The following is a 57,671-nucleotide window of genomic DNA, read 5'->3' on the forward strand; positions in this document are numbered from 1 at the left end:
ATCGCAACAGTGGTGCCTACCTTCCATATTTCAAATGGACGAAAATCGTCCGCCACGTACAAGTGAAGGGCGCGGCGTCTCCTGACGACCCATCCCTGAACGAGTACTGGCAAGGACGCCGCCGGAAGAAGACGCCACCGCCAATGGACAAGGTAAGCCTGTCCCTGGCGTACAAGCAGAAGGGGCTGTGCCCGCTCTGCAATCAGGCGCTCATCGCTGGGGCCGAGTACGAACCGGACAGTCCACGCGAGTGGATCAACTGGTTCGCGGCGTCGAAGAAGATGCTGAACAAGCATCACTTCGTCTACCGGCGAGAAGGCGGCTCCGACGAGAGAACCAACCTTCGTCTCGTGCACTCCGCATGCCATCGACAGCTACATGCTCAAGACGGCAAGCGGGCCAACTGAAGAAATGCGCTGGCCCATGGGGCGAGCTTGAGCCGTGTGCATTGAAAGGTGCACGCACGGTTCTGAGGGGGCCGGGATGCAGTAATGCATCCCGGCTACCCGACCTGTACCCGGACACAGGCCAGCAGAGGGCGTTGGCGAGGGCGTTCGGGTGCGCCCGTGTCGTGTTCAACGACGCGGTGCGTGCCCGCGAGGACGCCCGCAAGGCCCAGCGGCCGTTCCCGAAGATCGGCGAGCTGTCCACACGGCTGATTACCGAGGCGAAGCGGACGGTGGAGCGGTCCTGGCTGGGCGAGGTTTCCGCGGTCGTTCTCCAGCAGTCCCTGCGCGACGTCGAGACTGCGTACCGCAACTTCTTCGCCTCCCTCAAGGGCACCCGCAAGGGCCCCAGGACCGGCCCGCCCCGCTTCAAGTCTCGCAAGGACAAGCGGCAGTCGATCCGGTTCACGGCCAACGCCCGCTGGTCAGTCACCGAGAAGGGGCGCCTGAACCTGCCGAAGATCGGCGCGGTGAAGGTGAAGTGGTCCCGCACCCTGCCCACCACGCCCTCCTCCGTCACCGTCGTCAAGGACGCGGCCGGCAGGTTCTTCGCCTCCTTCGTCATCGACACCGACCCCGCCGCAGACGCGACCCGGATGCCCGACACCGACCGCACCATCGGCATCGATCTCGGTCTCACCCACTTCGCCGTCCTCTCCGACGGCACGAAGATCGACTCCCCGCGGTTTCTGCGCCGCGCGGAGAAGAAGCTGAAGAAGGCCCAGCGGGAACTGTCCCGCAAACAGAAGGGATCCAGGAACCGCGAGAAGGCCCGCCGCAAGGTTGCCCGCGCCCACGCCAAGGTCACCGACGCCCGCCACGAGTTCCACCACCAGCTCTCCACCAGGCTGATCTCCGAGAACCAAGGGATCGCCGTGGAGGACTTGTCGGTGGCGGGACTGGCACGGACCCGCCTGGCCAAGTCCGTGCACGACGCCGGCTGGGCCTCATTCGTGAACATGCTGGAGTACAAAGCAGAACGGTACGGCCGGACCCTGGTGAAGATCGGCCGGTTCGAGCCGACCTCTCAGACCTGCTCCACCTGCGGCGTCAAGGACGGACCCAAACCCCTCAACGTCCGGGAATGGACCTGCGCCGCCTGCGGCAGCGTCCACGACCGGGACCACAATGCCGCGATCAACGTGAAGACGGCCGCCGGACTGGCGGTATCAGCCTGCGGAGCGCCGGTAAGACCAGGAGCGATCCCGGCACAGCGCGAAGAAACAGGAAGCCACGGACTCCTGACCCAAGCCCGTGCCGCGTAGCGGCACGGCAACGGAATGGAAGGCCAGAATCCTCGGGCTTCAGCCCAAGGAGCAAGTCAAGTGCTGGACGACGAGACGGCCTCGCTAATCACGCCCGTGTCGAAGCTCCCCGACTGCCGCAAGCGAGGCGTCGAAGAGACGGGTACCTCTGGGGATAAAAGCCGTATTCGGGCATATCCTGGGGAGTGACATCTGCGTGCGTCGACCAGAAGAAGGTGAGAGCGATGCGCGTACTGCTCAAGGTCCAGATGGACACGGAGAAGGCCAACGAGGCCATCCGGAACGGCACTCTGGCGAAACTGATCCAGGAGTCGGTGGAACAGATCAAGCCCGAAGCGGCCTACTTCACCGCCGAGGACGGCAGGCGCACCGCCTACATGGTCTTCGACATGCAGGACAGCTCGCAGATGCCGGTGATCAGTGAGCCGTTCTTCCTCAACCTGGGCGCCAAGATCACCTACACCCCGGTGATGAACATGGAGGACGTGCAGAAGGGCCTCTCCCAGCTGGGGCGCTGACCCTCAGCCGGAATGCCGGTCTTGGGTGAAAAGGCCCGTCCTCGACCGGAATGCCGGTCCTCAGCCCTGGAGCCGACCCTCAGCTGAAGACGATCATTGACCCCTGAGCCAGACTCCGTGTCGCCGCCGCGTGCAGCCCCAGCCAGACGTGGCGCTCACGGGCGAAGGGGCTCGGGTCGTAGGGAGCCGGTACCGCGGGCTCCTCCAACTCCGTGGGCGAGAGGGGTGGTTCGGGGGCAGCCGGAGGGTTGGCCGGATCGATGCCGATGCTCTGGGCCACGAGCTCCAGTTCCCGCAGCAGGGTCTGGGAGGAGCCCAGAGGGCCGCCGCCCGCGAGGAGTTCGTCGTTGGCGAGGGGGTGCGGGAAGTCGACGGGGACATACGCGCCCGCGTGGTCGTAGTGCCAGACCAGGTGCGACTGCTGGGCCGTCGTCTCGAACATCTCCAGCAACTGCTCGTAGTCGCCGCCCAACTCGTCCACCGGCGTCACCGGCAGTCCGCAGACCTGGAGCAGATAGACGCGGCGCAGGAAGTGCAGCGCGTCGTAGTCGAAGCCGGCCACCGGGGCGACGTCTCCGGACAGGCCCGGCATGTACTGGTACACCGGCACCGGCGGCAACCCGGCCTCGGCGAGCACCTTGTTGTATTGCGCGAGTTCCTCGGCGAACGGGTTGTCCGGGGTGTGGCACAACACGTCGACGAGCGGCACCAGCCACAGGTCACAGGCCAAAAGACAGCTCCTCGCTTACTCGCGGCGCACAGTTGTGGTCGCACGGTGGTGGACCAAGGTGGTGGTCCCACGGTGGTGGTCGCACGTGGTCAAGGCAGGGTAATCGGTGCGGCACCCGGTCGGCTTCCCCCCGCGCGATTCCCGACCTGTCCCGCCCCGCTCGGTTCGTGCAGGACCCATACCCGTACTCGCCCCGCTCACCCGGCCGTCGGCGCCTGCCTGGCAAATTTTCGCCTGCCCGGAGCGGTCAGGTCGATCAGGTCCATCGGGCCGATCCCGCCGATCCTGCCGATCCTGCCGAGCCGGCCCATCAGGTCAGACAGGCGGTCAGGTCCATCGGGCCGGTCCGGCCGGTCGGCCGGTCAGGCCGACCCCAGACGCTCGATCAGCGCCAGGGCGTGAGCGTTGTGCGTGGCGAGGATCGTCCGGGTGGCCGCGAGGTCACGGTGGGCGAGGGCGTCCACCAACTCGGTGTGCCCGGCCCACAGTCGGCCGCGCAGATCGGTCAGCGCCCGCAGGTGCTGCACGGTGCACACCCAGGCCTGCACGCGGAGCCGGTTCAGGAAGTCGGCGAGATAGGGGTTGCCGAACAGGGCGCTCAGCTCGCGCCAGAAGCGCAGGTCGTAACCGATCAGGATGGTGAGGTCACCGAGGCCCGCCGCCCGCTTCGCCTCCTCGCCCCGCCGCCGTATCCCTGCCACGAGCGCCGCGGTCCGGGGGTCGTCGAGATTTCGTTCCTCCCCGTGACCGTTGTCCAGCGCCTGGAACATCCCGTCGATGATCAGGCTGCGGGCCTCGATCATCCCGCGGAAGTCGTCGACGGTGTACGAGGGCACCCGGAAGCCCCGGTGCTGGTCGGCTTCGAGGAGTCCCTGCGCGGAGAGGTCGACCAGCGCCTCGCGCACCGGTGTCGCGGAGACGCCGTACTGCTCGGCGATCTCCTTCACCGTGAACTCCTGCCCTGCCTGCAGTCGCCCGCCCAGCACCTCGTCTCGAAGCGCGTCGGCTATCTGCTGCCGCAGGGTGCTGCGGGTCACAGCGCCGGTGCCGCTATTGGGCATGGTCAGGGCGTCTCTCTCGTCGGGGTCGGGTGCGGCACTCGTACATGTCTACGAACACGCCACCTTACGCGTTCGAGGCGCCCCGGTACCTGCTGCCTACACCTTGGTGGGTTGCATCCGGGCCGTGCCGCCTGCCCCTTGACGGGTCGCACGGGGACCACAACCCACCCCTCGGTGGGTTGCGTGAACCGGACCTACTCCTCGGTGTACTCGTCCGCCACGGCCAGCGCGGCGTCCAGCGCGGCCAGCCCGTCCTTGAGTTCCGCCTCACTCGCGGTGCACGGCGGCACCACATGCGTCCTGTTCATGTTGATGAACGGCCACAGCCCCTGCTTCTTCGCGGCGGCCCCGAACGCGGCCATCGCCGCGTTCTTCTCGCCCGCCGCGTTGTACGGCACCAGCGGCTCCCGGGTCTCCCGGTTCCGCACCAACTCCACGGCCCAGAACATCCCGACGCCCCGCACCTCGCCCACCGACGGATGCCGCCCGGCCAGCTCCCGCAGCGCGGGCCCGACCACGTCCGCCCCGAGCCGGGCGGCGTTCTCGACGATCCCCTCCTCCGCCATGACGGTGATCGTCGCGACCGCCGCCGCACACGCCAGCGGATGCCCCGAGTACGTCAGCCCGCCCGGGTACGGCCGCTTCGCGAAGGTCTCCGCGATCGCCCCGGAGATCGCGACCCCGCCGAGCGGCACGTATCCGGAGTTCACGCCCTTGGCGAAGGTCATCAGGTCGGGCACGACGTCGAACAGGTCCGCCGCGAACCACTCACCGGTCCGCCCGAACCCGGCCATGACCTCGTCCAGCACGAAGACGATCCCGTACCTGTCGCAGATCTCCCGGACGCCGGCGAGATAGCCGGGCGGCGGAACCATGATCCCGGCCGTCCCCGGGATCGTCTCCAGGATGATCGCGGCGATCGTCCCCGGCCCCTCGAAGGCGATCGTCGTCTCCAGGTGCTCCAACGCCCGCGCGCACTCCTGCTCCTCGGTCTCGGCGTAGAAGCGGGAGCGGTAGAGGTAGGGCGCCCAGAAGTGCACGACTCCGGCCGCGGCGCTGTCCGACGCCCAGCGGCGCGGGTCACCGGTGATGTTCACGGCCTGCTGCGTACCGCCGTGGTACGACCGGTACGTCGACAGCACCTTCGTACGGCCGGTGTGCAGCCGCGCCATCCGGACGGCGTGCTCCACGGCGTCGGCCCCGCCGTTGGTGAAGAAGATCTTGTCCAGGTCCCCGGGCGTCCGCCCGGCGATCAGCCGCGCCGCCTCCGAGCGCGCCTCGATGGCGAACCCGGGCGCGAAGGTGGTCAGGCTCGCGGCCTGCTCCTGTATCGCGGCGACGACCTTCGGGTGCTGGTAGCCGATGTTCGTGTGGACGAGGCCGCTGGAGAAGTCGAGGTACCGCTTGCCGTCGTAGTCCCAGAAGTACGACCCCTCGGCGCCGGCGACGGCGAGCGGGTCGATGAGCTCCTGCGCGGACCAGGAGTGGAACACATGCGCACGGTCCGCGGCCTTCACGGCGGCGCCGACCGCGGGGTCTGGCAGAGGAGTCATGCGCCCGAGGGTAGATGTCCGCGCTGCGGAAACGGTATCGGCGTCCAGGCCGAGGATGGGAGGTTTCCGCGACAGGTACGACAGACAGGTAGTCCGATCGACATCGCCGTGGGACGGCCGCGGCGATGTCGATTCGACAACCTGTCGCGTGGGCCCTTCCTGTTACGGAACCGTCGACAGAGCCCAGCTCACAGCGCGGTGGGGCCGCACTATCCTCGGTCTGTTGCTCACGTGCGGGGCGGGGAAGGCGGCGCAACGATGGAGAGTCTGGGACCCGGGGATCCACAACGGATCGGCGCGTACCGGCTGTTGGCGCGGCTCGGCGCCGGCGGGATGGGGCAGGTGTTTCTGGCCCGGTCCGACCGGGGGCGCACGGTCGCCGTGAAGCTGGTGCGGGAGGAACTGGCCGCGCAGGAAGAGTTCCGGGCCCGCTTCCGGCAGGAGGTGCAGGCCGCGCGGAAGGTCGGCGGGTACTGGACGGCGCCCGTGCTGGACGCGGACACCGAGGCCGCGGTGCCCTGGGTCGCCACCGGGTACGTCGCCGGGCCCAGCCTTCAGCAGATCGTCGGCCATGACCACGGGGCGCTGCCGGAGCGTTCGGTACGCATCCTGGGGGCGGGGCTGGCGCACGCGCTGGGGGACATCCACGCGGCCGGGATCGTCCACCGCGACCTCAAGCCGTCCAACGTGCTGATCACGATCGACGGCCCCCGGGTCATCGACTTCGGCATCGCGCGGGCCCTGGAGACGGTGACGGACGGCGGCCTCACCCGCACCGGCGCCCTCGTCGGCTCACCGGGCTTCATGGCGCCGGAACAGGTGCGCGGGGACCGGATCACCCAGGCCTGCGACGTCTTCTGTCTCGGCTCGATCCTCGTCTACGCCGCCACCGGCAAGCTCCCCTTCGGCACGGCCAACAGCGGCGTCCACGCCCTGATGTTCCGCATCGCCCAGGAAGAACCCGACCTCACCGGCGTCCCCGAGGGCATCGCCGACCTCGTCCGCGTCTGCCTGAAGAAGGACCCGGCCGCCCGCCCGACCCTGGCCCACGTCCTGGAACGCACGGGCGCGGAGGACACGGTCTCCGGGGGGCGTGCGCTCGACCCGTGGCTGCCGGGCGCGCTGGTGGCCCAGTTGGGGCGGCACGCGGTGCGGTTGCTGGAGACGGAGAATCCGGAGGGGACGAGGGCCGGGGCGGGGGCCTCGGCGGGGTCGGGTGCGGTCCCGGCGAATGAGGGTGCGGGTCCGGCGGGGTCGGGTGCGGGCCCGGCGGGTGCGGGTGCCGGTGCGGGTGCGGCTCCGGCTGTGGGGGGCTTTGGAGGGCCGGGGGTCGGTCCCGCCGGCACCGCTGGCACCGCCGCTCCGACGGGCCCCGCTCCCGTCCCACCGGGGTCTTCAGCAGGGCACCCGCCCGCCCCCTCGCACGGGTCGTCGGTGGGGCACCCTCCTGTCGTCTCACCCGGGTCGTCGCCGGCGCACCCGCCCGCCGCCCCACCCGGGCCTGCGGCGGGCGGCACTCCCGCGACCTCGCCCGCTGCTCCGACGGGTCCCGCGCCCGTACCAGCCGGGCCTTCCGCGGGCCACCCACCCGCCACCTGGCCCGAGCACTCGCCCACCAGTGACGAGTCCGCCCTCGCCGAGCCTCCGGGCCCGCCCGTGCACGGGCAACTCGGCAGCGGGGCCCGGATGGCTCACCTGCCCACCATCGTCGCAGGCCAGGCCGGTCACACGCCCCCGCCGGGAACTCCAGGACACCCGACAGCCCCACCCTCTGCCCCCGGCGATGCCCCCGTCCACCCCGCCGACGGCTACCCGCAACAGCATCCGCAGCCCTCGGCGTACGCCCACCCCCGGCAACCCGGAGCCGGCGCCCCCGGAACCTGGTCGGCGACGCCAGGCCCCGCCCCGGACTCCACACCGCCGTACGGCCAGTACGACTCGCAGGGCCTGCCCAGCCAGTACGGCCAGTTCGGCGGCCTGGGGCAGACCCCGCCCTACGGGCCGCCGCCCATCGCGCCCACGCCGCCCCACGGCCCCGCCAACCCCCAGGACCCTGGGATGAAGTCCCGCTCCACCGTCGCACTCGTCGTCGTCGCACTGGTCGTCGCGCTCGCCGCCGGCGGCTCGGTGTACGAGCTGCTCAACCGTGGTGATGACGATCAGGCGGGCGGTGGTACCTCCACCCCCTCGGCGACCGCTCCGGCCACACCCGATCAGAGCGCCCCGCGGCAGCAGCCGTCCCCCGCCCCCTCGCAGCCGAGCCGGCCGAGCCGGTCGAACCAGTCGACCCCCTCCGAGTCGCCGTCGGACGGTGTGATCCCGGCCGACCTTCTCGGCACCTGGACCGCCACGCTCACGAACGCCGACGGTCTGCACACCCGCGAACTGACTCTTCAGCAGGGGTCGGTGGGCGACACGGTCCTGTCACTCGTCGCCGACGGCCCCACCGCGAACGGCGCCTACCATTGCGTCTTCCAGGCGGATCTGGACCAAGCACCGGACGAGGACGGCACATTGGGCATCGGCCCGTCCAGAGTCACCAGCGGCGAGCCACGCTCCACCTGCGCCCCGGGAGCGCCGACCGCGATCATGCTGCTCCCGGACGGAACCCTCCAGCGCACGGACTCCGGAACCGACAAAACGCTGACGTACACCCGCCAATGACCGCACCGGCCACGTGCCGAACGCCGATCGGCTCTCGGGGGCGGTGCGCGACGGCTGAGAGGGGCGGCCGGTGGGCTCAATTCAGCGTCGCGTAGACGATGAGGTTGTTCACCGGGTGCCCCAGGGCGTCGAAGTCGCCATCGCAGGTGATCAGCCGCAGGGCGCGGCCCTGGGTGGGGCCGTAGACCTTCTGGGTGGGGAAGGCCTTCTTGCTGACGCTCTCGGTGCCCGTGACGGTGAAGTGCGCCGCCCCTCCTTGCGCGTCGGTGACGGTGATGTCCGCACCGTTGGTGATCTTGTGGAGGTCGTGGAAGACGGCCTTGCCATAGCGGGTGTCGTTGTGGCCGATGATGACGGCGGCACCGGGCTCACCGGGCACGGAACCGCCGGTGTACCAGCCGGCGGTCATGCCCTTCTCGGCCGGGGGAACCTCGACTGTGCCGTCCGCGTTGAGACCGAGCTCCATCAGGGGGCTGGTGACCCCGATCGAAGGGATGGCCACCTCGGCGGGAGCCGCGGGCCGCTCGGTCCGCGCGCCGGCGCGTGACGGGGCGGCGGAGGGCGAGGCGGCGGAGGCGACGGCGACCGGGCCGGCAGCCTTGTCGGGGGCGGCGGACGAGCAGCCGGCGAGCACGGTGAGGGCCAGGGGCACGCCAAGGGTGAGCCGGGCGAGGGCCGGCAGCGTGCCGAATCGCCGTACCGGAGGGTGTGCAGGGGACACGACGGACTCCAGAGCAGGGGTGGGTGCAACACGCGGTGGCGCCGCCCGACGGAGGGACGGCGCCACAGATGTGTCTGGTCGGACGGGGGCGGGTGGGCCGGTCGGACGGGTCCGGTGTCCGTTGTCCGGTCGGCCGGTCGGCCGGCCGGCCGGTCGGCCGGTGGGACGGTCGGCCGACCGGCCGGTGGGACGGGGCCGGTGGGACGGTGGGCCGACCGGCCGGTGGGACGGGGCCGGTGGGACGGTGGGCCGGATCAGGCCTCGCGTCGGCCGGCGGCGCGGCGGCGTACCACGAAGGTGGCGGCGCCCGCGAGCAGCACCGCACCGGCGGCCGAACCGGCGAGAGCGGTGGTGTCCGAACCGCTGCCCCCGGCCACGGCCTCACCCGCGGCGACTCCGCCGCGCGGCATCTCCTTGGCGGCCTGGGCCTTCCGGGCCTCGGCGACCGCCGCCGCCTTCTTCTGCTTCTGCGCCTCGTCCTCCTTCATCTTCCTGGCGAGCTCCGCCTTCCTCTTGGCCGCGTCCGAGTCGTCGGTCCCCGCAGTGGCCGTCGGGGCCGGGGCGGCGGCGAGGGCCGCGGTGGCCGGGGCGAGCAGGGCGCCGGCCGTGACGGCGGTCAGCAAGGCGAAACGCAGGGTGAGACGGCGGGGCATGCGAGACATGTGTGGCTCCAGTTCCGGCCCGGCCTCGGTGGCCGCGGGCATGCCCGAAGACTTGCCGCTCCTTGTGAAGAACCTGTCAGAGCGCCATGGTCATCGCATCAGGGCCGGCCAGGGCCGGCAGCCGCAGGGTGAAGACCGTGCCCACTCCCTCGGTGCTCACCACGGCAGCCGTGCCGCCGTGCGCCTCGGCGAGTTTGAGGACGATCGCCAGGCCGAGGCCGCTGCCGCCGGTGCTGCGGTTGCGGGACTTCTCCGCCCGCCAGAAGCGGTCGAACACGTGCGGGAGGTCGTCCGCCGCGATGCCGCTGCCGGTGTCGGCCACCTCCACGGCCACCTCGTCCCCGGCGTCGGTGACGTACGAGCGCAGTGTCACCCGGCCTCCGGGCGGTGTGTGGCGTACCGCGTTGGACAGCAGGTTGCTGACGGCCTGCCGCAACCGGACCGGGTCGGCCTCCGTCAGAGGCGCAGAGGAGCCGGACGCCGGTACGACCCGCACGGTGACGCCCGCCGTCTCGGCCGGCCCCTGGTGCGCCGCGGCGACCTGGCCCAGCAGGTCGTCCACCCGGACCGGCTCCAGGTGCAGGCGCAGCGCGCCCGCGTCGGCCGCCCCCAGGTCCTGCAGATCGTTGATGAGGTGCTGGAGCTGTAGCGCCTCGTCGTGGAGCGAGGAGAGGAACGCCGGGTCCGGCTCGGCGAGACCGTCCTGCGCGGCCTCCAGCCAGCCTCGGATGTTGCTCAGCGGGGTACGCAGCTCGTGGGCGACGTCGCTGACCATCACCTTGCGCTGCTCCTCCAGCCGGATGCGGTGCGCGGCCATGTCGTTGAAGGCCGCCGCCAGCCTGCCGATCTCGTTGTCCGTGCCGACCGGCACGGGCGCCGTATCCAGGCCGTCCCGCATCCGCTGGGCGGCGCCGGTGAGCGCGTGCAGCGGGCGTACGAGCCGGGCTCCGGCGATCACCGAGGCGCCGACAGTGAGGGTGAGGACCAGGGCCGTGACACCGGCGATGCGTGCGGTGTTGGCCGGGGAGAGGTCGAAACCGGGCACGCTGACCGCGCCGGGGCCGTCGATGAACAGCAGGGCGGGCGTGGCGACGTACGCCGTGAGCTGCTCGCGGCGGGCACTGCCGACACACGCGGCCACGGCCCGGTCGTACCCGCTGTCGCGGACCTTCGTCGCGCCGTGCGCCGTGCCGTCGTCCGGGACGGCTGCCACGGCCGCTCTCCGGTCCTCGGCCACTTTCCGCTTGAGCGCCTCCTCCTCGTCGGAGCTCTCGGTGATGCGGGTGTCGGGCACGGGGACCGGCGCCGACGAGCCGGCGTCGCTGCCGTCCTGCCCGGATCCCCGCGCCCAGGACAGGCCCAGGTTCAGTTTCACGCCCGTGCGGCCCTGCCGCTTCAGACAGGCGTCGGCGAGCAGCTCGAGCGCGCGCAGGGCCTTCTGCTCGGTCGCGGTGGCCTCGGTGGCCCCGCCCACCGCCAGACACTTCAGCTCCAGGAGGCGGTCGGTGGCGTCGCTCACGAACTGGATGCGGGGCCGGCCGCTCGGGCTCTGGACGACGTCCGCGGCGATACCCCCGGCGGCGAGGCACTCCACGCCCCGGGCGGTGGCCCTGTGCAGGGCCGCACGTTCCTTCGCAGGCAGCAGGAACGGCCCCACGGCCCGTGGATCGACGCGGTCCGCGCCGACCGGAACGGCGTCGGGCACCAGTACCGTATCGACCGACAGCGGGTCGACGACCGCCGACGCCTGCGAAGGCAGGGAGGCGGTGGACGAGGCGGACGGGGTGTCGTCGGCGGAGTCGAGGAGCGGTCGCCGGTCCTCGGTGGTCAGCACGATCCGGCGGTCGGACTGCCGGGCCAGTTCCCGCACGGTGGCGCCGACGCCGTTCCAGTCGGGATGGCCGGCCGCGTACCCCAGCAGGGTGTTGTAGATCTTCGCGTCGGCGCTGAGGTTCTGCCCCTGCTCCTGGCGGATCGCGACGGACGTCGTCTGCACGGCGAGCCAGGCGGTGGCGGCGACCGAGCACGAGGCCACCAGCGCCGACACGGTCAGCAGTCGCCCGAGCAGGCTCTTGCGGAGCGGCAGTCGCTGCCGCTCGGCACGTTCGGCCTGCCGGTCACGCCGGTCACGCAGGCCGCGCCGGTCACGATCGTCGCGCTGGTCGCGCTCGTTACGACGACGCACGACGTGCGCCCTTCGCCGGATCGGTCAGCTTGTAGCCGACGCCGAAGACGGTGAGCAGCCGGACCGGCCGCCGCGGGGCCCGCTCGATCTTCTTGCGCAGATTCATGACGTGCACATCGACGGTGCGGCTGCTGATGTACTTGTCGAAGCCGTGCAGCTCCGCCAGGAGTTGCTGCCGGGTGAAGACCCGGTCGGCCTCCGCCGCCATCGCGGTGAGGATGCGGAACTCGCCGGGCGTGCACTCGACCGGTCTCCCGCCGACCGACACCTCGTGCCGGACCGGATCCACCCGGAGCGTGCCGACCGACAACACGTCGTCCTCCAGGGGCACGGGCACGGGGGCCGGTACGGGCGTGGGTGCGGCAGAACGTCTGTTGCGGCGCAGCAGGGTACGGATCCGGGCCACCAGCTCACGTGGGCTGAACGGCTTGGTCATGTAGTCGTCGGCGCCCAGATCCAGGCCCAGCAGCAGATCGTCCTCGGTGCTGCGGGCCGTCAGCATCAGCACCGGTACCTCACGGGACTCGGCGCGCAGGATCCGCACCACGTCGAGGCCGTCGGCCCGGGGCATCATCACGTCGAGTACCAGCAGTTCGGGTTCCCGGTGCCGCACCTCCTCGAGAGCCGCACGGCCGTCCTCGACGACCGTGACCGCGTGTCCCTCGTGCTCCAGGTAACGGCGCACCAGTTCTGCCTGCTTCGTGTCGTCTTCCGCGACCAGGATGTTTGCGCACACGCCGAGGATGGTAAGGGAGTGCGGCACCGGGGGATGGTGGTAAGTCGCTTTGTCCTTAAGGGAGTTCGTCGGGCAGGACGCCGACCGTGGCGTGGGGGGCTCGTCACACGAAAGCCATGCTCCATCGTGCGGTGCAGTGCGGTGCAGTGCGGTGCGGTGCGGTGCGCTGCCGGTGGCGCTTCCTCACGTGGCCGGATGATGCCTGACCCGCGCTCAACCTGCGGAACACCGACGAGACGAGGGGTGACAGACGAGGGGTGACAGACGAGGGGTGACAGACGATAGGTGACACCGGTCGTCGACGGCCCGGGACCTTCCCTCACCTGGGCTCAGGTGGCCGCTGCCGAGGCATGTTCGGGCGGGTGCCGGTCCCCGGCGGCAACGGAAACCGCCCCTGCCCCCCCGACCCCGACTCCTGCCGCTGCCCCACGATCCCCACTGTGTGGATCCCCATCGGCGCTGCCCCCGCCCGGAACTCCACCATCCAGTCCGCCGTCTCAGCCCGTACCAACTCGGTGACGTCCTCCGAGAACCGACGCAGCACCCCGAGGCACCGGTCCGCCGCCTCGCAGGCCGTTCCGTCCGCCGGCCCCAGAACCTCCCGCACACTCGCCGACGCCCAGTCGAACTGCAGCGCCTGGAGCCGCCGCTGCACGGCCTGTGCCGTGGCCACGTCCCTTATCCACCCGGACGTCACACCGAAGAACCGGTCCCCGGCCACACACGCCACGCCCAGCAGCAGCGCCAGATACCCCCAGGGCGCGACCCCGCCCATCACCCCCGTCATGTCCAGCAACGGCAACGCGGCCCCCGCCACCGCCCCACCCGCGGCACCCACCCGCAGCACCCGCGCCCCCCGCCGCTTCCACACCCGGTCCGCGAGATACCAGGCCGCGGTCTCCAGCGCCCCGCGCTCCACCCACTGGTACAGCTCGTCCAGCCGCTCCGCCGGCTCGCCCCAGTCGCCGAGCGGAAACGCCCGCCCGGTCAGATCGCCCGGCCGCAGCCCGGCCGCCCCCTCGCCCCGCCCGTCCTGAGGCGGACCCTCGGGCTGCATCTCCGGCTGACCCACCCGGCACTCCCTACCTGATCCCGACCGCCTGATCCCGACCGATCACGCTGTGTGACCACATGTGTGCCCACGCGCAACTCTTACTACCTCCCAATGGGTGGCGAAGGTCCGGGTTTCGTCACTTTTCCGCCCGGAAGTAGGCCTTGATCAGGTATACGACTCACCAGCCCACTCACTCGAAAGAGTGCTGGAGCGACGGCCGCACAGACCACGTAGGCTCGTGTTTGAACGGGAAAAGCGTCCCGGAGAAGGAGCTGATCGTGATCCCCGGTGGTGGCCAGCCCAACATGCAGCAGCTGCTGCAGCAGGCCCAGAAGATGCAGCAGGACCTGGCGAACGCGCAGGAGGAACTGGCGCGGACCGAGGTCGAGGGCCAGTCCGGCGGCGGCCTGGTGAAGGCGACCGTCACCGGCGCCGGCGAGCTGCGCGCGCTGAAGATCGACCCGAAGGCGGTGGACCCGGAGGACACCGAGACCCTCGCCGACCTCGTCGTCGCGGCGGTCCAGGCGGCCAACGAGAACGCGCAGAACCTCCAGCAGCAGAAGCTCGGCCCGCTGGCCCAGGGACTGGGCGGCGGCACCGGAATTCCGGGCCTGCCGTTCTGATCCGCCGTAAACCGTGGCCTGGCCTGCCTATCTAAGAAGGGCACCGGCCAACTACCGTACGGACAGCAGGAAACCTCAGGAAGGACGGGCAGTCCGTTGTACGAAGGCGTGGTCCAGGACCTCATCGACGAGCTCGGGCGGCTGCCCGGCGTCGGTCCCAAGAGCGCGCAGCGGATCGCCTTCCACATCCTGCAGGCGGAACCGACGGACGTACGGCGGCTCGCGCAGTGCCTGATGGAGGTCAAGGCGAAGGTTCGCTTCTGCGCGACCTGCGGCAACGTGGCACAGGAGGAGTTGTGCACCATCTGCCGTGACCCACGCCGCGACCTGTCGGTGATCTGCGTGGTGGAGGAGCCGAAGGACGTGGTCGCCGTCGAGCGCACCCGTGAGTTCCGCGGCAAATACCACGTCCTGGGCGGCGCGATCAGCCCGATCGAGGGGGTGGGCCCGGACGACCTGCGGATCAGGGAACTCCTGGCGCGCCTGGCCGACGGCGTGGTCACCGAGCTGATCCTCGCCACGGACCCGAACCTCGAAGGCGAGGCGACGGCCACGTACCTTGCCCGCATGATCAAGCCCATGGGCCTCAGGGTCACCCGCCTGGCCAGCGGCCTCCCGGTGGGTGGTGACCTGGAATACGCGGACGAGGTGACCCTCGGCCGCGCCTTCGAGGGGAGACGACTCCTAGATGTCTGACGCCACGCTGCACGCGACGGCCCAGGATCCCGACGACTTCGCGGTCCAGATCGCGGACCAGGTGGGGAGCTTCCTGGTGGCCGTCACCGAGGTCGCAAAGGGCGACGAGCCGGACTCGGCCGTGCCCTTCCTCCTCCTGGAGGTCTCCCAACTGCTCCTGGCCGGCGGCCGCCTGGGCGCGCACGAGGACATCCTCCCCGACGAGCGCTACGAGCCCGACCTGGGCCCGGAGCAGGACGTGGACGATCTCCGCGAGAACCTCGCCCGGCTCCTGGAGCCGATCGACGTCTACTCGGAGGTCTTCGACCCTTACGAGCCCCGCAAGGCCCCGGTCCCCGCCCGGATCTCGGACGACCTCACCGGCGTCATCACCGACCTCCGCCACGGCATGGCCCACTACCGCGCCGGCCGCACCACGGAGGCCATGTGGTGGTGGCAGTTCTCCTACTTCTCCAACTGGGGCTCCACAGCCTCGGCGGCCCTGCGCGCGCTCCAGTCCGTCGTGGCGCACGTGAGGCTGAACCAGCCCCTGGCGGAACTCGACGGCCTCGACACGGACCAGGACGTGGGCGACGAGACCCTGGAGTTCGAGGCCGGCCGCGTGATGGCGCAGGAGATCGGGGGGCCGCTGGGGGTGCGGCCGGGGAAGTAGCCCTTCGCGGGGACGGCGCGGGCGATGCGGAGGGCCGGGCTTGGCTGGTCGCCGGCTTCACATGGCGTTGTTGTCCATGCCGACGAACAGGTTCGCGATACGCCACTTGCTGTCGGCTTTCCGCAGCGTGATCGTGTAGAAGCCGGTCGTGATCACGTTCGAGGTCCCGCCCGCGTTGGACGTCAGCATCAGGTAGGCCCACACCACTGCCGTGTCGGCGTCCGCACGGTGGAAAACGACGTTGATCAGGTGGTGCCTTCGCTGCTCGGTCTGCGCTTCCGTCGCATCTCGCACCAGGTCGAGAATCGCCGCGCGTCCGACGAACGGGCCTTGCTCGGCCTCACCGGCGATCCTGACCGTCCAGATGGCGTCTTCGGTCAGGACGTTCTCCAAAGCCACCAGATCTCCGTGATCCAGAGCGAAGGCGTAGCGCGCCAGCGTCTGCTGGACGGCGAGCTGCTCCGCAGGGTCGAGATCCACCTCCCCCGCAGGCGTTGTGTTGAGGTGGCTGCTTCCCCAGCCGAAAGCCGCAGTCGTCGTCATGTCAAACCTTCGCTCTGCTCGGTTGTCGGGTGAAGGACCGGGTGCGCACAGCGGTTGCGCACAGCGGGTGCGCACAGCGGGTGCGCACAGCGGCTGCCGCTGCCGCAGCCGCTGCGTCGGTGAACCGGCTGGTTTCCTAAGCGACCGTGAGCACGATCTTGCCCTGGATGTGTCCTCGGGCGGCGCGTTCGTGGGCGGCGCGGGCGTCCGCGAGGGAAAACGTGCTGTCGATCGCGACGCGGACCGTCCCCGCGTCGAGCAGGCGTCCCAGTTCGGCGAGCTGCGCGCCGTTCGAGCGGACCTGTGCGATCGAGACCGTGACGTCCAGCTTCGAGGTCTCCTCATCGTCGAATTCGGCAGGGAACACCGGGAAGAGGGCGCCGCCGCGCTTGAGCGTACGCAGGAAGAGCTTGCTGTCGGGGCCGCCGACGGTGTCGAGAACGAGGTCGACGTCGTGCACGAGTTCCTCAGGACGACTCTTGGTGTAGTCGATGAACTCGTCGGCGCCGAGCTCGTTCAGGAACGATTCGTGTGCGCCCGAAGCCACCGCGATGACGCGTGCGCCCTTCCATTTCGCCAGCTGCAGCGCGAAGTGCCCCACGCCGCCCGCGGCGCCGTTGACGAGCACCGTCGTGTCGGCGTCGAGTGCCGTCGGGCGGTGCCGTGCCTCCTGGAAGGGCGAGGGGCGATCGTGTCCGACCTCGATCAGGAACTGCCACGCCGTGAGCCCGGCCATGGGCGCCCCGGCGGCGTGCACATGGTCGATGCCAGCCGGCTTGCGTGCGAGATGCGAGGCGGGCGCGGCCACGTACTCGGCATACGCCCTGCCGTCGAAGCTGGGAAAACGCAGCAGACCGAAGACCTCATCGCCGACGGAGAAGTCCTCCACATCCGAGGCGACGGCCTCGACGACGCCCGATACGTCCGTCCCCGGGATCACCGGCAGGCTGACCGTCGCATCCGGCTCCCCAGGCATGGTGGTGTACCCGTCGCGCAGGTACCAGTCCGGAGGATTGACGCCGACCGCGTGCACGCGGACGAGCACCTCACCCGGCCCCGGCTCGGGAATCGGCACCTCTTCGTCACGCAGAACCTCTGGGCCGCCGTGCTCATGCAGCCGGATCGCCCTCATCGTGTGTATCGGCATCATTTTCTCCTGTCCGCACCGCGGGATAGGCTTATTCGGATCAGCGATCCACATAACTGGACCACTGATCCGAATATATGGACCACTGATCCGGATAGTCAAGAGGGGCAGATGCGGGCCGACGCCAGGAAGAACCGTGACCACCTGCTCGCAGTGGCGGGCGCCGCCATCACCGAGCAGGGCGTGGACGTATCGCTGCGCGACATCGCGCGCAGGGCCGACGTCGGGCTCGCGACGCTGCTGCGTCACTTCCCGACGCGCGAGGCGCTGCTCGTGGCCCTGCTCCACACGAGCTTCGACGAACTGACAACAAAGGCGGGCGAGTTCGAGACGTCGAACTCGCCCGAAGCCGCTCTCGTTTCGTGGCTACGGGACTGCGTCGCGTGGACAACCGAGTATCGGGGCGTGACCGTGCTGATGGCAGCCGCCATCGAGGACACCGAGTCCGCGCTCCACGCTTCGTGCGTCATCCTGCGCGCGGCCGGTGCGCGGCTCCTCGCCCGTGCCCAGGCCGCGGGCGTGGCGCGGACCGACATCGATGGCACCGATCTGTTCGCGCTGATTGCGGCGCTCGCATGGCTCGGCGACCAACCCTCGCTCGCCGCACGCGCCGATCACCTCTTCGACGTTGTCGCGAGCGCGATCCTGACGAATCCGGCGAGCGCCGACACCGGGGGGACGCGGCCCCCGGTCCCGACCCGTAGCTGAAATCGTCGCGCACGCGGACGGCGGACTCGGCCGCGCGCTCGGCAAGGCGCGGTCCCTCCGCGCGCAGGGTCTCCGTCCCGCTGAGGCAGTCCACTGCCTCGAAGCCGCGTTCGCCACCCGCATCCACGTCCGTGACACCAAGGCCCCCACGGGCCCCGAAGTCCGTCGTCCCGCCCCTGCCCTTCCCGTCCCACCCCATGGCCAAGAGGGGCTACGGAAAACGCACTCGGGCTCGCTCTGGTATCCGGCCCGCGAGTCCTTGCCGATCACTCCGCCCGGGGGCATTGCGGCGGCGACCGAGAGCCATCGAGTCCGGCGTTCTCGCCGCGCTTGTTCTCGTCCGGCTACGCCAGGTGGCATGCAGCGTTGAGCGTTCAAGCGGTCAGCCCACGGGCGCGGTGGCGAAGCGGTGCCAGTTCGCGGCTACGAAGCTGGTCTGCTTGAGCAGCCGGGCCGGTTCGGACGGGGCAGGCCAGAACTGCAGCAGATACCGGTCATCGGTCTGAGGCTCGTCGTCCTCCCGGACGTTCTTGCTGTGGCCGTCTGCCATACCGGTGGCGGAGTACCGCACGCGGTAGTCGCGCACCTCCAGTCCCAACTCCCACGAGCTTTGCCCGTTCCACTGCACCAGCCGCGTCTCCTCCGACGCCGGCCGGAAGGGGACCTCGACGATCTCCTCCCACGTCTCGTCCAGCGCGGGCGGGCTGTCATGCAGTTCGGCGGTGAAGCCGACGCCGCCGATGCGCAGACCGGTCAGGAGCATCAGCGCCCCGCCCGTCCCGCCCCCGCAGAGCCCGACACCCTCTTGCCCGGTGAAGGCATCGTGCAGGTCGCAGACGTCCGCGTCGTCCCTGCTCTCCACAAAGATCTGGCCGTAGTCAACCAGTACCTCTTCGCTGACCAGCACCTTCATCGATCCCACCCTCGTTTCGGCCGACTTGGTTACTGATACTGCCAGTCGGCACTGACAACGGGGGCGGCGGCGGGGAGGGATTCGACTGGGGCCCCGTTCGGGCTTCTCTCGGCGATCCTCCCTTTTTCGCCCCCTTTTCCCGCCCCCCTCGGTGAGCCCAGGTCATGCGCTGAGGGTGCCGAGCCGGTCGAGCGCGGCGGCGCTCGGGCTGCCTGGTTCCGCGGTGTACATCACCAGCCGCACGTCGGTGCCGGGCAGCAGCAGGGTCTGGCAGTCCAGGTCGAGTCCGGTGAACACCGTGGATCCGATGCCGTTGGTCGGTCCGTTCCTGGCCGAGGCACAACGGTCCGGCGTGCGTCGCGTGGTGCTGCTCGGCTCCGCCATCGTGCTGCCGAACGCTCCCGGCGCGCTGGAGCTGGCCGAGTGGGTGCGGGCCCGGCCCGGGTGGGTCGTGCTGCGCGCTTCCGGGTTCATGCAGAACTTCCTTCGCCCGCACCCGCTCGGCGAGCGGATCCGGGAACACGGCGAGATCCGCACCGCCGCCGGTGCCGGCCGGCTGGGCTGGATCGACGCGCGGGATATCGCCGCCGCCGCCTCCGCCCTGCTGACCGACCCCGCCGTCGATGCCGGCGGCCAGCGTGACTACCTGCTCACCGGGCCGAAGGCGTTGAGCTACGGGGACGCGGCGGCGATCATCACCGACCGCACCGGTCGGCCGATCCGGATGCTGCACATCGGGGCCGACGAACTGGCGGGCACCTACCGGGCCGCCGGAATGCCGGGCGGGTTCGCCGCCGCCCTCGCCGCCGTGGAAGACGGCATCAAGGCCGGCCGGGAAGATCTGGTCAGCACCGCGGTGCTGGACCTCACCGGCCGCCCACCCCGCCCCTTCGCCGAGTTCGTCCAGGACCACGCCACCGAGTGGGCGAACGTCGGCCTGCCCGAGCGCTGACCGGCGCCCGCCGGCTCTTCGAGCGCTGAACCGGCCCATCGCCCCGGGGCGGCGGGCGTTTCGCCCTCGGGGCCGGTTCGCCCTCGGGGTGCGCGGCCTGGACGCTGCGGCTTGAAGCACGACCGGCCACCGTCAACGACCGGCCACCGTCCGCCGTCGGCGACCGCGGCGTGGCGACCGCGGCACGGCCGGCGTCCGCTCAGATCTGGACGGCGGCGCCCGAGACCTCGATCCCGCTGCCCGCCTCGCGCGGCACCGTCACCGTGATGGTGCTCGGCCGTCCCATGTCCGCTCCCTGATGGATCGTCACCGTCGCTGGCAGCGGTACGAGTTCCAGCTCGCGCAGGTATCCCCCGAACGCGGCGGCCGAGGCGCCGGTCGCCGGGTCCTCGACGACACCGCCGGGCGGGAAGGGGTTGCGGGCGTGGAACACGGTCGGTGCCTCCCGCCAGACCAGGTCGACGGTGGTCCAGTCCTCGCGGGTCATGAGCGCGGACAGTGCGGTCATGTCGTAGGCCAGGTCGGCCAGTCGGCCACGGCTGGTGGCCGCGATCACCGGGTGCCAGGCGCCGGCGTAGGCCACGCGTGGTGGCAGCGCGGGGTCGAGGTCGTCGGGGGTCCAGCGGAGGGCCGCCAGCAGTTCGGCCAGGTCGGCTTCGGCGAGGGGGAGCGATCGGGGTGGCACGCTCACCAGGGAGGCTGTCATGGAGCCGTCATCGGCCTGGGCGGTGGAGACGGTGACCTCGCCTGCCCTTGTCCGCAGCCGCAGGGGCCCGACGCCGTGACGCTGGGCGTGGGCGACCGCTGTCGCGATGGTGGCGTGGCCGCAGAAGGTCACCTCGGCGAGCGGGCTGAAGTACCGGATGTCCAGGGACCCGTCGTCGCACGGAACGACGAACGCCGTCTCGGAGTAACCCACTTCCGCCGCCGTCTTCAGCATCGTGGCGTCGTCGATTCCGGTGGCGTCGAGCACCACACCCGCCGGGTTGCCGCCCGCGGGGTCGGTGGTGAAGGCCACGTAACGCAAAACGTCCATCGGCAGACCGTATCCAAGATACGCGCGCTTGCCAGGGCTGATGGTGTAACGCCTGTCGACGCCGCCCAGGGCGTCATGACCGCTGTCGGCATGACCGCCGTCGCCGGCATGACCGCCGTCGCCGGCATGAGCATCGCCGGCATGAGCGTCGCCGGCATGAGCGTCGCCGGTATGGGGGCCGCCGGTATGGGGCCGCCGGTATGGGGCCGTATCGCTGGGGGTCGACGTCAGCCTGCTGCCGGGCCGGAGGGCGAGCGCCGCGTAGTCGTATCGCCATGCACCGCACCTCGGACGCCGTAAGGGCGCCGGCCTGTGACGCTTGGCACTTTTCCGGAGGCCTCCGGATGGGCATGCGCTGACCTGGGTGGCCTGGTCTCAGCATGCGATACCGCGGAGGCGTATTTCGGGCGCTCGATAGACTGAGCCGACCGCAGTGCATACACGTATGTCTGGACTGCGGAAACAGAGACTGAAGTGAGCGAGGAGCGCACGTGGGCCTTGTCGTGCAGAAGTACGGAGGCTCCTCCGTAGCCGATGCCGAGGGCATCAAGCGCGTCGCCAAGCGGATCGTGGAAGCGAAGAAGAACGGCCACCAGGTGGTCGTGGTCGTTTCCGCGATGGGCGACACGACGGACGAGCTGATCGATCTCGCCGAGCAGGTGTCTCCGATGCCTGCCGGGCGTGAGTTCGACATGCTGCTGACCGCCGGAGAGCGTATCTCCATGGCCCTGCTGGCCATGGCGATCAAGAACCTGGGCCACGAGGCCCAGTCGTTCACCGGCAGCCAGGCAGGTGTCATCACCGACTCGGTCCACAACAAAGCGCGGATCATCGACGTCACGCCGGGCCGCATCAGGACGGCTCTCGACGAGGGCAACATCGCCATCGTCGCCGGCTTCCAGGGCGTCAGCCAGGACAAGAAGGACATCACCACGCTCGGGCGTGGTGGTTCCGACACCACGGCCGTCGCGCTCGCGGCCGCCCTCGACGCCGAGGTGTGCGAGATCTACACCGACGTCGACGGCGTGTTCACTGCCGACCCGCGCGTGGTGAAGAAGGCGAAGAAGATCGACTGGATCGCCTTCGAGGACATGCTGGAGCTCGCCGCCTCCGGGTCGAAGGTGCTGCTTCACCGGTGCGTGGAGTACGCGCGCCGCTACAACATCCCGATCCACGTCCGTTCGTCCTTCAGCGGGCTGCGGGGCACGTGGGTCAGCAGTGAGCCGATCGAGCAAGGGGACCAGAAGGTGGAGCAGGCCATCATCTCCGGTGTCGCGCACGACACCTCCGAGGCCAAGATCACCGTCGTCGGCGTGCCGGACAAGCCGGGCGAGGCCGCCACGATCTTCCGTGCGATCTCCGACGCCGAGATCAACATCGACATGATCGTGCAGAACGTGTCCGCCGCGTCCACCGGACTGACGGACATCTCCTTCACGCTGCCGAAGACCGAGGGCCGTAAGGCCATCGACGCCCTGGAGCGGAACAAGGGCGGCATCGGCTTCGAATCGCTGCGTTACGACGACCAGATCGGCAAGATCTCCCTGGTCGGCGCCGGGATGAAGACCAACCCGGGCGTCACGGCCTCCTTCTTCGAGGCGCTGAGCGACGCGGGCGTGAACATCGAGCTGATCTCGACCTCCGAGATCCGTATCTCGGTGGTCACCCGTGCCGACGACGTGACCGAGGCCGTCCGCGCGGTCCACTCCGCGTTCGGGCTCGACTCCGACAGCGACGAGGCCGTCGTCTACGGGGGCACAGGCCGCTGATGACGGGTACGGGGGCGGGAGCAGGGGTCGGACGCGGACGACCGACGCTCGCCGTCGTGGGGGCGACCGGAGCCGTCGGCACGGTGATGCTCCAGATCCTGTCCCAGCACGCGGACATCTGGGGCGAGATCCGACTGATCGCCTCACCGCGCTCGGCCGGCCGCAAGCTGGCCGTGCGCGGCGAGCAGGTCGAGGTGGTGGCGCTCACCGAGGAGGCCTTCGACGGGGTCGACGTCGCGATGTTCGACGTACCCGACGAGGTCGCCGCCCAGTGGGCGCCGGTCGCCACCGCCAAGGGCGCGGTGGTGGTGGACAACTCGGGCGCCTTCCGGATGGACCCGGACGTGCCCCTGGTCGTGCCCGAGGTCAATCCGCACGCGGCCCGGATGCGGCCGCGCGGGATCATCGCCAACCCCAACTGCACGACCCTCTCCATGATCGTGGCCCTGGGCGCGCTGCACGCCGAGTTCGGGCTGCGTGAGCTGGTCGTCTCCTCCTACCAGGCGGTGAGCGGCGCCGGGCGCGCCGGGGTGGAGACGTTGCGGCAGCAGTTGTCCCTGGTGGCCGGTACCGAGCTGGGGACCAGCCCCGGTGACGTACGGCGGGCCGTCGGCGACAACACCGGGCCGTTCCCGGAGCCGGTGGCGCTGAACGTCGTACCGTGGGCCGGGTCGCTCCGGGAGGACGGCTGGTCGTCGGAGGAGATGAAGGTGCGGGGCGAGTCCCGCAAGATCCTCGGGCTGCCGAAGCTGCCGGTCGCGGTGACCTGCGTACGGGTGCCGGTCGTGACCACGCACTCCCTCACGGTCCACGCCCGCTTCGAGGGCGAGGTCACCGTCGACAAGGCGCGGGAGATCCTCGCCACCGCCCCCGGAGTGGTCCTCTTCGACAATCCGGCGGCGGGGGAGTTCCCGACGCCCGCCGACGTCGTGGGTACGGATCCGACCTGGGTGGGCCGGGTCCGCCGGGCGCTCGACGACCCGACCGCGCTGGAACTCTTCGTGTGCGGAGACAATCTGCGCAAGGGTTCCGCCCTCAACACCGCGCAGGTCGCGGAACTGGTCGCGGCCGAGTTGCGGTGAGGCTGGGTGTGTTGCGCTGAGGCCGGTCGTGTGTCGGTGAGGGCTGGATGTGTCGCCCTGAGGCCGGTCGTGTGTCGGTGAGGCTGAGTGTGTTGCGCTGAGGCTCGGTGTGCGTCGCGTCTGCCGGTGAGGCTCGGGGTTTTTCGTAGGTTCCGGTCGTGTTCCGGTGGGCTCGGTGCGCTTCGGCGGGCCGGTCGTGTTCCGGTGGGCCGGGGTGTGTCGTGGGTTCCGGTCGTGTTCCGGCAAGCCCGGCGGTGTGCCGCTGGCCGGTCATGTCCGGCGAGGCCGGCTGTGTGCCGCGGGTTCCGGTCGTGTTCCGCTGGGGCGGTCGTGTTCCGGTGAGGTCGGCTGTGTGTCGCTCAGGCCAGTCGTGTGCCGCTGTTTCCGGCCGTGTTTCGCTGTTTCCGGTCGTTTTTCGGTGATGAAAGCGCGTTCCCGAGCGCTTGGGTGTAATGAGCGGAACATGGTGCGGCGAGCGATTGTCGCCGGAAAAGCCCTGGCTGAAACCGCGTATATTTGTAGGATCTGTGTAGAACATAGGTGCGGACGTTGGTCCGGACCACTTGAACCGAGCCTGATCGGCGTTCGAAGATTTGCCTCCCCGTCCTCCGCAACCGCGCGGAGGGCGGGGAGCGTCTTTGCGAACGCCCTTTCAGGGGGCGCGGGGATGCGGTACGGGGCGTGGGGACGCTCCGGTCATTCAGGACACAGGGGAAGAGCGGGTAGGTATGGGCGCGTTTGGCGCACGGTCAGTTGTGCTCCCTGGAAGAAGACGGACGGTCGCGTACAACCCTGACGGGGGGAAGCGTGTCCAACTGGCGTGGCAGAGGTACTCGACTTCATTGCAGCCCCGCGTGGCACGGCTCTCCAGCCGCCCCGTGCGGCGCTACGACCCCGCATGCCCGGCACGTCCGGTGGCATGCCGGTGATCGCGCCCATGCCTGCAGCGCGGCCCGCCCGCATACCGAATCAGCGCGACGGTGCCGAGGATGTGGCGGCGGCCGGGACCACCGTCGACCACCTCACCGAGACCTACCGCGCCCACTACCGCTCACTGCTGGGCCTCGCGGCGCTCCTCCTCGACGACACCGCGTCCTGCGAGGACGTCGTCCAGGAGGCCTTCATCCGCGTCCACTCGGCGCGCAAACGCGTCCGTGACCCGGAGAAGACACTCGCGTACCTGCGCCAGACGGTCGTGAACCTCTCCCGCTCGGCCCTGCGCCGGCGCATCCTCGGACTGAAGCTGCTGTCCAAGCCGATGCCCGACATGGCGAGCGCCGAGGAGGGGGCGTACGACCTGCTGGAGCGTGACTCCCTGATCAAGGCGATGAAGGGCCTGCAGCGCCGCCAGCGCGAGGTCCTGGTCCTGCGCTACTTCGCGGACATGACCGAGGCCCAGTGCGCGGAGACGCTCGGGATATCGCTGGGCTCCGTCAAGGCGTACGGTTCGCGCGGCATCGCCGCCCTGCGGGTCGCCATGGAGGCCCCGGCATGAGCGGTGACGAAGAGGGGCGGCGGCATCTGCGCGTCCCGCACGAGCATGAGCCCTACGCATGGCACGAGCCGGGCGCGGACACGCGCTCGCCGAAGAAATCGCACGCTGGGAACGGAACTGTGAACGACGGCCCCGACGACCAGAGCTCCACGGGGCTCGACTCGGACGAGCTGGCACTGCGCAACCTGCTGCACCAGGCTGTCCAGGAGATCGAGCCGACCGACGGTACCCTCGACCACCTGCGCAAGGCGGTACCCGCGCGACGGGCGCGCAAGCGGCAGGCCGTCGTCGGCATGGCGGCCGCCGCCCTCTTCATCGGGACCGCGATCCCGGCCCTGTGGCACGTCTCCAACTCCACCGGCCTCGGCGTCGACCCCTCCGTCATCGCCGGTCATGGCTCACAGGCGCAGGGCGGGGCGGGCCAGGGCAAGGGCCCGGAAGGCGGCGAGAGCACCGTCGGCAGCTCCTCGGGCAAGACCGAGGACAAGGTCGAGGACAAGGGCGAACAGAAGGAAGGCGAGAAGGGCAAGCCCGCCGGCAGCGCCGCCGGCTCGAGCGGCGACTCCGACAAGCCCTCCACCAGCGCGGCGGGCACCCCGGTGTGCACGGCGGCCGAGATCGGCTCGCCCACCCAGACCGTCAACGCCCCCGACTCCGTCGGCGCGGTCTACGGCACCTTCCGCTTCACCAACGTCTCGGCCATGAGCTGCACGGTCAGCGGCCCGGGCGCGGTCGTTCCGGCGCCGCTGGGCGCGGCCGACGCCACCAAGATCAGCACGGCCCGGCATGCGGCGGGAGACGCGGCGGCCGCACTGCCCGACCCGTCCCTCGAGGTCACCTCACTGCTGCTCAAGCCGGGTTCCTCGTACGAGGTGCAGTTCGCCTGGGTCCCCACGGAGACCTGTCCCACGACCGGCGACAACTCGACCGGCGACCCCGGCAGCCCGTCCTCGTCCCCGAGCCCCACCGAGGACCCCACCGCGGACGTCGGCGGCACCACCACCGCCGGCGACCCGGGCACGGGCACCGGTACGGGTACGGGCACCGGCACCGCCCCCCAACTGGTCACGGAGAGCGGCACGGCCGACGGCAGCGTGACGGTCACCAACACCTCGGAGGGCGGAGCCCCGTCGATCTCGGCGACGGTGTCCAACGCGTGCGCGGGGGTCGTGTACTGGACGGGCGTGCTGGCGGCGGTCTGAACGCCCTGGCGGGGTCGAACGCCCTGGCGAGGCCGAACGGCCTGGCGAGGCCGAACGGCGGGGCGGCGGGGGCCGAACGGCGGGGGCCTGAACGCGTTGCCGGGGGCCTGAACGCGCTGCGGGCTGGACGACCTGGCGGGGGCGCGGGGGCCTGAATGCCCGTGTCGCTCATCGGGGCCTGAATGCCCATGTCGCTCACCGGCGTGAGACTCAGGCAGTCACCCGTTCCTGATCTTCTTGGCCTTTCCGGTCTTCCTGATCTTCCTGGTCTTTCTGATCTTCTCGGTCTTCCTGGTCCTCGTCCGCGACCAGTCCCAACTCCGCGTCCCGTGCGAACTCCGCCTCGCGCCGCAACAGCCGGAACCACATGAACACCACGAACCCGGCGAAAACAAACCATTCCCCGGTGTACCCAAGGTTCTGGAACGCCTTCAGATCCAGCCCACTGTTCGCGGGCGCCGAAGCCGGCACGGCCGTCATCCCGGAGTCCGCCCGGGCCAGGGTCACCCAGGCGTCATACACGTCGTACGGCACCAGGTTCACCAAGGACGCCGCACTGATCGCCGCGGTCTGCCCCGCGGGCAAGCCACCCTGTGCACTGACCCCGTTGTCCCCGGGTGTCTCGGACGCCTGCAACGCCCCTGTGACGGTGACCTCACCCTTCGGCGCGGCCGGAGCCTTCGCCGGATCCGGTGACCCGGGTCGCCACCCTCGGACCACGGGCAGGGCCTGGCCGTGGTCGGTGCGCAGAAACGTCAGGACGTAGTAGCCGTTCCTGCCGTCCAGCTCACGGTCGGGAACGAGCAGCTGCCGGTCGTAGTGCCCGGTCGCGGTGACCTGCCGTCCGGACGTCGCCTTGTCCACAGGCAGCATCTCGCCCAGTGGACGCGCCGGCTCCCGCTCACTGGACGCGGCCTGCGTCTGCGCACTGCGATGGTCCTGCATCCGGCCCTCGAACCGGCTCAGCTGCCACGAGCCCATGAAGACGCAGAACGGGATGGCGAGCAGCACGAAGACGTTGATCCCCCACCAACGGGGCGTCAGCAGAAACCGGTACACGCCTCCCACGGTACGGCGCTCCCGCCCGGAGCCGGGTCGCGGGGTCCGTTCGCGGAGCCGGTTCGCGCGGTGGGGTCACGGAGCGCGGGGTGGGGTCACGGGGTCGGGTGACGGGGGAATTCGCGCCGTCGGTTCGGTAAGGGGTTCGGAAGAGAACGGTCGGAGTTATCCACAGGCTGGGGACCTGACCGGCGCACTGTCGGTCGGGGCGGGCAGTATGGGGCCATGACTGAGAGCAACGGGTCCGCCGCGCAGACGCGGAACGAGGAGATGCCGGACTGGGAGAAGCGCTTCCGGGCGCCCCGGGTGTCACTGCCCGACTGGGCGGAGGACGCACCGGACCGTTCCCTGTTCGTGTCGAACGCGACAGGGACGTACGAGCTGTACGCCTGGGACCGTGCGACAGGCGAGCAACGCCAGGTGACCGACCGGCCGAACGGCACGACGGACGGCGTGCTCGCCCCGGACGGGCGCTGGGTGTGGTGGTTCGACGACAAGGACGGCGACGAGTTCGGCGTCTGGCGCCGCCAGCCCTTCGAAGGCGGCACGGACGAGTTCGCCACCCCGGGCCTGGAGGCGTCCTACCCGGCGGGCCTGGCCCTGGGCCGGGACGGCCGCACGGCGGTCGTGGGCCGCTCCACCGACGAGGACGGTACGACCATCCATGTCGCCCGTCCCGGTCAGGACCCGGTGGAGATCTACCGCCACCGCGAGTCCGCGGGCGTCGGAGACCTCTCCCACGACGGCTCTCTGATCGCCATCGAACACACCGAGCACGGCGACGCGATGCACTCGGCACTGCGCGTCCTGCGCCCCGACGGCACCCCGGTCGCCGACCTCGACGACACCAAGGGCGGCACCGAGGAACTCGGCCTGGAGATCCTCGGCTTCGCACCGGTCGACGCCGACGCCCGGCTGTTGATCGGCCACCAGCGGCGAGGCCGCTGGGAGCCCCTCGTCTGGGACGTGTCCACCGGCGAGGAGAGCGACCTCGACCTGGACCTGCCCGGTGACGTCGGCGCCGAGTGGTACCCGGACGGTACCGGCCTGCTGATCTCGCACAGCTTCGAGGCGCGCAGCGAGCTCTTCCGTTACGACCTGGCGACCCGCGAGCTGGTCAAGGTCCCGATTCCGCCGGGCACGGTGTCCGGGGCGACGGCCCGCCCCGACGGCAGCGTGGAGTACCTCTGGTCCTCCGCCGCCGAGCCGTCCACGGTCCGCTCGACCACGGGCCGGGCCGTCCTCGACCCGCCCGGCATGAAGTCACCGGGTTCGGTGCCCGTGGAGGACGTGTGGGTGGAGGGCCCGGGCGGCCGCATCCACGCCCTGGTCCAGAAACCGGCGGGCACCACCGGCCCGCTCCCCACCGTCTTCGACATCCACGGCGGCCCCACCTGGCACGACAGCGACTCCTTCGCGGCCGGCCCGGCGGCCTGGGTCGACCACGGGTACGCGGTGGTCCGCGTCAACTACCGCGGCTCCACGGGCTACGGCCGCGCCTGGACGGACGCCCTGAAGCACCGGGTCGGCCTGATCGAGCTGGAGGACATCGAGGCCGTCCGCACCTGGGCGATCACCTCCGGTCTCGCAGACCCCTCCCGCCTCATCCTCACCGGCGGCTCCTGGGGCGGTTACCTCACCCTCCTCGGCCTCGGCACCCAGCCCGACGCATGGGCCCTGGGCATCGCGGCGGTCCCGGTCGCCGACTACGTCACGGCGTACCACGACGAGATGGAAGCCCTGAAGGCCATGGACCGCACCCTCCTCGGCGGCACCCCGGAGGAGGTCCCGGAACGCTTCGAGGCGTCCTCCCCGCTGACGTACGTGGACCAGGTCAAGGCCCCCGTCTACATCTCGGCCGGCGTCAACGACCCCCGCTGCCCCATCCGCCAGGTCGACAACTACGTCAAGCGCCTGGAGACGAGAGGAGCGGTCCACGAGGTCTACCGCTACGACGCCGGCCACGGCTCCCTGGTCGTGGACGAGCGAATCAAACAGGTACGACTGGAACTGGACTTCGCACAACGGCACCTGCCTGCTTCTTGACCCACCGAGTCGGGTGATGGGCGGGCACAGGGCGGGGCGGGGTCCAGGGGTGCGGGCCCAAGGGGCGGAGGCGAACCACCTGGGCCGGAACCCCCTGGGCCGGAACCCTGGAGAGAGGGGGAACCCGGACCCGGGCATCGGCCTACGTACCCGCCCGCTCCCGACTCCGCCGCCCCGACAACTCCGCCAACCCCCGACGAGTAGCGGCCAGCACTATGCGGTCCGAGCCCCGCAGGACATACGTGTCGGGGAGGTCCCACACCAGCCCCGATCCCCCCGCCGACCTCAGTTCCTCGTAGGCCTCATCCGCAGCGGGCCCCTCCCGCCCCTCGTCGGAGACTCCCGTGTCCAACGCCAGGACCCGCCAGGCCCCCTGCCGAAAAGCCTCCCCTACCGTCTTCCCCTCCAACTGCGGATGCCCGCCCACCTTCAGGGCCGCGAACAACAACACCCGCCGCTCGACCGGAATCGCCCCGAGGATCTGCCGCCCCATCATCGCCCCGGCGAACGCGGGCGCCGCCAGATGCGACACACTCCGGCTCCGTGTGGACGCTCCGGGATGCGCGGCCCGGAGGGTGCGGTACACGGCGGTCGCGAAGTCGTCGTCGTACAGCCGAAGGACGACCCGGAGATCGGGCCGTACGGATCGCGCGTACAGCACGGCCTCCAGGTTCGTCGTGTCCGAGCTGGTCACCGCGAGCAGCGTCTGCGCACGGTGGATCTTGGCGGCCTCCAGCACGCCCTCCTGGGTGACGTCCCCGAGCACGACCGGTACTCGCAGCCGCCGGGCGGTCGCGAGCCCCCGCGCCTCGGGGTCGGACTCGACGCACACCACCGGGATGTGCAGCTCCCGCAGCCGCAGCAGCACCCGGGTACCGATCTTGCCCAGTCCGAGCAGTACGACATGGCCGCCCAGCCCCCGCGGCGGCTTCCGCAGCGCGGAGGCGGTCCGGAAGGTCCCGAGTGCTTCGAGCACCGCGGCCAGCAGTACCGGCAACAGCAGCAACCCGACCAGTCCGGAGAGGAGTTGGAGAACCTGGCGCCCCGTCGTCTTCCCGATCGCCGGATCGTCGATGGCGAAGAGGTCGAGCAGCGTCAGATAGAAGGCGGCCAGCGGATGCATGTCGGTGACCAGCCACAACGCCACCGCCAGTGCGATCACACACGCCACCGACCCCGCCAGCGACCACCGCAGCCGCCGCGAGAACAGCGAGGCGAACGGTACGATCCCGCGCCCCGCGGGCAGCGCCGGCCCGGAGTACGACACCTGCTCCAGGACGACGGTCCCGCGCCCGGTGGCGGCCCGTACCGCCGCCGCGTCCGGCAGCAGCCGCGGCCCCTGGTCCCCGCTGCTTTCGGAACCGTCCGCGCCCGCCGGGTCGTTGCTGGTCGCGGAGAGCAACGCGAGGGTGGCGAGGCCCGGGTCGGCGACCTGGCCGGGTTCCGGCGGCGGCCGTTCCACCGCGCGCAGCAGCAGGCCGTCGGTCTGGACGACCTTGCTGGTGCCGACGATCGCGGTGGCGGCCAGCGCGGGTGCGGCCGTGTCGGCGTCGGACAGGACGGTCGTGGAGGCGTCGCCCACCCCGGCCGGCCCGGTCGTCCCACCCGTCGCCAAGGCCGCGGCCTGGTCGAGGAGTTCCTCGATGTGCTGGCCCAACCGCCGGTTGTACAGCCGCAGCACCAGCCGCAGCCGGGGGTTGAGGCGGCGAGCGGTGAGGGCGGCGCGGATGTTGGTCTCGTCGTCGTCGTACACGAGCGCGAGAGCGGCCGCCCGCTCCACGCCCGCCTCGGCGAGCACGGCCTCGGCCGGCTCGGCGGCCTCCACCACCCGCGCGTCGGGAGGCGGCGGCTCGGACATGCCGTTGCCCCCGCCCCGGTTGACGGCGGCGTTCACCACCCGGTCGAGCAGCGCCGAGGCCGCCCGGGCCCGCCCGACGACCGGGAGCCGTACACCGCGCTCGGAGGGCGGTACGACCAGCGTCACCTGCTCGCCGTAGACCCCGCGCAGTTCGGCGGCCAGCCGGTGCGCGAGTCCGTCGTCACCGCACACCACCATGGGGGCGGCCGGGTCACCCGGCGAACTTTGATTCGGAACGCTTGCCACGGGGAGAAGACTGCCTCACCGGGACGGGTGGTGCCAGCACGCGTTGAACGATCGCTCCCCGACCACCGTACTGAAGGCGAGGGAAGCCAGCGCCCTTCCGCACCACCGGAGGTACCTCGGCCGTGGCCGTCACCAAAGCAGCCCCGCGGGAGAGCGAACCGACCTCCGGCCCGGGGCAAAACGCCGGTCCGGGGCCTGACGCCGGTCCGGGGCCGGACACCCGCCCCGGGTCTGACACCGGTCCGGGGCCGGACACCCGCCCTGGGCCTGACACCGGTCCGAAGCCGGACACCCGCCCAGGGCACGACTCGGAGAGCCCCCGCCGCCTCAACTCGCCGCTCGCCCTGACCCTGTTGCTCGTGTTCATGGTGGTGGCGCAGGACTCGATCCGGCGGGTGCTGTCCGCGCCGGTGATGCAGAGCTGGATGACCGTGTTCGTCGCGGTGGTCATCCAGGCGCTGCCGTTCCTCGTGCTGGGAGTGCTGCTGTCGGCGGCCATCGCGGTGTTCGTCCCGCCGTCCTTCTTCGCCCGCGCGCTGCCGAAACGGCCCGCCCTGGCGGTCCCCGTGGCCGGGGTGGCGGGCGCGGTGCTGCCCGGCTGCGAATGCGCGTCCGTGCCGGTGGCCGGGGCGCTGGTACGGCGGGGCGTCACCCCGGCAGCCGCGCTCGCGTTCCTGCTGTCCGCCCCGGCGATCAACCCGATCGTGCTGACGGCGACCGCGGTCGCCTTCCCGAACGACCCCGAGATGGTCTTCGCCCGTTTCGTCGCGAGCCTGCTGGTGGCCTGCGCGATGGGCTGGCTGTGGCAGCGCCTCGGCCGCGCCGACTGGCTGCGCCTCCCGGCCCGCGCGGCCTACGACGGCCAGAGCAAGGGTGCCGCGTTCTGGGGCTCGGTCCGGCACGACGTGATGCACGCCGGGGGTTTCCTGGTGATCGGCGCGATGGCCGCGGCGACCCTCAAGGCCGTCGTCCCGGAGGAGTGGCTGCGGATGGCGGCCGGCAACCCGGTGGTCTCCGTGCTGGCGCTCGCCGTCCTGGCCGTACTGCTGTCGATCTGCTCGGAGGCGGACGCGTTCGTGGCGGCCTCGCTGTCCCAGTTCTCGCTCACCGCGCGGCTGGCGTTCCTGGTCGTCGGGCCGATGGTCGACCTGAAACTGTTCGCGATGCAGGCGGGCACCTTCGGCCGTGGCTTCGCCCTGCGTTTCGCGCCCACCACCTTCGTTCTGGGAGTCACCGTGGCGGTCCTGACCGGGGCGGTCCTCCTGTGAACCGCCAGGCACAGGCGGCGGTCCTGTTCCTGCTCGGCGCGGCCCTGCTGCACGCCGGCTTCACCGACCTGTACCTGCGCTACGTCAAGGCAGGGCTGCGCCCGATGCTGCTGGCCTCCGGCGTCGTACTGATCGCGGCGGCCCTGGCGACGGTCTGGTACGAGTGGCGGGCGCAGAAGGACGGCCCGGGGGACGAGGGAGAACACGGGAACCACGGGGAGCACCGGGAGGACCTGGAGCACCGGGAGGACGGAAAACACGTGGAACACCGGGAGGACCTGGAGCACCGGGAGGACGGAAAACACGTGGAACACCGGGAGGACCTGGAGCACCGGGAGGACGGAAAACACGTGGAGCACCGGGAGGAGAGCCACGGTCAGGATGGCCATGGGCACGCCCACCGCGAACCCCGCGTCGCCTGGCTTCTCGTCCTCCCCCTCCTCGCCCTGATCCTGGTCGCCCCGCCCGCCCTCGGCTCCTACAGCGCCCTGCGCACCGGCACGGCCCTGCAACAGCCGTACGGCTACGGGAACCTCCCCGCCGCCGGCCCCCTGCGGCTCAGCCTGGTCGACTACGCGGGTCGGGCGGTCTACGACCATGGCCGCTCCCTGCGGGGCCGGCAGATCAAGGTCACCGGTTTCGTCGCCCTGGACCACAGCGGTGCCCCCTACCTGGTCCGCATGGCCCTCAACTGCTGTGCCGCCGACGCGCAGCCGGTGAAGATCGGTCTGGCCGGCCGGATCCCGCCGGTCCTGCAACCGGACGCCTGGCTGGAGGTCACCGGCACCTACACCGCCCGCCGCACCAAGGATCCGGTCAACCACGGCCCGATCCCGTACTTCCAGATCACGGCCGCCAAGCCCGTCCCGGTGCCGCACGACCCGTACGACGAGACCTGGAACAACTGACGGTCACAGCAGGGGCGTACGACCGTACGACCCGCTCGGAGTACGACCGCTCGGCGGGCGACCGTGCCCTCAGTCCTCGTCGCCCTCAGCCCTCGTCGCTCTCGTCTTCCGCGTCCTCCCTCTCGTTCCTGCCCTTGTGCCGGTCCTGCTGCTTCTTGTCCCCCTTCTCCCGCTCCGGGGAGGCCGTGCGGAGGGAAGCGGTGGCAGACGGCTCGGGTACGTCGGACACCGTGGTGGACCCGGACGGGGGGGCTCGGTGTCGACGCCGGGCTCGTGACCGGGGCCGTCAGGCTCGCGGTGCCGTCGGCGGGGCTCTCCGCGCTACTGCCCCGGCGCGAACCAGAGCATGCCGGCGAGCATCGCGGCCAGGAACACCACCGCCCCGGCGACGATTCCGGCCACCCTCGGCCGCCGCCCGACGGCACCCCGCACCGCCGCCGGCCGCTGCGGACGCCGGGCCGCACGCGGACGGGACGCCGCCCGTCCGGTGGTCGACGGCAGGGCGTACGTCGTCGGGGGTCCGCTCTCAGCCGGGAACACCGGCGCCGGGGACGCCGTCAGGGCGGAGACGGCGGGGGACGCCGTCACGGCGGAGACCATGGGCGCCGACGCCGGTGCGGGCAGCGGCTCGGGCCGCCCCTGCCACGCCCCGCCGCCGAACCACTCGGCGACCCGCTGCGCGCTCGGCCGGTCCTCGGGCTGCTTGGCGAGCAGCCCGAGCAGGTAGTTCTCGAAGGCGGGCGGGAGGGGGACGCCGAGCTGCCGGGGCGGCACGGGGGCGGTGTCGAGGTGCTGGTGCAGGATCGCGACCGCGGTGGCGGCCTGGAACGGCGGGCGGCCGGTGAGGAGTTGGTAGAGCACACAGCCCAGCGCGTACACGTCGCAGGCCGGACCGGCGGGCTGTCCGAGGGCCCGCTCCGGGGCGAGGTACAGGCTGGTGCCGACGATCTGCCCGGTCGTGGTGAGCGCGCCGGACGGGTCGTCGACGAAGCGGGCGATGCCGAAGTCACCGATCTTGAGCGTGTCGTCGGCGTCCAGCAGCAGGTTGGCCGGCTTGATGTCCCGGTGCACGATGCCCTGCTGATGGGCGGCAGCGAGACCGGAGGCGGCCTGCGTGGCGATCCGGGCCACCTGGTCGGCGGGCAGCGGTCCGCCCGTGGAGAGCCGACGGGCGAGACTGTCGCCCTCGACCAGTTCCATCACCAGGAAGAGCCGGCCGTCGTACTCGCCGAAGTCGTACACGCCCACCACGTACGGGTGGTTGAGCCGCCCCGCGGTCTGCGCCTCCAGCCGGAAACGGGAGGTGGCCGTGGGATCGGAGTCGTGGGGGAGGAGAAGCTTGACGGCGACCGCCCTGCCGAGCGTCTCGTCGACGCCCCGCCAGACCTCTCCCATCGCACCGCGACCGATCGGATCCTGAAGCCGGTACCGGCCCGATATGAGCACCTGTTCGTCATCCTCAAGCCGTAAGACGTGTCGATATGCCGTGAGACGTTTCGATGGCCGTCGGCCGAACTCACCTCGTGTCGCGGGGTGGTGATCGTGGGGGGCGCCGCAGCCGGCTCAGCCTACCGGCTGCCACGCGCCCCCATCACACCCCCATCACACCCCCATCGCATCCCCAACGCGCCTCCATCGCATCCCCAACGACCTTTGGTACTAGCAATCTGACGGTCCGTCAGTTAGGGTCACCCCGCCGTGCCGCATCGAAGGGGTGAAGTGCCATGGAGACCCGTCCCCAGTGCCCGCGACCGCCGGGGGAGCCCCGCTGGGTCGCGCTGTTCTACCGGCCGGACACCACCTCCTGGCAGGTGGGAGCCCAGTCGCCCGACCGCTCCCCGGTGCTGTACGCACTCGGCGAGATGGCCCAGACCCTGCGCGCCCGCGGCGAGGCGGCGACCGTCGCACTCTGGGGCCCGAAGGACGAGGACTGGCACCGCTACGACGCCTCCGCCTCCGCTTCCGCCTCCGCGCCGGCCCCTCCCGAGCCGGCCCCGCCCCGGGAGGCGGCCGAGAAGCCCGCCGCGGAACTCGCCGAGAAACTTGTCATGGACCCCGCCACGGAACTCGCCGAGAAACCCGTCATGGAACCGGCCAAGGAACCCACCAAGCTCGCGGAGCGCATGCACGACCGTCGGCACCAGGCCCTCATGGCGGGCCTGAGCAAGGCGGGCCTCTACGATCTCGCGCCGGACGACGTGGCGGCCGTCCAGGCCGTCGTCGACCGGCTGGACGAAACCACGGTCCGCACCCTGGCCCGCTGGCTCGCCACCGCGGCGGAACGCCCGGCGTAGTGCGCCGTAGTTGCGTGGATCGCTAGGAGTAGTACTGCCACCGCAGCGACGAGAGGGCCCGTGCCCGTGCCTCCACGACCGCCATCCGGGCCGCGCGTTCCGCCGGGTCGGTGTGTGAGGCCTGGCTGGTCATCTGGCCGTCCCACTTGCGGTAGAGGAGCCCGATCTCGCGGGAGAACCAGCCGCGGCTCACCGAGTTCAGTGCGAGCAGCAGGCCGGTGTCCTCGGAGGCGGGCAGGGCCATCCAGCCGCCGAGGGCCACCAGGAGGTCCCGGCGGACGCAGAGGGTGGCCGGGTGGACCGGGGCCCGGAAGTCGTTCGCCGTCCAGAAGTCGAGGACGGCCCCGCGTGCGATCGGCCCGTGGCCGGGGTCCCCGGGGAAGCCGACGGTGGAGCCGTCGGGCAGGTGGTCCAGGGCCCGGGAGGTCGCCCACCCGAGCTCGCGGTCGGCTTCGAGGGCGGCCACGTCGCGGGCCAGGGTGCCGGGGGCGAGCCGGTCGTCGGCGTCCAGGATCTTCACGTACTCGCCGTCGGCGTGCGCGAGGGCGATGGTGCGGGCGACCCCGGGACCGCCGGGCCGTCCCTGCCGGAAGGTGACCCGGGGGTCGTCGGGGACGTGCGGGGCGACGGCGTCCGTCGTCCCGTCCTCCTGGATCACCCAGTGCCACTCCCAGCCGTCGGGTAACTCCTGCGCGCACAGTGAGGCGTGGGCCTCCGGCAGGAAGCGGGCCGAGGGGGCGTGGACAGCGGTGACGACGGCGACGCGCCTGGTCACGGCAGCACCCACCACCTTTCGAAAGGGGCGCGGGGGCCCGACTCCGCGGGATCTGCGGGATCTGCGGGACACGCGGGATCTGCGGGACACGCGGGATCTGCGGGACACGCGGGATACGCGGGATCTGCGGGATACGCGGGACACGCAAAGGCCCGACCGCTGGCGACGGGGGATGCACCAACGGTCGGGCTATGGCCAAGACTAACAACGCTGCTGGTCCTGCGGGAGTCGACTGCCGAGCCGTAACGATGAGTTGTGATCGGGATCACATACCACGGCCGGCCCGCCCGAGTTCGACCAGGCCCCACCCGCAGGCCCCCCGTCACGGCTCGCACGGGGGCTCGTAGGAGAGCCGGGGCAGGTACTCGTGCCATGTGCCGGACGTCAGTACACCCCGCGTGGTCGAGCAGATCCGGTCGATGGCGTCGTCGACGTCCAGATTCCACAGCCGTACGGTGTCGGCGCCGCTGGAGACCCCGAGCATCTGGCTCGTCGGGCTGAACGACAGGAAGTTGCCCGTCTTCGCGTTCGGGCTCATCGACTGCCCGATGGGGGCGGCGTCGGCGGGGTGGGCGACGTCCCACAGCCGGACCGTGTTGTCGTTGCCGCCGCTGGCGAGGGTGCGGCCGTCCCGGCTGAACGTCAGGGACACCACCGCCTCGGTGTGGCCGGTGAGCGGGAAGCCCAGCGGGGCCGCGTCCCGGACGTCGGTGACGTCCCAGAGGCGTACGGAGTCGTCGTCGCTGCCGCTGGCCAGCGTCCGGCCGTCCGAGCTGAAGGCGAGCGCGTTGACCGGGCCGGCGTGCCCGGTGAGCGGCGTGCCCAGGCGGGTGGCGTGCCGGGGGTCGGTCACGTCCCACAGCCGGAGCGTCCCGTCCGCGCTGCCGCTGGCGAGCGTCTTGCCGTCAGGGCTGAAGACGAGGGAGTTGACGTACCCCTTGTGACCGGTGAGAGGGCTGTCGAACGGGACGACGCGGGAGGGGTCGGTCACGTTCCACAGTTGGATGGTGCGGTCGTCGTAGGCGGTGGCCAGGGTGCGCCCGTCCGGGCTGTAGGCCAGCGCGTCGGGGCCCATGAACCGGGTCCGCAGCTCGGTGGGCGTCCCCTGCGGGACGGGCTGGGACGGGTCGCTGATGTCCCACAGGTGCACCGCCCGGTTTCCCGTGAGCACCACGAGGGTGCGGCCGTCCGGGGAGAACGCCAGCGAACGCAGGCCCCCGTCCCCGGGCATGAACGGCGAGCCCAGCGCCACGGGACGATGAGGGCTCTGCACGTTCCACAGCCGGATCCGTCCGTCGCGGCCTGCGGTGGCGAGGACCTTCCCGTCCGGGCGGAACGCCCCGCTGTGGCCGACCATGTCACCCGTCGGGATGGACCACAGCCGGACCTTGCTGTCGCCGCTGCCGGTGGCCAGGGTCCGGCCGTCGGGGCTGAAGCCCAGGGCGTACATCTCGCCACTGCTGCCCGCGAGGGGCTCGCCGACCTGCGACGGATAGGCCGGATCGCTCACGTTCCACAGGCTCGCCGTACTGTCCGCGCTGGCCGCCGCCAGCATGGTCCCGTCCGGACTGAAGTCCACCGACCACACGGGACCGGTGTGCCCGCTGAGCGGCTGCCCGAGCGGGGCGGGCCGCCGCGGGTCGGACACGTCCCACAGGCGGACCGTGTCGTCCGCGCCGCCGCTCGCGAGCGTCGTGCCGTCGGGGCTGAAGGCGACGGAGTGCACGGTGCCGGTGTGCCCGGTCAGCGCGGTGGGGATCGGCTTCGGATGCCGTGGATCGGCCGTGTCCCACAGCCGGATCGTGTTGTCGTCGCCCCCGGCGGCCAGCGTCCGCCCGTCGGGAGAGAACGCCACGGACCGCACGGCGGCCCGGTGCCCGGTCAGCTTCTTCAGCGGCTCGGGCGCCCGCGGATCGCGTACGTCCCACAGCCGTACGGTGCGGTCCTCGCCGGCGGAGGCCAGCGTGCGCCCGTCCGGGCTGAAGGCGACGAGGTAGATCGTGCCCTTGTGCCCGGTCAGGGGGGTGCCGAGCCGGCGCGGGTGGGTGGGGTCCCGTACGTCCCACAGCCGGATCGTGCCGTCGTCCGCCGCGCTGGCGAGGGTGGTGCCGTCCGGGCTGAAGACCGCGGTGCTCACCCAACTGGTGTGGCCGGTCAGCGGCCTGCCCAGGGGCTTGGGCCGGGTCGGGTCGGCCACGTTCCACAGCCGGACGGTCCGGTCGTAGCTGGCGGTGGCCAGAAGTTTCCCGTCCGGGCTGAACGAGGTGAGGTAGACGGCACCGGTGTGGCCGAGCAGGGACGTGGCCAGCGGGGCGTTCACGATCGAGATCAGGCGGTTGTTGGTGCCCTCGTCGCCCGGCCGCAGCCGGTGGGCGACCAGGTCGAGCTGGGCGGACAGCGACGGGTCCGTGTACTGGACGCGGTCCGCCTCGGCGACCACCTGCTCGAACACCGCGTCGTTGCGCTGCTGCCAGGCGACCACCGCCGAACCGACGGCCACGATCGCCAGGACGACCAGCGCCGCCACCGCCCCGCGGCTGATCCAGACGGTCCGCCTGCGCAGCCGTACCGAGGCGGCCAGGAAGTCCACCGCGCAACGGGTCAGGAAGGTGTCACCGGCGGATTTCGCCCAGCCGTGGGCCTGTTCCAGCCGGGAACCCCGGTAGAGGAGGGAGCTGTCGCGGTGCGAGTCCTCCCAGGCCCGGCCGTCCTCCTCCAGCCGCTGGCGCAGCAGGTTGCCGCTGCGGTCCTCGTCGATCCAGTCGCGCAGCCGGGGCCAGGCGTGCAGCAGCGCCTCATGGGTGATCTCGACGGTCTCCGCGTCGAGCGTCACCAGCCGGGCCCGCACCAGCGCCTCGAGCGACTCCTCCGTCTTGCCCGGGTCCTTCGACTCCTCCGCCAACTGCCGCCGCGTGCCTCGCCGTCGGGTGGCCTGGGTGTCCTCGCCCAGCCGGACCAGCCGCAGCAACAGCAGCCGGACGGCCGTCCGCGCCGCCGGGTCCAGCCCCGACCATGCCTGTTCGGCGGTCGCCGCCACCGCGCCCTGGATCCCGCCCGCCGCGCGATATCCGGCCAGCGTCAGCCGCCCCGCCTTGCGCCGCTGCCAGGTGGCGAGCAGCGCGTGCGACATCAGCGGCAGCGCGCCCGCGTCGTGCGCCCCGCGCGGCCCGTCGGCGCTCACCTCCCGCACGATCAGTTCCGCCAGCCCCGGCTCCAGTTCCAGCCCCACCGCCTTGGCCGGCCTGGTCACCGCCTCCCGCAACTCCGCGGTGGTGAGGGGCCCCAGCACCATGTGCCGGTGCTGGAGCGCGTCGGCCAGTTCGGGATAGGCGAGGCACTGCTCGTAGAAGTCGGCCCGGATCCCGAGGACGACCAGCACGGGCGCGGCCTCACCCGGGCCGGAGGGTGTCGACGCGGCGTGCAGGGTCCGGACGAAGGCCCGCCGGTCGGCCTCGTCGGGGCAGAGAGTGAACGCTTCCTCGAACTGGTCCACGATGACGACGGGCCGCCCCTCGGAGGGCGACTCCCGCCGGGCCCACTCGGCGAAGGCGTCCTTCACGGAGCGGGCGAAGGACTCGCTGTCCTCCCTCTCGGAGGGCGACTCCCGCCGGGCCCACCCGGCGAGGACGTCCCGCACAGAGCCGGCGAAGGACCCGCCCTCCTGCACGCTGGAGGGCCCGCTGCCCTGCGCACCGAGGGGCCCGTTCCCCTGCGCACCGAGGGACCCGTTCCCCTGCGCACCGAGGGACCCGCTGTCCTCCGCGCCGAGGGACCCGCCGTCCTCCGCGCCCGAGGGGAGGTCCTCCGCGCCCGAAAGGAGGTCGTTCGTGACCAAGGGGAGGTCCTGCGTACCTGACCGGAGGTCCTGCGTACCTGACCGGAGGTCCTGCGTACCTGACCGGAGATCCTGCGTACCTGACCGGAGATCCTGCGTACCTGACCGGAGATCCTGCGTACCTGACCGGAGGTCCTGCGTGCCGAACCCGAGGTCCTGCGGGCCGAACGGGACGTCCGAGAGCCCCGGAACACGACGGATCAGCTCCTTGAGCGGATCGGCCCCCGGGACGAGTTGGAGAACGGGCCGCGCCGGGCCGTCCTCGTCGCCGAGCACCCCGTCCCGCACCGCGGGCACCAGCCCGGCGTTCAACAGGGACGACTTCCCCGCACCCGAGGCCCCCACGAGCATGACCAGCCCCGGGGCCGGTTCCGTCGCCCGCAACAGGGCGACGAGCGCGTCCGTACTCCGCTCCCGCCCGAAGAACCACCGGGCATCCTGCTGCCGGTAGGAGGCGAGCCCGCGGTACGGACACACACCACCGGCGACGACGACGGCCGCCGCGTCGGTCTTCGCGCCCTGCTCCCCCTCGGACTCCGCGGCGCCCACCGGATCGGCGACGGCACGCTCCCACAACCGCTGCCAGTGGCCGAGGTCGTACAGCCCGGTGGACACGGGCACGGGCCGCGCCCGCCGCGCCTGGGGTATGAGCACCTGCAGCACGGCAGTGAGGGCGGCGAACTGCGCCGGCACGTTCTTCGCGCGTCGCCAGTCGCTGATCCGCTGGGCGGACACCCGCACGGGCCGCCCGCGTTCGTCGACCCGCTGCAGTCGTACGATCGCCTCGGCGACACTCTTGAGGGGAGGGTTGCCGGCCTCCTTGTACAGCAGCGCGAGACGCTCCGCGAAGGCCGTGCGTGCCCCTGAGTCGGAACTCAAGGTCTCCACCCCTCACTTCCTCCGCGCTTGAACATCCGGTCCGGAAAACTCACTTTATACGGCTGACCTGCGAGGACGTATCCGGAGGGACACCGGAACCTCGTCGCCCGGATCCACAACTGACAGGATCAACCCGTAACAGCGCGGCAACCGGACGTCACCAGGACAGGCCACCAGCTCGGCGCTCGGAGAGACACCGCACGGCATCGCACGCTCCCGGCCGGCCTCCACCGGAACGGCGGGACGGCGCCACCGGCTCTCCCCGCCCGAGCCCGGGAGATCCGTCGAGATCCGGACACCTGTCCCCGAGCCACGCACGCCCGGCACGGACCAGAACGTCCACACTGTCCGGCACCGGTCCCCACGAGGGGAGGGACCGGCGCCGGATCACACCCTGGCTGCCGAGGACTCATCCCCCACTCCTTCCCAAGCCCTCCCCTGACAACGCATCAGACCCGGCCTCCGTTTCCGGAAGCCGGGTCTGATGTGCTGTTTCACCCGCCGGTACGAGGACCGCCGAGGCTCCCTGAGGCCGTGGCCCCTGAGGCCGTGGCCCCCTACAGGCGCAGCATCCGCTGGGTGACCTCCCGGTACTGTCGCAGCGCGAGGCGAAGTTCCGTGGACTGCGTCTCGGGATCCTGGTCCTGCCAGCCCTCACGCAGAAGCCGCCGCTGTTCCGCGAGGGCCTCCACGAGCAGGGCAGCGGCTTCGTCGAAGGCCCCCTCGGCCTTCTCCAGCGCCTCACGCGGGGTGTCGGCGAAGATGTTGACAGCCTGTCCGAGACGCTGAAGGATCTTGTCCCGGTCGCTCGCCGGAAACAGGGCGTCAGGTCCTGGGGCGCGCCGTTCGTCCCGCCCCGGGGCCTTGCCCGAGGGCTGCTGAGCACGTGTTTGGTCGTACATCATCAAGTGCCGCTTTCCTGTACGTCATGCCGGACGCTGACTGGCGGCATGGCTCCCAGCCGATGGCTCCCAGCCGTACCGCCAGTCAACGTCCGGCCGGGCTCTGTGTCAACGCGCCGATCAGCGACGGACCGAGGCTGATCTTGCGTCCGTGTCCCCACGCCCCTCTCTTTCAGCTTGGGCCTGGCCTCGCACAGGTCGGTGATGGCATTGACCGCGACGCGGTTGGCTGCCACGACGGGCCTCTCGTGCCCGAACCTCGGGTCGATCACGATCACCCGTACGGACTCCAGGTAGGAGGCTGTTTCCGCGGGAGTCAGGAGTCCGTCCCCGAACCTGCCGATCATGCCCCACCTCCTCCTGCTGTCCTGCCTGGTATCGGGTGAAGCATCGTCGCGCATCAAGCCTCCCGGCCCGAGGGCTCAGCAGGCCGCGCGGAGACGGTTCCTGGGTGCTTCGGATCGGCAGTCGCGGCAGTGGCCGGGTGTGGGGGCGCGGAAGGCTCGTTCGCAGCCGTCGCAGGTTTGGAAGGGCTGCACGGTTGGTTGTTTCGTGTGCTGGGGGTCGGGGAGTGGGGGTGGGGCGGGGAGGGGTGTTTCGCGGAGGCGGAAGGCGAGGATGCCTGCGGGGCGGGTCAGGAAGTGGTCGGGGAGTCGCGCGGTGAGCAGTGCGGTGATCTGGGAGGGTGTGACTCCGGCGGTGAGCCATTGGGTGACGGCCGGTGCCAGGCGTACGGCTTCCTGCTCGGAGAGGAGGAGGCGTGGATCGACGCGGCGGAGCGTGGTGAGTACGGCGACTGCCTGGGGGTCGGCGTCGGAGAGTGACGCGGGTTTCTGCGGTTGTTCCTGGGTGGGGAGGGACGCTGGCGTCGAGTCATTTGTGGCCGTCGGTGTGGGTGTGGCTTGCTCGGGGGTGGGCGACTGCCGGGGGCGGGGCGGTTTGGGCGGTTCGGGCGGGCCGTCCTGCTCCTGCTCCGGTTCCGGGTCCGGGTCTGGGTCCGGGTCTGGGTCCCTTTCCGGTTCCGGGTTGCCGTAGGGGATGTCGTAGAAGAATGTTCGGGTGCGGATCTGTCCGGTGGGCCGGCGTTCGCGGCGGCGTTCGAGGTATCCGGCTTCTTCGAGTTCTGTGAGGGCGCGGGAGATGAGGATTTCGCCCTCGTCGAAGTGTTTGCACAGGGCGGCGATGGTGATGGGGGTGCCGTCGGGCAGGGAGAGGATGTAGACCGCGACGCCGATGGTGACCGCGCTGCCGGGTCGCTGGGCGAGGGCGTTGGAGATCACGGTGAACTCGGCCGTGAGGCGGGTGCGTACGTGGATCACGCCGGAGGTCGGTGCTCCGGCGTCGGCGCGCAGGGGCGCGTTAGACTGCGAGTCAGCCATCGGGAAGGTCAGCTCTTCCTGGTTGGTCAGGCCCTCGTTCGGGATTGCCGTCCCGGCCGGGGGCCGTATTTGTTTGTGGTTGTCGCGGTGAACGTAACCGTCCGTATCCCGCCCCTGCAAGCCGGTCACTCGGACGGGTGACGAGGGCTTCCTGGCCGGGGAGGGTGGGTGGGTGGGTAGTTCTTTCCCCCGGTTCTTTAAGGAGGTCCGTGGCCCGCCGGACCCTCGCGGACAAGGGACCGGCGAGCCCGGAAGACGGGCACTGGCCGGGACGTGGTCGACTCAGACGCGGTGCTGACCAGCCCTCAACTCGCCTATGAACGCGGCCCAGGAGCCGGTTTCGAAGCGCAGGGCGGGGCCGTGCGGGGTCTTGCTGTCACGGACGGGGACGGTGCCGGGGAACCCGTCGGCCACCTCCACGCAATTGCCGCCCTCCTGATTGCTGTAGCTGCTCTTGCGCCAGGCGACGCCGTTCAGATCGGGACGGGACATTCGCTCCACGGTTGTAGCCCTCCATCACAGATCGGATCATGTCGAGCCGGGACGTGACCGGGACCTGACCCCGGCACCCGGCCGGGCCATGGTCGGCTCAGACGTGGTGCTGACCAGTCCTCAACTCGCCTATGAACGCGGCCCAGGAGCCGGTTTCGAAGCGCAGGGTGGGACCGTGCGGGGTCTTGCTGTCACGGACGGGGACGGTGCCGGGGAACCCGTCGGCCACCTCCACGCAGTCGCCCCCTGCCTGATTGCTGTAGCTGCTCCTGCGCCAGGCGGCGTCGTTCAGATCGGGACGGGATGCTCGTGCCACGGTAGTCACCCTCCATCGCGGACCGGATCATGTCGAGCGACATGAGCGGGGGCAGGGCTGTCGCCCGCAGCCGATCGTAAATCACCTTGTAACGGCTGACGATGGTCGGTTCTTCGATGAGTTGGCCGTAGTCCGCGCCCTCTGTGTAGGCCACCTCGGAACCGTCCGGGAGGGTCAGGATCGTCAGCGAACCGCCCATCGCTTCATGCCCGCCCTGGTCGAACGGCAGTACCTGCAGGGCGACGTGACGTTCTGTCGCCGCGCCGAGCAGTCGCTCCAACTGCTTCCGCATCACAGGGTGGCCGCCGATCGGACGTCTCAGCACGGCCTCGTCCAGAACCGCCCACAGTTCAGGCCGGTGATGCGACCCGAGTCGCTCCTGCCGCCCCATTCGGGCGGTGAGCCGCTCCTCCAACTGCTCTTTACCGTCGAGTAATGCGTCCAGGCTGAGGACCTCCCGCGCATAGCTCTCCGTCTGCAAAAGACCGGGCACCACGTGGGCGGCGTACTGCTGGATGGCCACCGCCCGCTCCGAGTACTCCATGAACTTCCGTGACCAGTCCGGAAACGTCTCCCGGTACACGTACGGCCACAACTCGACCAGCAGGTTGTCCGCGCCGAGGACCGCGTCGAGCGCCTGCGCCAGGTCCAGCGTCGGCTTCGCCCCGGAGGTCCGCTCGATCTGTGTGATCCGGGTGCTCACCACGTGGGTCTTCTGGCCGAGTTCGGCCTGGGTCAGCCCGGCCGCCGTACGGAGCCTGCGCACCCGTGAACCGAACAGCGCGGCCATGGACGTACTGGGGTCAATTGCGTTGGCCAAGGCGTAACTTCCGTTCCTTACGAGCCGAAAAGTAATGCTGTGTCACCTTCCGAGCGTAGGGCTGTCCGACGACTCTTGAGTACGGAACGTGACGACTCGCGTACATCGCGGGGCTTCCCGGGACTCGACAGGCGCTCGAAAAGCGCTCGGCAGGCACTCGACAGCAAGGACGGACACGCTGTGCTGACAGGAACGACCACCTATGGCGAAGAACCCCGAAGGGACGCCCAAGCGCCTGCGCCTGTGCCTGCGCCTGTGACGGAAGTCGTCGTGCTCGACGGTGGAGCCACCGAACGCCCGGCGCTCACAGCGCAGTTCGCCTCCTCGCCCCGAGGCGCCCAGCTCGCCCGACGCCTCGCCGTGCGGCGCATGGAGGAGTGGGGGTACCCGCCGGAGTCGGACGTGTCGTGCGCGGTCGCCCTCGTGGTTGGCGAACTCGCCGCGAACGCCGTACAGCACGGCCGCGTACCGGGGCACGACTTCCGTCTCCGGCTCTGCCTCGACGAGGTGGTGGGACTGGTCCGCATCGAGGTCGCCGACGCCGCCGCCGTGAAACGGCCGCCCGTCGCCCCGCCGTCGTCGTATCCCGACGGCGAGTCGGGCCGCGGCCTGCTCCTGGTGGACGTCCTGGCCGTGCGCTGGGGTTCGACGACTCGTCATCCCGTGGGCAAGACGGTATGGGCGGAGGTGCCGACGCCGACCGGCTGATGTCTTATGCGGTCGCGGTCCCGGTCCCGGTCGCGGTCCCGGTCCCGGTCGCGGTCCCGGTCGCCGTCGGGGTCTCGGTCTCGGTGAACTGGTTGGTGTCGAAGAGCTGGTTGATGTGTCCGCCGAGTGGCCCACCGCCGGGTGACCGTCACGATGGCCGCCGAAGCGGGCCTGCTCCAGCTCAACGCCTTCGAACCCGTCATCGCCTACAGCCTGTTGCGTTCCCTCACCCACATGCGCGCCGCTGGGTCACACCTTCTTGACGACGATCGTGTCCGGGAGCAGCTTCTCCAGGTCGTCGACGTCCGAGGTGAAGACGGTGACCTGTCCCCTCTGCTGTCGCGCGATGACGGCGAGCACAGCGTCGATCGCGTACTTGTGGCCGTGCAACTTGGCGTCGGCCAGGAGCCGGCGTGCCTGGCGGGCCTCGTCCTTCCCGATATCGACGACCTGGAGCCGGGACAGTACCCAGTCCCAGCGCTGTTCGGTCGTCCTGTGGTCGTACGCCTTGACCAGGGTCATCGGGGACGTCACGACCTCGGCCTCACCCTGGGCCGCGAGGTCGAGCCAGGCGATCATCTTCCGGTCGCCGCGCACTGCCAGGGAGAGGGCTTCACAGTCCAGGACGAAGACGCGGAGTCGCCTCTGCCCGCGCTCACCGGCTCGCTTCTTCACGCAGCCTCTCCGGCGTTGCGTTTTCCGGTGGTTCGACGCCGCTCGTGTTCGGTGTCGAGGTCCTCCAGCTCGTCGAGGGCTGCCACACGCTCGTCCTCAGTCACGGGGCCGTGTTCTTCCTGCAGCCAGTCGACCAGTTCCAGGAGCCGGTCCCGGTCGCGCTTGAAGCGCAGCGCCTCGGCGACGTACGCCGACAGGCCCCGCTCTGCCGCGTCCGCGCGGATCTCGTCCAGGAGATCCTCGGGGATCGTCACGGTCACCTTCTTCGTCGCCATACAATGGACCATACTCCTGGTATCACACTCCTTACCAGTGGGTCCCGTGACCGACGCTCGGCGATCAGGCGATCAGGCGACCGTGGCGGGGCGTGGGCTGCCGTGGAAGACCTGGCTGGTGTGCCAGGAGCGGTGGATCGACGCGACGGGGTGGGCGCCCGGTTGAGGTCCGATGAGCGGACGGCCGGCGAGCGCTATGACGTACTCGCGGGCGGCGGGGCTGTGGCCGACGAAGCGCTGCGAGACCAGGATGCGGTGGTTGTCACCGATACCGAGGACGCCCTTGTCGAAGAGCTTGTGGTGCAGTGAGCACAGGCACAGTCCGTTGTCGACGTCGTCCGGGCCGTCGAACGCCCACCAGCGCACATGCGCGGCCTCCAAGCCGACGGGTACCGCGCCGATCCGGCCGTCGTAGCCGCAGAAGGCGCACTGGTATTCGTACGCGGTCAGCACCGCCTCCCGCATCCGCCGGTCCCGCTGCCGCCTCTCGGGCGCTGCCAGAGCGTCGGTCTCCGCCATTTCCAGTTCGAGGCCCACGGCGGCGCACAGGTCCTGGTGCAGCGACGGTGGGAAGTGCAGATCCAGCAGCACCCTTGCCATACGGCCCAGCAGCGGCGGTTCCCGCCGGAGCGCAGCCCGAAGGTCCGGGGCCAGCCGCCCAGTGGCCCGGTTGGCCCGTAGTTCCCGCACCCCGGTGCCTGGGCTGCCGGCGCCGTGCTCGGTCCGCACTTCCCACACCCCGTCGCTGACCAGATGGTGGAAGGGATAGGCGGGCGTGGTCTCCCGCGCCGGACCGTACTCAGCCAGCAGTTGCTTCAGATCCGCCTCCACCGCGGTGTACGGCAACTCGTCCGCGGCATCCGCCTGAAAACGGCCCAGCGCGTACAGCAGCAGCAACGGCTTGTGCGGCGCCCGCACCCCACCCCGGCTCCACTGCCTCAGCTTCGCGGCGCGCTCCAGCCAATCCATGACGGTGATCGTAGTGATGCTTCGCCGTACATCATGCTGTCCGGGCTGCAACTCCTCCTGCGCCTGCGACGGGCGCACCGGCTTCGCCCAGCGGCCTCCGCCTCGACCTGCCGTACGAGACCTGCGACGCGCGCGGCTTCCAGCCCCTGTGTCCTTGCGATCCATGCCCGCATTTCTTCGGCCTCGGACACGGCATCCGCACGACGCCGCCCGAACAGCCCGCCCTTCCGAGGAGCCGGCACCGCGGTCGTGCTCGCGGGAGCGGTTGCGTCGGGACCGCGGGGGCTCCTGCGGCGGGGCCGACGGCGAGGGTGTCGGGGGTGGATCCGGCCGCCGGGACCCATAACTGCCATTCCGCCAATTCCGCTGAATACCCAGGGCTAACCTTGCAAAAGCCCTGGGCCGACCGCCATCTGGAAGTAATAAATTGGGAAATTTCGCGAACACTGCGCGGCTCAAGGCAGCTCAAAGGCAGCTCAATGGAAGATCGAGCGTGGCTGCACGTATGGGCAATCCCGGTTCCGCCCGCTACCAGGCGCCATGGCCGGGCTATGCTTCCGGAAAGGCTGCTGGAAATCACCGACCAGCTGGAGAAGAAGGTGTTCGACCAGGTCGCGGACGACCTGCTGAACCTCCGAGGACCACCCCTGGCTACCCGTAACTAGAGCAACCTCTTCTTCATGTGTTATCAGTAGATTTCGTGAACGGAATGGACAAATGGGTCTTGGGGCCGGAGTTGTCGACGTCACGTCGCCAGAATTCGAGTCTGATCCGTACCGCCACTTTGCGGCGCTGCGAGATGAGCATCCACTGTATTATCACGAGGGGATCGACGCCTACTTTTTGAGCCGTCATGAGGACGTGGTCCGGGCACTGCGTGATCCGTTGTTCTCCACTGCTGCATATGAAAGTCGCCTGGGCCCGATAATGGGGGCGCCAGTGCTCGATCAGTACGAGGGCGCGGACCTTACCCTCCGGCGGAAGCTTGCCATCAGGCCCTTCAGCGGCAACGCACTGGACGAACATCGAAAGACCGTTCGGCGTCGAGTCGAGGGTCTCATCGATGAATGGCGCGCGCGTGGCCACGTCGACCTGGTGCGTGACTTCGCGGGCCAGTTCGCCATCCAGAGCATCCTGGATATTCTGGGGCTACCCGAGAAGGATGCCGAGCAGCTCACCGGTTGGTATCAGGGCATCCTTGCCTACGCCGTCGCTGTTGAACTCGACGATGAGACAGCCACAGAAGGCGTCTCGTGCGGTAAGCAACTGGCGGAGTACCTCGACCCCATTATCGATTCCCGGCGCCGGTCCTCAGGCAGCGACGTCATCTCTGTCCTCGCGTCCGGGGATTTCGCCGAACTGGATTTGACGACCCCCGAGATCCGCGCTCTGTGCCTCAACATACTCATTGCGGCCGCCGAGCCGGCGGAAAAGGGTGTGGTCCTGCTCATCCATAATCTCATCGACCATCCCGAACAGGCCGATCAAATCCGAAGAGATCGCAGTCTGATTCCGCTTGCGATAGCGGAAACTCTCCGGTTTACTCCGCCGGTACATCTCGTCCCCAGGCGCACTACCACCGATATTCCGGTAAGTGGCGGAATACTGCCGGGCGAGTCGACCGTCTTCTCCATGATCGCCGCGGCCAATCGCGACCCCAAGGTCTTCCGCCAACCGGATGAGTTCCGTATCGACAGGACCGAGCTTGGCTCCGACCGGGCTTTCACCGCTGCCGCCCGGCACGTCACCTTCGGGGCGGGACGTCACTTCTGTATCGGGGCCGGTTATGCGAGGATGACAATTGAAACAGCCGCCAATGCACTCCTCGATGCTATGAGCAATATTCGTTATCTTCCCGGCTTCGAATATGCCGAGCATGGCCTTTACGCCCGTGGCCCTGCCTCGCTACGTCTGCTGTTCGAGCCGCGATAGAACGCCCGGGTTTCAAGTGGACGCATTCATGGGAGCAGCGGGCGGAAACGTTTCGAGTCCTGTTGAGGATTCCGATCGAGTAGACGGCACATACTCCTGAGCGCGCGCAAGCAGCTGCACATAACCAACATGTGTTGTGCCATGAGGACCTAGGAGGCAGTATTTGATGTCCCACTCTTCCGATGTGAGCTTTGCTCACGTCCCTGGCCTTGCCGATGTCGAGGCCGATGTCGAGGCCGATGTCAAGGCCGAAGTCGTAGGCGCGACGGCCCCGAAGGTGAAGTGGCTGTTGCCGGAGTGGGAGGACAGCCTGGCGCTCGACCACGGCATCATCGGAGTCAGCCCCTTCAACAGCTACTTCAGCCAGGAGCGAATACACCATATAGCTCACTGGGCTTTGGAGACCTTTTCCCACGTAAATTTCGTGCTCCCCGGAGCTGAGGAGGCCTCCTGCAATCTGATCGCGCGAGGTTGGCCGGAGGGAAAGGCCAGGAGGAAGTGTCGTAACATCGTCGGAAGCCTCCGCAGGAAGGTGATCACTGCTCTTTCCGCGGTAGGCGTCTCCGATCCGTCGACGATGATTCAGGAATTCTCCGAGCTGGCGGACAATTCGGTGTACCGAAGAATTCGCGATGAGGCGGACATACTGTTCGCCGGGGACGACTGGTTCCGGAGCTACTGCCTCGAGATCGCCACGGAGACGCTACTTCGCCGTGATCCGAAAACCACTCGAATTACAACCGAGCAGGCCGCGATCGCCGCACAATATTTCCTTGCCGAAATCCCGGTGCTGGTTGCCGGTAATGAGATCTACGGAAAAGGGACATCCACCGTCTGCTATCACAGAGAGGTCCCCTTCGTAGCGCTCTACCTCGCCAACCGCCTTCCCTGGCCCGCCACACTATCTCAACGCTTTGCCGTCGTAGAACACTCTCTGGGATGTGATTGATATGAGCGATAAAACTCGCGATAGTGTGAACGCCCCTCAACAAGATTCAAACGAGCAGCAGGCCCAATTCGCGGCGCTTCGGGTCCTTGAACTGGCCACCAGTTTCTTGGCCTTCCAGGCCACGCATGTCGCAGCCCGACTCGCACTCGCCGACCACATCTGGAACGGTCACACGACTAAATCCCAGCTGGCGCAGATCACCCAGTGCGATCCTGACACCCTGGAGCGGCTGCTGCTGACTCTCATCGAGCTGGGGCTGCTCAGGTACGACGAATCAACCGGGGATTTCGAGCTTACCGATGCTGGACACATCCTCAGGGAGGACTCGCCGTTCTCGTTGAAGAACTACGTGCTCTGTCAGGGTGTTGCGTCCTACCCGGCGGCCGCTCACCTAGAGGAGAGCATCCGTACCGGAGAACCAGCCGCACCAGGAATTGACATATTCTCGCAGCTGAGGGAAAACCCCTCCCTGCTCGCGATCTTCACCCGAGCCATGACGGACTTCGTCCATGCATTCAAAATGCCGACGGTGGGAGCGTTCGACTTCTCCAACGCCAACACCGTCGTCGACCTCGGAGGGGGTTCGGGCGTCCTACTCCAAGCGATACTCGAAAAGAACAGCCATCTGCGAGGAGTACTGTTCGAGCTGCCGGAGGTCGCGGAACTGGCAACCGCCAAACTGGCGGATGCCGAGATACTCAAGAGGTGCGACATCGTCAGCGGCGATATCTTCACCGACCCGCTCCCTGCCGGTGACGTCTACGTTCTGTCAGCGGTCCTGCATTGCTTCGGTGACGAGGAGGCGGCCAAGCTGCTCACCCAGGTTCGGGAAAGCCTTCCCGCCACAGGCCACCTGCTCATCCTGGAGGCCGTACGGCCGAGTGCTTCCAGCCTGCGGGTAGCAAGGCTGCTGGACCTTCACATGCTCAGCATCGCCGGTGGTCGCGAGCGGACCGAGGAACAATTCGCGGCTCTGCTCTCCCAGGCCGGCCTTTCGATATCGGATATCTACCCGGGAGACTCGTCACCCATTTCACTGCTGGTCGCAAAACCTACGGCGTCGGTGTAGACGTACTCTTCGGAACAACCGCCAGGCAGGCCGGGGCCGGCAAAACATCGGTGAGTCAATGGCAGGATGTGGACGACAGGCCGCGTGGGTGGAGTAGGCGACGCGGTGAGGCCGGCTGCATTCAGCGCCGACCAGACGACCAGCGAAGCTGGCCGCCCGCGACCTGTGGACCGAGTCCGACCTCGTCTTCACGACCCGCTACGGCACACCGGTCGAGCCCCGGAACTTCAACCGGCGCTTCGCCTTCCGCTGTGCCGAGGCGGGGTCCGGCTGATCCGCGTCCACGACACCCGCCACACCTGCGGCTCGTTGCTGGCTGCTCTGGACGTCCACCCGCGCATTGCGAGGCAGATCCTCCGGCACACGCAGATCTCGGTGACCATGGAGGTCTACACGCACGTGCCGTCCGAGCAGACCCGCAACGCGCTCCGCAAGCTCGGCGCGACGCTCGACGGCGGCCGATCAACGGAGATATCGGGTGAGGAAGTTGGACCGCTGCCTTCCGCCTCCGAGGAGGGCCAGGAAAAGCAGGCCTAACTGCTCGGTCCGCAGCTGATCAACTGCGCAGGGGTCCAGCCAGAACGTTTCGGCTGGACCCCTGCCGTTGGGTGGGGAGACTGAGGACATGAATCTCCACGGCCGCCGCCGCCGCCGCTGCGGTCAGGGCGGGTTGCCGGGGAAGGGCTCGTCAGCGCTTGAGGTTCGCGAACGGCAGCACGCTGTGCAGCGCCTCGAACTCGGCAATCAGAGCCTTCTCGGCGTCGCGCGGGTGCGCGTCGGTCTTCCACGCGATTAACAGAGCGGAGTGATCCGCCAACTGCCAGACGTCCCGCCCGCCGTGGTGGCTGGTGCCGCCGACACCATGGCGAGCGTACTGCGCGAGCCCCTACGCAGACCGTGGCCGCTGGCGGCACCGGCATCCGCTTTGCCGATGTAGACGACCTCGGCGCCGGCCACCCACTTCGCTGCGAGCTCTTCCACGCTCACCGCTGGATGACGCTGCTTGCGTCACCAGGCCGTGCTCGTCGCCAGGAAGACCGGGGCTGTCCCGGACGCCCGAACCACGACGTGGATCCCGTTGTCCGAAGGGACCTCGGAGACCGGGAGATCGGAGCTGTGCGAGCGCGCCGTCACTTGGCAGTCCGAGGCCATGCTGTGCCCTTCGCTGCCTGCATCGAGGACATCGCCGCCTATTGTTCGTACGTCTCAGCCTGGAGACCAAGCTGGCCGAGACCCTCCTCAACGACCAAGTCAATGACATGCGGGGGTATCGGCTTCGAGGCTCGAACGGAGACGTCCAGTTCTACGCGGACCTCGGCGCCCTGTGCGGCGAAAGGCAGCACCGCCACTTTGACGACATCGCGAACTTTGTCGGCTGGTACATCTGCAATATGCAGTCGAAGACCAGTGGGGCCTACTGAGGGCGGCCTTGGCGCCGGTACCTCTGAGGTCGTCGGCTCTCTGGTCCCGGGGACAACAGCCGTCCCTGTTCGCGGGCTGCCCGTGTCAGAAGGATGCGCAGGCGGTGTCTCGGGGCCACGCAGGGCCTGGGCACGTGCGGCCCGTACCAGCCACGTGCCCGGCTGGAAGTCGATCTCATCCGGTGAGATCTCCTCCCCGATGCGGATAACTGCGTCGGCTGCCTGCCAAGTGGCGCCCGAAATGAGGCCGAAGACTCCACGTCTTACCCCCTCAGTGAGACAGTCTCGCAGCACCTCGACAGAGGCGAGTTTCGGTAGCCTCGGAAAGCGCCGAAATGCCTTGAGCAGGTCCTCTATCTCGACAGCTTCCACGTCTGCCGGAAGCAGGTCGAAGCGGTCCGACAACAACGCGGCGGGAGCGAGCCTGTCCAGTAGACCGTCACCTGACCGCAGTCGTTCCGTGACCCGTGAGGTGACGGTCTCGCTGGCGCGTGCGGCCCCGAGGTCTAGGTGCTGTGTGGAGGGCGGGGATCCGCCCGTGCCGTTGGCAAGCAAGAACACATGGCGGTAAGCCATGGTGAGCAGCGCGGGGAGTCGGTCCTCGGCGCGTACGACCCTCTCGCGCAGGTCGTCCTGCTGTTCCTGATTGAACCGCTTCAGTCGGTGTACGTCGTCTCGCAGTTCGCGCATCGCCGCCAGGGTCCGCGCTAGTGCACGGGCACGGCCGAGGGCGCCTGTGTCGGGAGCGACTACGACCAGTGCGTTCTTGTTGGTGCGGCCGGACTGGTCGTATTCGCTCAGGATTCGATGGGATGCGTCCCTGACGGTGACGGGTTCCGAGGGCTCGACCCGGTGCTCGGGATCGAGCAGAGCGAGTGTCAGACGAGGTTCGTCACGGACATCCGCAGAGCTCAGGACGCCGGTCTGCGTGCGCCAGGGAGACTTGGCCGGAGCCACACTCTTGGTGGCCTCTTCCAGTAGCTCGGCGATCGCGTCCTCGGGTACAGCGCTCTCACGCTCGACGATGACCTTGTTCAGGTTGGGCTCGGTGGTGAAACGGTAGCGGCCGCCCTCGTAGCGCATGTACCAGGCGACATTCTTGACGGTGTCCCGGACATCTTCGAGGGCGCCGCGAGACAGCCCCGGTCGGCCCACACCGACGGTCATCTGGGCGTCGGATGCCCCCAGGACCCTGTCGGAGCCGAAGGAGTTGACGAAGGCTGTCGTGGCGAGCTTGGTCGCGAGTCGCAGCTTCTCGATCTCGCCGCCGCGGCGCTGGTCCTCGATGCGGGCTCGCGAATCCTCGCGAATGATGTCGGCGTTCAGAGCCGACAGGTAAGAACCACCGGTGATCTTCAAAATCTCGGCCCGCACCCCAGGATCATGAAGAGGGATGTCTCCCGGGTGGATGAGGGGGGAGACGCGCCCCTCCGCATGGAGAGCCTTGATGCTGTGCGCGAGGGTGCGCAGTGCTCCGCGCGTGCGCTGGAAGCCGGACAGCGAGCCCCAGCGATGGGTGAGTAAGTCGATCAGCTCGGGGTGGAAGGGGTAAGCGGCCTCGATACGGTCGCGGTAGGCAGGATCACGGTAAACAGCCGGGAGAGCGTCACCGAACTGCTCGGCGTAGTAGTCGCCGTATGCGTCCGCCACTGCACGGCGCTGGGCAGGAGTTCCAGTGCTCTGGAACAGTCGGGTATGCAGGACAGGAAAGATGTCATCGCCTTCCACCGGCGTGATGACGTTCTCCGTCCGGCCGAATATCTTCGCCAAGCGCTCCAGCAGGTCCTCATGGTTGATACCTGTGAAGTCTTCGAGGTGGGAAGCGGTGAGGGTCGCGACCAGGCAGGCGCCGGGGGTATTGGCGACAGCGGTGGTCAACTCCTTTATAAAGACGAGCGTGTTGGTGGTCAGAGCGCCCTGGTCGCCATCGGCAGTGATGGTCTTCGCCAGGTATTCGAGAGTCTCGTCCATAAGGATGAGGCAGGGCGTGTAGCGCTTGAGCAAGGCCACGAGATGGGCGGTGGAGGTCGCTTGGCGGGCCTCGTCCTCGGTTCGAACGTTCTCGTACGCTTCTTGCCCGCCAAGTTGAAAGGCGAGATGACCGAGCAGGGTACGGCCCGGGGAACGGTTCTCCTTGGCACGATCTGGGGTCAGACCGGAGCCATCGAGGACTACGACAGTGGCTTGCGGAAGGCGGCCATCCACGATGGAGGGGGCGAGTTGGCGGGCGAGCCGGGTACGCGACAGAGCGCGGGCGTTGCCGAAAAGATGGTAGGCAGACAGCAGGGTGTGGGTCTTTCCGCCACCGAATTCCGTCTGCATTCTGTGTACTGCCTTGGCGGCGGGGTCTCCGGCCAGCCGATTCCCGATCTCGACAAGAGCGCTGCGCAGATTCTCCGTCAAATATGTTTTCTGTACGAAGATTTGGGCATCGCGGTAATCCTGTGGACCTTCTCCCTTGCTGACCAGGCCCAGGTCTGCGGCGAACAGCGCCTCGTCGAACGAGCCGTTGACAATGTCCAGGTGCGGAGGGGCTATCTCGTTCCAACTCTTGAGGCCGGCCACGGGACGGAAATTCCTTTCGCTATGCGGGTGCTGGATCGGTATCAGGGCTGCGTGCCGAAGAGAGTGAGCTCCTCGAAGTCCGGGGAGTACTTGGCAGCCCGTTCCGCCAAGTCGTCGCGATTGCCACCGAGACCGAGCAAGAGAGTGCGCTCACGAGAGCCTTCCGGCAGGAGCTGGGTGACGGCGGTGACCAGCGCCCAGAAAGCAGGCTCGGTGCCCGCGCCACTGGCGCCGAGCAGCGCGTCGAGTTCCTGGCGGCGGCCCTCGTCATAGAGCAGGCAGGCGGAGTGCATCACATCCACCCAGGAGGGACGCTGGCCGAGCGTGATGCTGCGGCGCTCATGAGGTCCGAGCAGCTTGTAGTCGGAGCCGGACTTTCGTATCAGCCCTCCCCGTACGGTGAGGGCGTCCAGATGAAGATCGAACGCGCGGCACAGCATGTATGCATCATCTGCGGGAATTGCCAGACCGTCGTATGCCCAGCGCCAAGTGAGATAGAAGAGCGCACGGCTGTCCAGGCGCTCCAGGGATTCGCCTCCAGTAAGTGACCTGGTGGCGTGTCGAGCCACAGCTTGACGAGCCAGCACCATCAGCTCGTCGACTCCCACCTCGTCTCCCGACAGGCGCAGGACACGGGAGTAGCGGGCGAAGACCTCGAAGGCGGGGCCGATGGCCGAGACGAAGTAGTCGGCGCCGGACAGTTTCATGTCATCGAAGACAGCAAGGCGTTCGGCGATGCGGGCATCCAGGTCGCGGACCACGTCGTCGTAGAAGCCGTCGGTGGCATCGCCCACCTTGCGGCAGACGAGTACCACTGAAGAGGCCAGCACTGAGCCGACGTTGTCGGTGGTGCGTCCTGCCCTTTCGGACTGCATTGGCCATGACGTCGTGACCTTCAGGCCGGCCCGACGCAGGGCGCGCAGCAGGTGTTCCCAGGCGGCGTTGTCGGTGTGGGCGAAGACCAACGAAACGATGCCGTCGTCCGCGACGACCCGGGCGACCTCGTCCAGAGCGCGCTGAAGGCGGGCCTCGAACTCGTCGCGGGATATGTACTCGGCGGAGTCGCGCTGGGCCCGATTCTGGATTACCTCGGCACGCTTGGGAGTCAGTGCGGTGGCGAAGAGTTCGGGGTACAGGTGTCCGATGGACCTCTTGAGCCAGACGTAGAAGAAGTCCGAGAGGTCGCCGTACTGAAAGGCGTCGTAGTAGGGCGGGTCGATAATGACCGCGTCGAACTCACCGTCGGCAAAGGGAGTCGATGGAAGCGGGAGGGGGTGAAGGGAATGCGAACCAGGGCCGCGAGGCGTAGAAAGTCTTTTCGAGATCCCACGGCCCGGTACGTGGGCAGTGACGTCCTGAGTCAGGCTCTCGCGGAACTCGACGGCGCTCAACGGGACCTCCTCCTTCTGAGACTGCAAGGGGCTCCAACTGCCCAGGTGGCCCGTCGTCTTGATACGCCCCCATCCAACGTAGAAGCCGTTGTCGCAGACGCACTGGAGAACCTCCGCACTTCCGGGTACGCCGGCTCCCTCTTGGAGGAGATCCGGTGGGAGCACGGTCCACTCCGTTCCGAGGTGGTGAGAGCTCACTCCAGCGAAGTGGTTGTGCTGCAACGCTG

The 57,671-nt window shown here is 69.6% G+C and carries 52 protein-coding genes; 22 read left to right on the top strand and 30 right to left on the bottom strand.

What is annotated here, in order from left to right; all coding sequences use genetic code 11:
- From M2271_RS10130 to M2271_RS10140, 3 genes are all read left to right on the top strand, one after another.
- The coding region (locus tag M2271_RS10130; protein ID WP_280886793.1) for an HNH endonuclease at positions 1–407 on the top strand (407 nt) is incomplete at its 5' end.
- Positions 408–511: 104 nt separating this feature from the next.
- Positions 512–1,711 (top strand): RNA-guided endonuclease TnpB family protein, encoded by a 1,200-nt coding sequence (locus M2271_RS10135; protein WP_280887026.1) that lies wholly within the window; start codon positions 512–514, stop codon positions 1,709–1,711.
- 224 nt (positions 1,712–1,935) lie between these two features.
- The gene (locus M2271_RS10140; RefSeq protein ID WP_280886794.1) at positions 1,936–2,229 is read left to right on the top strand and encodes a DUF3303 family protein; all 294 of its coding nucleotides are present in this window, start codon (positions 1,936–1,938) and stop codon (positions 2,227–2,229) included.
- 79 nt (positions 2,230–2,308) lie between these two features.
- Here the strand turns inward: M2271_RS10140 and M2271_RS10145 are convergent, their stop codons facing one another.
- The 3 genes from M2271_RS10145 to M2271_RS10155 form a co-directional block, all read right to left on the bottom strand.
- Positions 2,309–2,959, bottom strand: a complete 651-nt coding sequence (locus M2271_RS10145) for a hypothetical protein (RefSeq protein WP_280886795.1) — start codon at positions 2,957–2,959, stop codon at positions 2,309–2,311.
- A gap of 362 nt (positions 2,960–3,321) precedes the next feature.
- Positions 3,322–4,020 carry a GntR family transcriptional regulator gene (locus tag M2271_RS10150; RefSeq protein ID WP_280886796.1) on the bottom strand — a complete coding sequence of 233 codons (699 nt, stop codon included), beginning with the start codon at positions 4,018–4,020 and terminating at the stop codon, positions 3,322–3,324.
- 194 nt (positions 4,021–4,214) lie between these two features.
- A complete protein-coding gene (locus M2271_RS10155) occupies positions 4,215–5,573 on the bottom strand; it encodes an aspartate aminotransferase family protein (RefSeq protein WP_280886797.1) in 1,359 nt (452 codons plus the stop codon).
- A gap of 258 nt (positions 5,574–5,831) precedes the next feature.
- Here M2271_RS10155 and M2271_RS10160 point away from each other — a divergent pair, with 258 nt between their 5' ends.
- Positions 5,832–8,237, top strand: coding sequence for a serine/threonine-protein kinase (locus M2271_RS10160; RefSeq protein WP_280886798.1), 2,406 nt, complete (start codon positions 5,832–5,834; stop codon positions 8,235–8,237).
- A gap of 76 nt (positions 8,238–8,313) precedes the next feature.
- Here the strand turns inward: M2271_RS10160 and M2271_RS10165 are convergent, their stop codons facing one another.
- The 5 genes from M2271_RS10165 to M2271_RS10185 all read right to left on the bottom strand — a co-directional run bounded on the left by M2271_RS10165 (position 8,314) and on the right by M2271_RS10185 (position 13,613).
- Positions 8,314–8,958, bottom strand: coding sequence for a class F sortase (locus M2271_RS10165; protein ID WP_280886799.1), 645 nt, complete (start codon positions 8,956–8,958; stop codon positions 8,314–8,316).
- A 254-nt stretch (positions 8,959–9,212) separates the two neighbouring features.
- Positions 9,213–9,620, bottom strand: a complete 408-nt coding sequence (locus M2271_RS10170) for a sortase-dependent protein (RefSeq protein WP_280886800.1) — start codon at positions 9,618–9,620, stop codon at positions 9,213–9,215.
- A gap of 76 nt (positions 9,621–9,696) precedes the next feature.
- Entirely contained in the window at positions 9,697–11,754 is a 2,058-nt protein-coding gene (locus tag M2271_RS10175) for a HAMP domain-containing sensor histidine kinase (RefSeq protein ID WP_280887027.1), read from the bottom strand.
- Positions 11,755–11,791: 37 nt separating this feature from the next.
- A complete protein-coding gene (locus M2271_RS10180) occupies positions 11,792–12,541 on the bottom strand; it encodes a response regulator transcription factor (protein ID WP_280886801.1) in 750 nt (249 codons plus the stop codon).
- 319 nt (positions 12,542–12,860) lie between these two features.
- Positions 12,861–13,613, bottom strand: a complete 753-nt coding sequence (locus M2271_RS10185) for an SLATT domain-containing protein (protein WP_280886802.1) — start codon at positions 13,611–13,613, stop codon at positions 12,861–12,863.
- Positions 13,614–13,873: 260 nt separating this feature from the next.
- Here M2271_RS10185 and M2271_RS10190 point away from each other — a divergent pair, with 260 nt between their 5' ends.
- From M2271_RS10190 to M2271_RS10200, 3 genes are all read left to right on the top strand, one after another.
- Positions 13,874–14,218, top strand: a complete 345-nt coding sequence (locus M2271_RS10190; RefSeq protein WP_280886803.1) for a YbaB/EbfC family nucleoid-associated protein — start codon at positions 13,874–13,876, stop codon at positions 14,216–14,218.
- Between the two features lie 96 nt (positions 14,219–14,314).
- The gene (gene recR / locus M2271_RS10195) at positions 14,315–14,914 is read left to right on the top strand and encodes a recombination mediator RecR (RefSeq protein ID WP_280886804.1); all 600 of its coding nucleotides are present in this window, start codon (positions 14,315–14,317) and stop codon (positions 14,912–14,914) included.
- Complete coding sequence (locus M2271_RS10200) at positions 14,907–15,566, top strand: DUF5063 domain-containing protein (RefSeq protein WP_280886805.1); 660 nt, start codon at positions 14,907–14,909, stop codon at positions 15,564–15,566. The genes recR and M2271_RS10200 overlap by 8 nt, the downstream gene beginning before the upstream one ends.
- 57 nt (positions 15,567–15,623) lie before the next feature.
- Here M2271_RS10200 and M2271_RS10205 read toward each other — a convergent pair whose 3' ends face one another.
- Together M2271_RS10205 and M2271_RS10210 are read right to left on the bottom strand one after the other, a co-directional pair.
- Positions 15,624–16,109, bottom strand: coding sequence for a nuclear transport factor 2 family protein (locus M2271_RS10205; RefSeq protein ID WP_280886806.1), 486 nt, complete (start codon positions 16,107–16,109; stop codon positions 15,624–15,626).
- A 136-nt stretch (positions 16,110–16,245) separates the two neighbouring features.
- The gene (locus tag M2271_RS10210; RefSeq protein WP_280886807.1) at positions 16,246–17,256 is read right to left on the bottom strand and encodes an NADP-dependent oxidoreductase; all 1,011 of its coding nucleotides are present in this window, start codon (positions 17,254–17,256) and stop codon (positions 16,246–16,248) included.
- 111 nt (positions 17,257–17,367) lie between these two features.
- Here M2271_RS10210 and M2271_RS10215 point away from each other — a divergent pair, with 111 nt between their 5' ends.
- Complete coding sequence (locus M2271_RS10215; protein ID WP_280886808.1) at positions 17,368–17,964, top strand: TetR/AcrR family transcriptional regulator; 597 nt, start codon at positions 17,368–17,370, stop codon at positions 17,962–17,964.
- A gap of 382 nt (positions 17,965–18,346) precedes the next feature.
- Here M2271_RS10215 and M2271_RS10220 read toward each other — a convergent pair whose 3' ends face one another.
- Together M2271_RS10220 and M2271_RS10225 are read right to left on the bottom strand one after the other, a co-directional pair.
- On the bottom strand, positions 18,347–18,877 hold the full coding sequence (locus M2271_RS10220) for a hypothetical protein (RefSeq protein WP_280886809.1): 531 nt from the start codon (positions 18,875–18,877) through the stop codon (positions 18,347–18,349).
- A gap of 162 nt (positions 18,878–19,039) precedes the next feature.
- The gene (locus M2271_RS10225; protein WP_280886810.1) at positions 19,040–19,174 is read right to left on the bottom strand and encodes a hypothetical protein; all 135 of its coding nucleotides are present in this window, start codon (positions 19,172–19,174) and stop codon (positions 19,040–19,042) included.
- Positions 19,175–19,184: 10 nt separating this feature from the next.
- On the opposite strand from M2271_RS10225, the gene M2271_RS10230 reads away from it, so the two are divergent.
- Positions 19,185–19,829 (top strand): ergot alkaloid biosynthesis protein, encoded by a 645-nt coding sequence (locus M2271_RS10230; RefSeq protein WP_280886811.1) that lies wholly within the window; start codon positions 19,185–19,187, stop codon positions 19,827–19,829.
- Positions 19,830–20,028: 199 nt separating this feature from the next.
- Here M2271_RS10230 and M2271_RS10235 read toward each other — a convergent pair whose 3' ends face one another.
- A complete protein-coding gene (locus tag M2271_RS10235; RefSeq protein WP_280886812.1) occupies positions 20,029–20,865 on the bottom strand; it encodes a PhzF family phenazine biosynthesis isomerase in 837 nt (278 codons plus the stop codon).
- 491 nt (positions 20,866–21,356) lie between these two features.
- Here M2271_RS10235 and M2271_RS10240 point away from each other — a divergent pair, with 491 nt between their 5' ends.
- The 4 genes from M2271_RS10240 (at position 21,357) to M2271_RS10255 (ending at position 26,413) form a co-directional block, all read left to right on the top strand.
- Complete coding sequence (locus tag M2271_RS10240; protein ID WP_280886813.1) at positions 21,357–22,634, top strand: aspartate kinase; 1,278 nt, start codon at positions 21,357–21,359, stop codon at positions 22,632–22,634.
- Entirely contained in the window at positions 22,634–23,716 is a 1,083-nt protein-coding gene (locus tag M2271_RS10245; RefSeq protein WP_280886814.1) for an aspartate-semialdehyde dehydrogenase, read from the top strand. Before M2271_RS10240 ends, M2271_RS10245 begins: the two co-directional genes overlap by 1 nt.
- A 919-nt stretch (positions 23,717–24,635) precedes the next feature.
- Positions 24,636–25,211 carry a SigE family RNA polymerase sigma factor gene (locus M2271_RS10250; RefSeq protein ID WP_280887028.1) on the top strand — a complete coding sequence of 192 codons (576 nt, stop codon included), beginning with the start codon at positions 24,636–24,638 and terminating at the stop codon, positions 25,209–25,211.
- Positions 25,208–26,413: a hypothetical protein gene (locus M2271_RS10255; protein ID WP_348539156.1), complete on the top strand. Its 1,206-nt coding sequence runs from the start codon at positions 25,208–25,210 to the stop codon at positions 26,411–26,413. The genes M2271_RS10250 and M2271_RS10255 overlap by 4 nt, the downstream gene beginning before the upstream one ends.
- 210 nt (positions 26,414–26,623) lie before the next feature.
- Here the strand turns inward: M2271_RS10255 and M2271_RS10260 are convergent, their stop codons facing one another.
- Positions 26,624–27,472 (bottom strand): SURF1 family protein, encoded by an 849-nt coding sequence (locus tag M2271_RS10260; RefSeq protein WP_280886815.1) that lies wholly within the window; start codon positions 27,470–27,472, stop codon positions 26,624–26,626.
- 225 nt (positions 27,473–27,697) lie between these two features.
- On the opposite strand from M2271_RS10260, the gene M2271_RS10265 reads away from it, so the two are divergent.
- Complete coding sequence (locus M2271_RS10265; RefSeq protein WP_280886816.1) at positions 27,698–29,518, top strand: prolyl oligopeptidase family serine peptidase; 1,821 nt, start codon at positions 27,698–27,700, stop codon at positions 29,516–29,518.
- A gap of 142 nt (positions 29,519–29,660) precedes the next feature.
- On the opposite strand, the gene M2271_RS10270 is transcribed toward M2271_RS10265, so the two are convergent.
- Positions 29,661–31,574: an NAD(P)-binding protein gene (locus M2271_RS10270; protein WP_280887030.1), complete on the bottom strand. Its 1,914-nt coding sequence runs from the start codon at positions 31,572–31,574 to the stop codon at positions 29,661–29,663.
- Between the two features lie 170 nt (positions 31,575–31,744).
- Between M2271_RS10270 and M2271_RS10275 the strand changes: the two genes are divergently transcribed.
- Positions 31,745–32,890 (top strand): permease, encoded by a 1,146-nt coding sequence (locus M2271_RS10275; protein ID WP_280886817.1) that lies wholly within the window; start codon positions 31,745–31,747, stop codon positions 32,888–32,890.
- Entirely contained in the window at positions 32,887–33,798 is a 912-nt protein-coding gene (locus M2271_RS10280) for a TIGR03943 family protein (protein ID WP_280886818.1), read from the top strand. Before M2271_RS10275 ends, M2271_RS10280 begins: the two co-directional genes overlap by 4 nt.
- Before the next feature lie 85 nt (positions 33,799–33,883).
- On the opposite strand, the gene M2271_RS10285 is transcribed toward M2271_RS10280, so the two are convergent.
- Both M2271_RS10285 and M2271_RS10290 read right to left on the bottom strand, forming a co-directional pair.
- Complete coding sequence (locus M2271_RS10285) at positions 33,884–34,027, bottom strand: hypothetical protein (RefSeq protein ID WP_280886819.1); 144 nt, start codon at positions 34,025–34,027, stop codon at positions 33,884–33,886.
- Between the two features lie 92 nt (positions 34,028–34,119).
- On the bottom strand, positions 34,120–35,193 hold the full coding sequence (locus M2271_RS10290) for a protein kinase (protein ID WP_348539157.1): 1,074 nt from the start codon (positions 35,191–35,193) through the stop codon (positions 34,120–34,122).
- Between the two features lie 329 nt (positions 35,194–35,522).
- Here M2271_RS10290 and M2271_RS10295 point away from each other — a divergent pair, with 329 nt between their 5' ends.
- Positions 35,523–36,092 carry a hypothetical protein gene (locus M2271_RS10295; RefSeq protein ID WP_280886821.1) on the top strand — a complete coding sequence of 190 codons (570 nt, stop codon included), beginning with the start codon at positions 35,523–35,525 and terminating at the stop codon, positions 36,090–36,092.
- Positions 36,093–36,114: 22 nt separating this feature from the next.
- On the opposite strand, the gene M2271_RS10300 is transcribed toward M2271_RS10295, so the two are convergent.
- From M2271_RS10300 to M2271_RS10330, 7 genes are all read right to left on the bottom strand, one after another.
- A complete protein-coding gene (locus tag M2271_RS10300) occupies positions 36,115–36,867 on the bottom strand; it encodes a glycosyltransferase family 2 protein (protein WP_280886822.1) in 753 nt (250 codons plus the stop codon).
- A gap of 322 nt (positions 36,868–37,189) precedes the next feature.
- Positions 37,190–41,590, bottom strand: a complete 4,401-nt coding sequence (locus M2271_RS10305; RefSeq protein WP_280886823.1) for a hypothetical protein — start codon at positions 41,588–41,590, stop codon at positions 37,190–37,192.
- Between the two features lie 548 nt (positions 41,591–42,138).
- Positions 42,139–42,486 carry a hypothetical protein gene (locus M2271_RS10310; protein ID WP_280886824.1) on the bottom strand — a complete coding sequence of 116 codons (348 nt, stop codon included), beginning with the start codon at positions 42,484–42,486 and terminating at the stop codon, positions 42,139–42,141.
- Between the two features lie 419 nt (positions 42,487–42,905).
- Positions 42,906–43,862 (bottom strand): hypothetical protein, encoded by a 957-nt coding sequence (locus M2271_RS10315; RefSeq protein WP_280886825.1) that lies wholly within the window; start codon positions 43,860–43,862, stop codon positions 42,906–42,908.
- A gap of 282 nt (positions 43,863–44,144) precedes the next feature.
- Complete coding sequence (locus M2271_RS10320; RefSeq protein ID WP_280886826.1) at positions 44,145–44,354, bottom strand: DUF397 domain-containing protein; 210 nt, start codon at positions 44,352–44,354, stop codon at positions 44,145–44,147.
- A 97-nt stretch (positions 44,355–44,451) separates the two neighbouring features.
- Positions 44,452–44,589 carry a DUF397 domain-containing protein gene (locus M2271_RS10325; protein ID WP_280886827.1) on the bottom strand — a complete coding sequence of 46 codons (138 nt, stop codon included), beginning with the start codon at positions 44,587–44,589 and terminating at the stop codon, positions 44,452–44,454.
- Positions 44,546–45,460, bottom strand: coding sequence for a helix-turn-helix transcriptional regulator (locus M2271_RS10330; protein ID WP_280887031.1), 915 nt, complete (start codon positions 45,458–45,460; stop codon positions 44,546–44,548). Before M2271_RS10330 ends, M2271_RS10325 begins: the two co-directional genes overlap by 44 nt.
- A 285-nt stretch (positions 45,461–45,745) precedes the next feature.
- Here M2271_RS10330 and M2271_RS10335 point away from each other — a divergent pair, with 285 nt between their 5' ends.
- The gene (locus M2271_RS10335; RefSeq protein WP_280886828.1) at positions 45,746–46,198 is read left to right on the top strand and encodes an ATP-binding protein; all 453 of its coding nucleotides are present in this window, start codon (positions 45,746–45,748) and stop codon (positions 46,196–46,198) included.
- A 249-nt stretch (positions 46,199–46,447) separates the two neighbouring features.
- Here M2271_RS10335 and M2271_RS10340 read toward each other — a convergent pair whose 3' ends face one another.
- The 3 genes from M2271_RS10340 to M2271_RS10350 form a co-directional block, all read right to left on the bottom strand.
- A complete protein-coding gene (locus M2271_RS10340; RefSeq protein WP_280886829.1) occupies positions 46,448–46,873 on the bottom strand; it encodes a hypothetical protein in 426 nt (141 codons plus the stop codon).
- Positions 46,870–47,148: a CopG family transcriptional regulator gene (locus tag M2271_RS10345; RefSeq protein WP_280886830.1), complete on the bottom strand. Its 279-nt coding sequence runs from the start codon at positions 47,146–47,148 to the stop codon at positions 46,870–46,872. Before M2271_RS10345 ends, M2271_RS10340 begins: the two co-directional genes overlap by 4 nt.
- Positions 47,149–47,220: 72 nt before the next feature.
- Complete coding sequence (locus M2271_RS10350) at positions 47,221–48,117, bottom strand: phosphorothioated DNA-binding restriction endonuclease (protein ID WP_280886831.1); 897 nt, start codon at positions 48,115–48,117, stop codon at positions 47,221–47,223.
- 717 nt (positions 48,118–48,834) lie between these two features.
- On the opposite strand from M2271_RS10350, the gene M2271_RS10355 reads away from it, so the two are divergent.
- From M2271_RS10355 to M2271_RS10370, 4 genes are all read left to right on the top strand, one after another.
- Positions 48,835–50,049 (top strand): cytochrome P450, encoded by a 1,215-nt coding sequence (locus M2271_RS10355; RefSeq protein WP_280886832.1) that lies wholly within the window; start codon positions 48,835–48,837, stop codon positions 50,047–50,049.
- A gap of 166 nt (positions 50,050–50,215) precedes the next feature.
- Entirely contained in the window at positions 50,216–50,998 is a 783-nt protein-coding gene (locus M2271_RS10360; protein ID WP_280886833.1) for a tRNA-dependent cyclodipeptide synthase, read from the top strand.
- 1 nt (position 50,999) lies between these two features.
- Complete coding sequence (locus M2271_RS10365) at positions 51,000–52,067, top strand: methyltransferase (RefSeq protein ID WP_280887032.1); 1,068 nt, start codon at positions 51,000–51,002, stop codon at positions 52,065–52,067.
- A gap of 309 nt (positions 52,068–52,376) precedes the next feature.
- The gene (locus tag M2271_RS10370; RefSeq protein ID WP_280886834.1) at positions 52,377–52,604 is read left to right on the top strand and encodes a hypothetical protein; all 228 of its coding nucleotides are present in this window, start codon (positions 52,377–52,379) and stop codon (positions 52,602–52,604) included.
- A 151-nt stretch (positions 52,605–52,755) separates the two neighbouring features.
- On the opposite strand, the gene M2271_RS10375 is transcribed toward M2271_RS10370, so the two are convergent.
- The 3 genes from M2271_RS10375 to M2271_RS10385 all read right to left on the bottom strand — a co-directional run bounded on the left by M2271_RS10375 (position 52,756) and on the right by M2271_RS10385 (position 57,444).
- Positions 52,756–52,884, bottom strand: coding sequence for a hypothetical protein (locus tag M2271_RS10375; protein ID WP_280886835.1), 129 nt, complete (start codon positions 52,882–52,884; stop codon positions 52,756–52,758).
- A 373-nt stretch (positions 52,885–53,257) separates the two neighbouring features.
- On the bottom strand, positions 53,258–56,053 hold the full coding sequence (locus tag M2271_RS10380; RefSeq protein WP_280886836.1) for a DUF499 domain-containing protein: 2,796 nt from the start codon (positions 56,051–56,053) through the stop codon (positions 53,258–53,260).
- 41 nt (positions 56,054–56,094) lie between these two features.
- A complete protein-coding gene (locus tag M2271_RS10385) occupies positions 56,095–57,444 on the bottom strand; it encodes a hypothetical protein (RefSeq protein ID WP_280886837.1) in 1,350 nt (449 codons plus the stop codon).
- Positions 57,445–57,671: the final 227 nt, after the last annotated feature.

Origin of the sequence: Streptomyces sp. LBL (assembly GCF_029893585.1) — a bacterium.
Taxonomy (GTDB): Bacteria; Actinomycetota; Actinomycetes; order Streptomycetales; family Streptomycetaceae; genus Streptomyces.

Excerpts from the sequence above, each read along its gene's own strand:
- M2271_RS10140 (WP_280886794.1), top strand. The coding sequence starts at position 1,936 with ATGCGCGTACTGCTCAAGGTCCAGATGGACACGGAGAAGGCCAACGAG.
- M2271_RS10150 (WP_280886796.1), bottom strand. The coding sequence starts at position 4,020 with ATGCCCAATAGCGGCACCGGCGCTGTGACCCGCAGCACCCTGCGGCAG.
- M2271_RS10155 (WP_280886797.1), bottom strand. The coding sequence starts at position 5,573 with ATGACTCCTCTGCCAGACCCCGCGGTCGGCGCCGCCGTGAAGGCCGCG.
- M2271_RS10160 (WP_280886798.1), top strand. The coding sequence starts at position 5,832 with ATGGAGAGTCTGGGACCCGGGGATCCACAACGGATCGGCGCGTACCGG.
- M2271_RS10170 (WP_280886800.1), bottom strand. The coding sequence starts at position 9,620 with ATGTCTCGCATGCCCCGCCGTCTCACCCTGCGTTTCGCCTTGCTGACC.
- M2271_RS10200 (WP_280886805.1), top strand. The coding sequence starts at position 14,907 with ATGTCTGACGCCACGCTGCACGCGACGGCCCAGGATCCCGACGACTTC.
- M2271_RS10205 (WP_280886806.1), bottom strand. The coding sequence starts at position 16,109 with ATGACGACGACTGCGGCTTTCGGCTGGGGAAGCAGCCACCTCAACACA.
- M2271_RS10210 (WP_280886807.1), bottom strand. The coding sequence starts at position 17,256 with ATGCCGATACACACGATGAGGGCGATCCGGCTGCATGAGCACGGCGGC.
- M2271_RS10215 (WP_280886808.1), top strand. The coding sequence starts at position 17,368 with ATGCGGGCCGACGCCAGGAAGAACCGTGACCACCTGCTCGCAGTGGCG.
- M2271_RS10220 (WP_280886809.1), bottom strand. The coding sequence starts at position 18,877 with ATGAAGGTGCTGGTCAGCGAAGAGGTACTGGTTGACTACGGCCAGATC.
- M2271_RS10230 (WP_280886811.1), top strand. The coding sequence starts at position 19,185 with ATGCCGTTGGTCGGTCCGTTCCTGGCCGAGGCACAACGGTCCGGCGTG.
- M2271_RS10235 (WP_280886812.1), bottom strand. The coding sequence starts at position 20,865 with ATGGACGTTTTGCGTTACGTGGCCTTCACCACCGACCCCGCGGGCGGC.
- M2271_RS10245 (WP_280886814.1), top strand. The coding sequence starts at position 22,634 with ATGACGGGTACGGGGGCGGGAGCAGGGGTCGGACGCGGACGACCGACG.
- M2271_RS10250 (WP_280887028.1), top strand. The coding sequence starts at position 24,636 with ATGCCGGTGATCGCGCCCATGCCTGCAGCGCGGCCCGCCCGCATACCG.
- M2271_RS10255 (WP_348539156.1), top strand. The coding sequence starts at position 25,208 with ATGAGCGGTGACGAAGAGGGGCGGCGGCATCTGCGCGTCCCGCACGAG.
- M2271_RS10265 (WP_280886816.1), top strand. The coding sequence starts at position 27,698 with ATGACTGAGAGCAACGGGTCCGCCGCGCAGACGCGGAACGAGGAGATG.
- M2271_RS10270 (WP_280887030.1), bottom strand. The coding sequence starts at position 31,574 with ATGGTGGTGTGCGGTGACGACGGACTCGCGCACCGGCTGGCCGCCGAA.
- M2271_RS10290 (WP_348539157.1), bottom strand. The coding sequence starts at position 35,193 with ATGGGAGAGGTCTGGCGGGGCGTCGACGAGACGCTCGGCAGGGCGGTC.
- M2271_RS10295 (WP_280886821.1), top strand. The coding sequence starts at position 35,523 with ATGGAGACCCGTCCCCAGTGCCCGCGACCGCCGGGGGAGCCCCGCTGG.
- M2271_RS10310 (WP_280886824.1), bottom strand. The coding sequence starts at position 42,486 with ATGATGTACGACCAAACACGTGCTCAGCAGCCCTCGGGCAAGGCCCCG.
- M2271_RS10315 (WP_280886825.1), bottom strand. The coding sequence starts at position 43,862 with ATGGCTGACTCGCAGTCTAACGCGCCCCTGCGCGCCGACGCCGGAGCA.
- M2271_RS10320 (WP_280886826.1), bottom strand. The coding sequence starts at position 44,354 with ATGTCCCGTCCCGATCTGAACGGCGTCGCCTGGCGCAAGAGCAGCTAC.
- M2271_RS10330 (WP_280887031.1), bottom strand. The coding sequence starts at position 45,460 with ATGGCCGCGCTGTTCGGTTCACGGGTGCGCAGGCTCCGTACGGCGGCC.
- M2271_RS10345 (WP_280886830.1), bottom strand. The coding sequence starts at position 47,148 with ATGGCGACGAAGAAGGTGACCGTGACGATCCCCGAGGATCTCCTGGAC.
- M2271_RS10350 (WP_280886831.1), bottom strand. The coding sequence starts at position 48,117 with ATGGATTGGCTGGAGCGCGCCGCGAAGCTGAGGCAGTGGAGCCGGGGT.
- M2271_RS10355 (WP_280886832.1), top strand. The coding sequence starts at position 48,835 with ATGGGTCTTGGGGCCGGAGTTGTCGACGTCACGTCGCCAGAATTCGAG.
- M2271_RS10360 (WP_280886833.1), top strand. The coding sequence starts at position 50,216 with ATGTCCCACTCTTCCGATGTGAGCTTTGCTCACGTCCCTGGCCTTGCC.
- M2271_RS10365 (WP_280887032.1), top strand. The coding sequence starts at position 51,000 with ATGAGCGATAAAACTCGCGATAGTGTGAACGCCCCTCAACAAGATTCA.